The 54,175-nt window shown below is 67.4% G+C and carries 57 protein-coding genes and 1 tRNA gene (2 of these 58 cut by a window edge); 36 read left to right on the top strand and 22 right to left on the bottom strand.

Annotation, left to right across the window (positions count from 1 at the left end; all coding sequences use genetic code 11):
- The 3 genes from rpiA to BGO20_RS07585 form a co-directional block, all read left to right on the top strand.
- Window positions 1-658: the 3' portion of a ribose-5-phosphate isomerase RpiA gene (gene rpiA, locus BGO20_RS07595; RefSeq protein ID WP_291661205.1), read on the top strand. It extends 44 nt beyond the left edge of the window; the window shows 658 of its 702 coding nt (coding positions 45-702); the start codon falls outside the window, past its left edge; its stop codon occupies window positions 656-658.
- A 109-nt stretch (window positions 659-767) separates the two neighbouring features.
- Window positions 768-1,265 (top strand): DUF2059 domain-containing protein, encoded by a 498-nt coding sequence (locus BGO20_RS07590; protein WP_291661204.1) that lies wholly within the window; start codon window positions 768-770, stop codon window positions 1,263-1,265.
- A 204-nt stretch (window positions 1,266-1,469) separates the two neighbouring features.
- A complete protein-coding gene (locus BGO20_RS07585) occupies window positions 1,470-2,513 on the top strand; it encodes an SDR family oxidoreductase (RefSeq protein WP_291661202.1) in 1,044 nt (347 codons plus the stop codon).
- On the opposite strand, the gene BGO20_RS07580 is transcribed toward BGO20_RS07585, so the two are convergent.
- From BGO20_RS07580 to BGO20_RS07570, 3 genes are all read right to left on the bottom strand, one after another.
- A complete protein-coding gene (locus BGO20_RS07580; RefSeq protein ID WP_291661200.1) occupies window positions 2,494-3,993 on the bottom strand; it encodes a tripartite tricarboxylate transporter permease in 1,500 nt (499 codons plus the stop codon). The two genes, BGO20_RS07585 and BGO20_RS07580, sit on opposite strands and share 20 nt — an antisense overlap.
- A 13-nt stretch (window positions 3,994-4,006) precedes the next feature.
- Complete coding sequence (locus BGO20_RS07575) at window positions 4,007-4,486, bottom strand: tripartite tricarboxylate transporter TctB family protein (RefSeq protein ID WP_291661199.1); 480 nt, start codon at window positions 4,484-4,486, stop codon at window positions 4,007-4,009.
- 99 nt (window positions 4,487-4,585) lie between these two features.
- Window positions 4,586-5,551, bottom strand: coding sequence for a Bug family tripartite tricarboxylate transporter substrate binding protein (locus BGO20_RS07570; RefSeq protein ID WP_291661198.1), 966 nt, complete (start codon window positions 5,549-5,551; stop codon window positions 4,586-4,588).
- A gap of 223 nt (window positions 5,552-5,774) precedes the next feature.
- Here BGO20_RS07570 and BGO20_RS07565 point away from each other — a divergent pair, with 223 nt between their 5' ends.
- From BGO20_RS07565 to BGO20_RS07555, 3 genes are all read left to right on the top strand, one after another.
- Window positions 5,775-7,043 carry an O-antigen ligase family protein gene (locus BGO20_RS07565; RefSeq protein WP_291661196.1) on the top strand — a complete coding sequence of 423 codons (1,269 nt, stop codon included), beginning with the start codon at window positions 5,775-5,777 and terminating at the stop codon, window positions 7,041-7,043.
- Window positions 7,036-8,406 (top strand): glutathione-disulfide reductase, encoded by a 1,371-nt coding sequence (gene gor / locus BGO20_RS07560; RefSeq protein ID WP_291661194.1) that lies wholly within the window; start codon window positions 7,036-7,038, stop codon window positions 8,404-8,406. Before BGO20_RS07565 ends, gor begins: the two co-directional genes overlap by 8 nt.
- Before the next feature lie 233 nt (window positions 8,407-8,639).
- Entirely contained in the window at window positions 8,640-10,025 is a 1,386-nt protein-coding gene (locus BGO20_RS07555; protein WP_291661192.1) for a class II 3-deoxy-7-phosphoheptulonate synthase, read from the top strand.
- 77 nt (window positions 10,026-10,102) lie between these two features.
- Here the strand turns inward: BGO20_RS07555 and BGO20_RS07550 are convergent, their stop codons facing one another.
- Entirely contained in the window at window positions 10,103-10,975 is an 873-nt protein-coding gene (locus tag BGO20_RS07550) for an outer membrane protein (RefSeq protein ID WP_291661190.1), read from the bottom strand.
- A 148-nt stretch (window positions 10,976-11,123) separates the two neighbouring features.
- Here BGO20_RS07550 and gltX point away from each other — a divergent pair, with 148 nt between their 5' ends.
- Window positions 11,124-12,479 carry a glutamate--tRNA ligase gene (gene gltX, locus BGO20_RS07545; protein WP_291661189.1) on the top strand — a complete coding sequence of 452 codons (1,356 nt, stop codon included), beginning with the start codon at window positions 11,124-11,126 and terminating at the stop codon, window positions 12,477-12,479.
- A gap of 12 nt (window positions 12,480-12,491) precedes the next feature.
- Here gltX and BGO20_RS07540 read toward each other — a convergent pair whose 3' ends face one another.
- Window positions 12,492-13,820 (bottom strand): MFS transporter, encoded by a 1,329-nt coding sequence (locus tag BGO20_RS07540; protein WP_291661188.1) that lies wholly within the window; start codon window positions 13,818-13,820, stop codon window positions 12,492-12,494.
- Window positions 13,821-14,003: 183 nt separating this feature from the next.
- The gene (locus tag BGO20_RS07535; RefSeq protein ID WP_291661186.1) at window positions 14,004-15,167 is read right to left on the bottom strand and encodes a DUF2865 domain-containing protein; all 1,164 of its coding nucleotides are present in this window, start codon (window positions 15,165-15,167) and stop codon (window positions 14,004-14,006) included.
- A 325-nt stretch (window positions 15,168-15,492) separates the two neighbouring features.
- Between BGO20_RS07535 and BGO20_RS07530 the strand changes: the two genes are divergently transcribed.
- On the top strand, window positions 15,493-16,443 hold the full coding sequence (locus BGO20_RS07530; RefSeq protein ID WP_291661185.1) for a phosphoribosylaminoimidazolesuccinocarboxamide synthase: 951 nt from the start codon (window positions 15,493-15,495) through the stop codon (window positions 16,441-16,443).
- A gap of 88 nt (window positions 16,444-16,531) precedes the next feature.
- Here the strand turns inward: BGO20_RS07530 and BGO20_RS07525 are convergent, their stop codons facing one another.
- The gene (locus BGO20_RS07525; RefSeq protein WP_291661183.1) at window positions 16,532-17,029 is read right to left on the bottom strand and encodes a MarR family winged helix-turn-helix transcriptional regulator; all 498 of its coding nucleotides are present in this window, start codon (window positions 17,027-17,029) and stop codon (window positions 16,532-16,534) included.
- Between the two features lie 162 nt (window positions 17,030-17,191).
- Between BGO20_RS07525 and BGO20_RS07520 the strand changes: the two genes are divergently transcribed.
- On the top strand, window positions 17,192-18,130 hold the full coding sequence (locus BGO20_RS07520) for a CHAD domain-containing protein (RefSeq protein WP_362889244.1): 939 nt from the start codon (window positions 17,192-17,194) through the stop codon (window positions 18,128-18,130).
- Window positions 18,131-18,166: 36 nt separating this feature from the next.
- Here BGO20_RS07520 and BGO20_RS07515 read toward each other — a convergent pair whose 3' ends face one another.
- Window positions 18,167-19,252 (bottom strand): TRAP transporter substrate-binding protein, encoded by a 1,086-nt coding sequence (locus tag BGO20_RS07515; RefSeq protein WP_291661180.1) that lies wholly within the window; start codon window positions 19,250-19,252, stop codon window positions 18,167-18,169.
- A 120-nt stretch (window positions 19,253-19,372) separates the two neighbouring features.
- Between BGO20_RS07515 and BGO20_RS07510 the strand changes: the two genes are divergently transcribed.
- From BGO20_RS07510 to BGO20_RS07495, 4 genes are all read left to right on the top strand, one after another.
- Window positions 19,373-20,383, top strand: coding sequence for a fumarylacetoacetate hydrolase family protein (locus BGO20_RS07510; RefSeq protein WP_291661178.1), 1,011 nt, complete (start codon window positions 19,373-19,375; stop codon window positions 20,381-20,383).
- A complete protein-coding gene (locus BGO20_RS07505) occupies window positions 20,376-20,957 on the top strand; it encodes a DinB family protein (protein ID WP_291661177.1) in 582 nt (193 codons plus the stop codon). Before BGO20_RS07510 ends, BGO20_RS07505 begins: the two co-directional genes overlap by 8 nt.
- Window positions 20,958-21,044: 87 nt before the next feature.
- Entirely contained in the window at window positions 21,045-21,578 is a 534-nt protein-coding gene (locus BGO20_RS07500) for a hypothetical protein (RefSeq protein WP_291661176.1), read from the top strand.
- A 52-nt stretch (window positions 21,579-21,630) separates the two neighbouring features.
- Window positions 21,631-22,146, top strand: a complete 516-nt coding sequence (locus BGO20_RS07495; protein WP_465246007.1) for a CreA family protein — start codon at window positions 21,631-21,633, stop codon at window positions 22,144-22,146.
- A 9-nt stretch (window positions 22,147-22,155) separates the two neighbouring features.
- On the opposite strand, the gene BGO20_RS07490 is transcribed toward BGO20_RS07495, so the two are convergent.
- Window positions 22,156-22,485 (bottom strand): hypothetical protein, encoded by a 330-nt coding sequence (locus tag BGO20_RS07490; RefSeq protein WP_291661174.1) that lies wholly within the window; start codon window positions 22,483-22,485, stop codon window positions 22,156-22,158.
- 328 nt (window positions 22,486-22,813) lie between these two features.
- Here BGO20_RS07490 and cysS point away from each other — a divergent pair, with 328 nt between their 5' ends.
- Window positions 22,814-24,313 carry a cysteine--tRNA ligase gene (gene cysS / locus BGO20_RS07485; RefSeq protein ID WP_291661173.1) on the top strand — a complete coding sequence of 500 codons (1,500 nt, stop codon included), beginning with the start codon at window positions 22,814-22,816 and terminating at the stop codon, window positions 24,311-24,313.
- A gap of 103 nt (window positions 24,314-24,416) precedes the next feature.
- A complete protein-coding gene (gene cimA / locus BGO20_RS07480; protein ID WP_291661172.1) occupies window positions 24,417-26,015 on the top strand; it encodes a citramalate synthase in 1,599 nt (532 codons plus the stop codon).
- Between the two features lie 108 nt (window positions 26,016-26,123).
- Here the strand turns inward: cimA and BGO20_RS07475 are convergent, their stop codons facing one another.
- A complete protein-coding gene (locus BGO20_RS07475; RefSeq protein WP_291661170.1) occupies window positions 26,124-26,462 on the bottom strand; it encodes a hypothetical protein in 339 nt (112 codons plus the stop codon).
- A 191-nt stretch (window positions 26,463-26,653) separates the two neighbouring features.
- Here BGO20_RS07475 and BGO20_RS07470 point away from each other — a divergent pair, with 191 nt between their 5' ends.
- Window positions 26,654-28,567, top strand: a complete 1,914-nt coding sequence (locus BGO20_RS07470; protein WP_291661169.1) for an ABCB family ABC transporter ATP-binding protein/permease — start codon at window positions 26,654-26,656, stop codon at window positions 28,565-28,567.
- Window positions 28,568-28,695: 128 nt separating this feature from the next.
- Entirely contained in the window at window positions 28,696-29,190 is a 495-nt protein-coding gene (locus BGO20_RS07465) for a hypothetical protein (protein ID WP_291661168.1), read from the top strand.
- A gap of 18 nt (window positions 29,191-29,208) precedes the next feature.
- On the opposite strand, the gene BGO20_RS07460 is transcribed toward BGO20_RS07465, so the two are convergent.
- Complete coding sequence (locus BGO20_RS07460) at window positions 29,209-30,207, bottom strand: SDR family oxidoreductase (RefSeq protein WP_291661166.1); 999 nt, start codon at window positions 30,205-30,207, stop codon at window positions 29,209-29,211.
- Window positions 30,208-30,413: 206 nt separating this feature from the next.
- Here BGO20_RS07460 and BGO20_RS07455 point away from each other — a divergent pair, with 206 nt between their 5' ends.
- Both BGO20_RS07455 and BGO20_RS07450 read left to right on the top strand, forming a co-directional pair.
- The gene (locus BGO20_RS07455; RefSeq protein WP_291661165.1) at window positions 30,414-31,151 is read left to right on the top strand and encodes a phosphatidylserine decarboxylase; all 738 of its coding nucleotides are present in this window, start codon (window positions 30,414-30,416) and stop codon (window positions 31,149-31,151) included.
- A gap of 58 nt (window positions 31,152-31,209) precedes the next feature.
- A complete protein-coding gene (locus BGO20_RS07450; RefSeq protein ID WP_291661164.1) occupies window positions 31,210-32,037 on the top strand; it encodes a CDP-alcohol phosphatidyltransferase family protein in 828 nt (275 codons plus the stop codon).
- A 27-nt stretch (window positions 32,038-32,064) separates the two neighbouring features.
- Here the strand turns inward: BGO20_RS07450 and BGO20_RS07445 are convergent, their stop codons facing one another.
- Complete coding sequence (locus BGO20_RS07445; protein WP_291661162.1) at window positions 32,065-32,445, bottom strand: hypothetical protein; 381 nt, start codon at window positions 32,443-32,445, stop codon at window positions 32,065-32,067.
- A 287-nt stretch (window positions 32,446-32,732) separates the two neighbouring features.
- On the opposite strand from BGO20_RS07445, the gene BGO20_RS07440 reads away from it, so the two are divergent.
- The 3 genes from BGO20_RS07440 to yacG all read left to right on the top strand — a co-directional run bounded on the left by BGO20_RS07440 (window position 32,733) and on the right by yacG (window position 34,480).
- On the top strand, window positions 32,733-33,341 hold the full coding sequence (locus tag BGO20_RS07440) for a Maf-like protein (RefSeq protein ID WP_291661709.1): 609 nt from the start codon (window positions 32,733-32,735) through the stop codon (window positions 33,339-33,341).
- Window positions 33,342-33,462: 121 nt separating this feature from the next.
- Window positions 33,463-34,284 carry an SDR family NAD(P)-dependent oxidoreductase gene (locus BGO20_RS07435; protein ID WP_291661161.1) on the top strand — a complete coding sequence of 274 codons (822 nt, stop codon included), beginning with the start codon at window positions 33,463-33,465 and terminating at the stop codon, window positions 34,282-34,284.
- The gene (yacG, locus tag BGO20_RS07430) at window positions 34,277-34,480 is read left to right on the top strand and encodes a DNA gyrase inhibitor YacG (protein ID WP_291661159.1); all 204 of its coding nucleotides are present in this window, start codon (window positions 34,277-34,279) and stop codon (window positions 34,478-34,480) included. The genes BGO20_RS07435 and yacG overlap by 8 nt, the downstream gene beginning before the upstream one ends.
- Before the next feature lie 29 nt (window positions 34,481-34,509).
- Here the strand turns inward: yacG and BGO20_RS07425 are convergent, their stop codons facing one another.
- On the bottom strand, window positions 34,510-34,698 hold the full coding sequence (locus BGO20_RS07425; RefSeq protein WP_089176171.1) for a hypothetical protein: 189 nt from the start codon (window positions 34,696-34,698) through the stop codon (window positions 34,510-34,512).
- A gap of 214 nt (window positions 34,699-34,912) precedes the next feature.
- Here BGO20_RS07425 and BGO20_RS07420 point away from each other — a divergent pair, with 214 nt between their 5' ends.
- Window positions 34,913-35,179, top strand: a complete 267-nt coding sequence (locus tag BGO20_RS07420) for a hypothetical protein (RefSeq protein ID WP_291661157.1) — start codon at window positions 34,913-34,915, stop codon at window positions 35,177-35,179.
- 8 nt (window positions 35,180-35,187) lie between these two features.
- Window positions 35,188-35,475: a hypothetical protein gene (locus tag BGO20_RS07415; protein WP_291661156.1), complete on the top strand. Its 288-nt coding sequence runs from the start codon at window positions 35,188-35,190 to the stop codon at window positions 35,473-35,475.
- 32 nt (window positions 35,476-35,507) lie between these two features.
- Here the strand turns inward: BGO20_RS07415 and BGO20_RS07410 are convergent, their stop codons facing one another.
- The gene (locus BGO20_RS07410; protein WP_291661155.1) at window positions 35,508-36,176 is read right to left on the bottom strand and encodes a GntR family transcriptional regulator; all 669 of its coding nucleotides are present in this window, start codon (window positions 36,174-36,176) and stop codon (window positions 35,508-35,510) included.
- Between the two features lie 319 nt (window positions 36,177-36,495).
- On the opposite strand from BGO20_RS07410, the gene BGO20_RS07405 reads away from it, so the two are divergent.
- The 10 genes from BGO20_RS07405 (at window position 36,496) to BGO20_RS07360 (ending at window position 46,290) form a co-directional block, all read left to right on the top strand.
- Complete coding sequence (locus tag BGO20_RS07405) at window positions 36,496-38,028, top strand: ABC transporter substrate-binding protein (RefSeq protein ID WP_291661154.1); 1,533 nt, start codon at window positions 36,496-36,498, stop codon at window positions 38,026-38,028.
- Complete coding sequence (locus tag BGO20_RS07400; protein ID WP_291661153.1) at window positions 38,025-38,981, top strand: ABC transporter permease; 957 nt, start codon at window positions 38,025-38,027, stop codon at window positions 38,979-38,981. The genes BGO20_RS07405 and BGO20_RS07400 overlap by 4 nt, the downstream gene beginning before the upstream one ends.
- The gene (locus BGO20_RS07395; protein ID WP_291661151.1) at window positions 38,978-39,796 is read left to right on the top strand and encodes an ABC transporter permease; all 819 of its coding nucleotides are present in this window, start codon (window positions 38,978-38,980) and stop codon (window positions 39,794-39,796) included. The genes BGO20_RS07400 and BGO20_RS07395 overlap by 4 nt, the downstream gene beginning before the upstream one ends.
- A gap of 31 nt (window positions 39,797-39,827) precedes the next feature.
- A complete protein-coding gene (locus BGO20_RS07390; protein WP_291661149.1) occupies window positions 39,828-40,652 on the top strand; it encodes a creatininase family protein in 825 nt (274 codons plus the stop codon).
- A gap of 65 nt (window positions 40,653-40,717) precedes the next feature.
- Window positions 40,718-41,773, top strand: coding sequence for an extracellular solute-binding protein (locus BGO20_RS07385; RefSeq protein WP_291661147.1), 1,056 nt, complete (start codon window positions 40,718-40,720; stop codon window positions 41,771-41,773).
- An 8-nt stretch (window positions 41,774-41,781) separates the two neighbouring features.
- Complete coding sequence (locus BGO20_RS07380) at window positions 41,782-42,831, top strand: ABC transporter ATP-binding protein (protein WP_291661145.1); 1,050 nt, start codon at window positions 41,782-41,784, stop codon at window positions 42,829-42,831.
- Window positions 42,828-43,670: an ABC transporter permease gene (locus BGO20_RS07375; protein WP_291661143.1), complete on the top strand. Its 843-nt coding sequence runs from the start codon at window positions 42,828-42,830 to the stop codon at window positions 43,668-43,670. Before BGO20_RS07380 ends, BGO20_RS07375 begins: the two co-directional genes overlap by 4 nt.
- Window positions 43,667-44,455, top strand: a complete 789-nt coding sequence (locus tag BGO20_RS07370; protein WP_291661142.1) for an ABC transporter permease — start codon at window positions 43,667-43,669, stop codon at window positions 44,453-44,455. Before BGO20_RS07375 ends, BGO20_RS07370 begins: the two co-directional genes overlap by 4 nt.
- Before the next feature lie 111 nt (window positions 44,456-44,566).
- Window positions 44,567-45,244, top strand: a complete 678-nt coding sequence (locus BGO20_RS07365; protein ID WP_291661140.1) for an RraA family protein — start codon at window positions 44,567-44,569, stop codon at window positions 45,242-45,244.
- Window positions 45,245-45,324: 80 nt separating this feature from the next.
- Window positions 45,325-46,290 carry a 2-hydroxyacid dehydrogenase gene (locus BGO20_RS07360; RefSeq protein WP_291661139.1) on the top strand — a complete coding sequence of 322 codons (966 nt, stop codon included), beginning with the start codon at window positions 45,325-45,327 and terminating at the stop codon, window positions 46,288-46,290.
- 52 nt (window positions 46,291-46,342) lie between these two features.
- On the opposite strand, the gene BGO20_RS07355 is transcribed toward BGO20_RS07360, so the two are convergent.
- From BGO20_RS07355 to BGO20_RS07330, 6 genes are all read right to left on the bottom strand, one after another.
- On the bottom strand, window positions 46,343-47,539 hold the full coding sequence (locus BGO20_RS07355) for a CynX/NimT family MFS transporter (RefSeq protein ID WP_291661137.1): 1,197 nt from the start codon (window positions 47,537-47,539) through the stop codon (window positions 46,343-46,345).
- Window positions 47,536-48,213: a FadR/GntR family transcriptional regulator gene (locus BGO20_RS07350; protein WP_291661136.1), complete on the bottom strand. Its 678-nt coding sequence runs from the start codon at window positions 48,211-48,213 to the stop codon at window positions 47,536-47,538. The genes BGO20_RS07355 and BGO20_RS07350 overlap by 4 nt, the downstream gene beginning before the upstream one ends.
- Window positions 48,214-48,438: 225 nt before the next feature.
- Complete coding sequence (locus BGO20_RS07345) at window positions 48,439-49,560, bottom strand: acyltransferase family protein (protein ID WP_291661134.1); 1,122 nt, start codon at window positions 49,558-49,560, stop codon at window positions 48,439-48,441.
- Complete coding sequence (locus BGO20_RS07340) at window positions 49,557-50,747, bottom strand: O-antigen ligase family protein (protein ID WP_291661133.1); 1,191 nt, start codon at window positions 50,745-50,747, stop codon at window positions 49,557-49,559. The genes BGO20_RS07345 and BGO20_RS07340 overlap by 4 nt, the downstream gene beginning before the upstream one ends.
- A 798-nt stretch (window positions 50,748-51,545) precedes the next feature.
- A tRNA-Phe gene (locus tag BGO20_RS07335) sits at window positions 51,546-51,621 on the bottom strand.
- A gap of 85 nt (window positions 51,622-51,706) precedes the next feature.
- Complete coding sequence (locus BGO20_RS07330) at window positions 51,707-52,090, bottom strand: hypothetical protein (RefSeq protein WP_291661131.1); 384 nt, start codon at window positions 52,088-52,090, stop codon at window positions 51,707-51,709.
- A gap of 112 nt (window positions 52,091-52,202) precedes the next feature.
- Between BGO20_RS07330 and BGO20_RS07325 the strand changes: the two genes are divergently transcribed.
- Window positions 52,203-52,373: a hypothetical protein gene (locus tag BGO20_RS07325; protein ID WP_291661129.1), complete on the top strand. Its 171-nt coding sequence runs from the start codon at window positions 52,203-52,205 to the stop codon at window positions 52,371-52,373.
- 281 nt (window positions 52,374-52,654) lie between these two features.
- Complete coding sequence (gene selD / locus BGO20_RS07320; RefSeq protein ID WP_291661128.1) at window positions 52,655-53,731, top strand: selenide, water dikinase SelD; 1,077 nt, start codon at window positions 52,655-52,657, stop codon at window positions 53,729-53,731.
- Here the strand turns inward: selD and BGO20_RS07315 are convergent.
- Together BGO20_RS07315 and BGO20_RS07310 are read right to left on the bottom strand one after the other, a co-directional pair.
- Window positions 53,728-54,123 carry a hypothetical protein gene (locus BGO20_RS07315; RefSeq protein ID WP_291661126.1) on the bottom strand — a complete coding sequence of 132 codons (396 nt, stop codon included), beginning with the start codon at window positions 54,121-54,123 and terminating at the stop codon, window positions 53,728-53,730. The two genes, selD and BGO20_RS07315, sit on opposite strands and share 4 nt — an antisense overlap.
- Window positions 54,110-54,175 carry the final stretch of a hypothetical protein gene (locus BGO20_RS07310; RefSeq protein ID WP_291661125.1) on the bottom strand. It continues 402 nt past the right edge of the window, so only the last 66 of its 468 coding nucleotides appear in the window; the start codon falls outside the window, past its right edge; it ends in the stop codon at window positions 54,110-54,112. The genes BGO20_RS07315 and BGO20_RS07310 overlap by 14 nt, the downstream gene beginning before the upstream one ends.

Here is a 54,175-nt window from a genome sequence, read left to right as displayed (position 1 = left end):
CGAACTCGTCCGCCCCGGCATGCGGCTGGGGCTTGGAACCGGCTCGACCGCGAAGCATTTCGTCGATCTGCTCGGCAGGCGGGTCGCGGAGGGGCTGGACGTCCTCTGCGTCGCGACGTCCGAGGCGACGCAGGCCCAGGCCCTGTCCCTGAACATACCGATGTCGACCCTCGACGAGACGCCGGCGCTCGACCTGACGGTCGACGGTGCCGACGAGGTCGACCCTCAGCTCCGCCTGATCAAGGGCGGCGGCGCCGCGCTGCTGCGCGAGAAGATCGTGGCGGCGGCCTCCGCGCGCATGATCGTGATCGCCGATGACGGCAAGCTCGTACAGATGCTGGGCCGCTTCCCGCTGCCGATCGAAGTGGTGCCCTTCGGTCTGGAGGCGACGCGGCGCGCGGTTGCGGTCGCGATCGAGGCGTCGGGCGCCGCCGGCCGGTTGACGCTTCGCGCCGGGGCGGATGACGGCCCGCTCGTGACTGACGGCGGACATTTCATTCTCGACGCCCATCTCGGCGCCATAGAGCGGCCGGAATTGTTGGCTCAGGCTCTCAACGCTGTTCCGGGTGTAGTCGAGCACGGCCTGTTCATCGGCCTCGCCACCGGAGCGATCCTGGCCGGGGCGGATGGGCTCCGGCTGCTCGGTCGGGTCGAATGATTCCATTCGGGCGCGATCCACGCTAAGGAACGCGGCAATGGGCCCGCGGGGCCGGAGGCGTCGCCGGGCTTTCCGGATGCGGCGTTACAGATGAAGGGGTTTTGAATCGATGGTCCGCCATTCTCTCGCCAGCGCGCTTCTCGGCCTGGTGCTGGTCTGCGCCGCTCCTGTCTTCGCGCAGGCTCCGGTCCTGACTCCGAGCCATATCCAGGTGGCTCGCGAGGTCATGGACCTGACCGGCGTCACGCAGACCATCACCGGCATCTACAAGGAGTTCGAGGAGAACGCGCCGCAGCTGATCGCGACGCGGCCGGAACTGAAGAAGGATGTCGACGCCATCGTCGCCGAGCTGAAGCCGGAGGCCGACAAGCGGGCCGAGGAGATGGCGAAGCTCGTGGCTGAGGCCTTCGCCCGGAAGATGTCCGAGGCCGATCTGAAGGGCGTTGCGGATTTCTTCAAGTCGCCGCTCGGGCAGACCTATTCGAAGATGCGGGGCGAGGCCATGAACGACGTGCTGCCGGTGCTGCAGCCCTGGAGCGTTCAGACGAGCAACTACCTGTTCGACCGGCTCTCGCAGGAGATGCGCAAGCGCGGCCACACGCTCTGACGCGCTTGCGGGCGTCGCCGGTGCATGGATGCGCGTCGCTGCGTTGACGGTCTGTGCCGAAGCTGGCGCGTCCAGGCACGATGATCGACCTTGCGAACGGCCGGTGGCAACCCCACCGGCCGTTCGCGCGACGGAGGAGAGGCGGCCTCCGGTATTTTCGCAGCTCGGGTCCCCGGCGCTGCCGACGCGATGGAGACCCAGGTCATGGCCCGCGAAACCGTCCTCGTGACCGGGGGCTCCGGCTTCGTTGCCGGCCACTGCATCCTCGCGCTGCTCGAAGCGGGTCACGATGTCCGCACGACCTTGCGCTCGGCGGAGCGGGAGGGCGCTCTGCGGGCGTCCCTGGCGGGCGCCGGCGCCTCGCTCGACGGCCGTCTCGCGATCGCGATCGCCGACCTGGCAGCTGACGATGGCTGGGATGCCGCGGTGGCCGGCTGCACATATGTTCTGCACGTCGCTTCCCCGCTGCCGGCGGCAACGCCCCGCGACGAGGGCGAGCTGATCGGTCCGGCCCGTGACGGGAGCCTGCGCGTGCTCCGGGCCGCAAAGCGGGCCGGGGTTCGGCGGGTGGTCCTGACGTCGTCCTTCGCCGCGATCGGCTATGGCGGCTCTCCCGGCCGGCCCTATGACGAGCGCGACTGGACGGATCCGGTCGCATCGGGGCTGGCCGCCTATCCGCGATCGAAGACCTTGGCCGAGAAGGCGGCCTGGGACTTCATGGACGGAGAGGGGCAGGGCATGGAACTGGCCGTCGTCAATCCCGTCGGCATCTTCGGTCCGGTGCTCGGGGCCGATCTTTCGGCCTCGATCGTGCTGGTCAGGAGCATGCTGGAGGGCCGGTTGCGCGCCTTGCCGCAGCTCATGTTCGGCGTCGTCGATGTGCGCGACGTGGCCGATCTGCACCTGCGCGCGATGACCGATCCGGCCGCCGCGGGAGAGCGCTTCCTCGCCACGGCCGGCGACTTCCTCAGCATGCAGGCCATCGCGCGGGCTCTGAAGGACGGGCTCGGGGCACGGGCCGGGCGCGTCTCGACGCTGGTGCTGCCGAACTGGCTGGTACGGCTCGTCGCCCGCTTCAGCGCCACGGCGCGGCAGGCAGCCACGCCCGAACTCGGGCGCGAGAAGAACGCGACGAGCGCCAAGGCGCAGGCGATGCTCGGCTGGCAGCCGCGGCCGGCAGCCGAGGCGCTGGTCGCGACCGGAGAGAGCCTCTTCCGGCTCGGCCTCGTCAGTCCTCCGACGCCTTGAACCGGTTGAGACCCTTCATCACGAATGGCGCGACCAGTGCGAGGAAGGCGATGCCCAGCAGCGTCGCCGAGATCGGGTTCTGCAGCAGGATCATCGGGTCGCCGAGGCTGATCTGCAGGGCGCGCCTGAGCTGGGCCTCCGCCATCGGGCCGAGGATGAGCCCGACCACCATCGGTGCCACGGGATAGTCGTAGCGGCGCATCAGGTAGCCGATGAAGCCGAAGGCGAAGAGCATCGTCAGCTCGACCGGCGAGCCGTTGACGGCGAGCGTCCCCATCGTCGCGAAGACGAGGATGCCGGCATAGAGCCAGGGCTGCGGGATCGCCAGCAGCCGGACCCAAAGCCCGATCAGCGGCAGGTTGAGGATCACCAGCATGACGTTGGCGATGAACAGCGAGGCGATCAGGCCCCAGACCAGGTCGGGCTTCTCCGCGAAGAGCAGCGGGCCGGGATTGAGGCCATATTGCTGGAAGCCGGCGAGCATGATCGCCGCCGTCGCCGAGGTCGGCAGGCCGAGCGTCAGCAGCGGCACCAGCGTGCCGGCGGCCGAGGCGTTGTTGGCCGCCTCCGGCCCGGCGACGCCCTCGATTGCGCCCTTGCCGAACTCATCGGGATACTTGCAGAGCTTCTTTTCGGTCGAATAGCTCAGGAAGGTCGGCACCTCGGCGCCCCCGGCCGGCAGCGCGCCGATCGGGAAGCCGAAGGCGGTGCCGCGCAGCCACGGAGCCCAGGAGCGCTTCCAGTCCTCCTTGGTCATCCACAGCGAGCCCTTGATCGGGATGATCTCCTCCGGGTCGCGGAAGCGCTTGGAGGCAACGTAGAAGGCTTCGCCCACCGCGAAGAGGCCGACAGCGAGCGTCGTGACCTCGACGCCATTGAGCAATTCCGGCACGCCGAAGGTCAGGCGCGCCTGTCCGGTCAGCTTGTCGATGCCGATCAGCCCGAGCGCGATGCCGAGGAACAGGCTGGTGAGGCCGCGCAGCGGGGAGTCGCCAAAGGTCGCCGAGACGGTGACGAAGGCGACGATCATCAGGGCGAAATAGTCCCAGGGGCCGAACTTCACCGCGACCTCGACCAGCCAGGGAGCGAGGAAGGCGAGGCCGATCGTCGCGATCAGCCCGGCGACGAAGGAGCCGATGGCCGATGTCGCGAGCGCCGGGCCGCCGCGACCGGCCTTGGCCATCTTCGAGCCTTCGAGCGCGGTCGCGAGCGAGGCGCTTTCTCCGGGGGCGTTCAGCAGGATCGCGGTCGTCGAGCCGCCATACATGCCGCCGTAGTAGATGCCGGCGAACATGATGAGCGAGCCGCCGGGGTCGAGCTTGAAGGTGACCGGCAGCAGCAGCGCGACCGTCAGGGCCGGGCCGATGCCGGGCAGCACGCCCACGGCAGTGCCGAGGAAGACGCCGATCAGGCAGAACAGCAGCTTCGATGGCTCGAGGGCGACGGTGAAGCCATGGAGCAGGGAGAGCAGGGTATCCATCGTGCCGCTCTCCTCAGAGGAACAGGCGCTCGAGCGGTCCCGACGGCAGGATCAGCGTCAGGAGCTTGGCGAAGGTGAGATAGATTGCGAGGCCGAGCACGAAGCCGATCGCAAGGTCGACCGCGAGGGCTTGCCGGCCCATGCCGCGCGACGTGCAGGCGAAGAGCAGGGCGATGGCGATGACGAATCCGCCTCCGAGCCCGATGCAGCCGATCAGGCAGACGAGGCCGCCCGCGATCCAGAGCAGTGCCTGGCTGTCGGCGGCGTCGGGCTTGGGGAGCCCGCCGCGAAAGGCGGTGACGAAATGGGCGAGGCCGAGAACGACGAGCCCGCAAGCCACGACGTAGGGCATGGCGGTGGGGCCGATTCCATAGGTCGAGGTGATGGTCTGCTGCGAGGCGTCGTAGCCGACGAGGAAGGCGACGGCCAGCAACAGGACGCCGACGATCAGGGCCGGCTTGTCGGCGCCTTGCGCGCGAGTCTCGTTCGTCATGGCGGTTCCGGGCGGTAGGCGGCGCCGGAGCGACGCACGGGCGATAAAAAAGGGAGAGGCCGGGAGTCTCCGGCCTCTCCGATGGAACAGGCCGTGGCCCTACTTCACCAGGCCGACCTCGTGCATCACCTTGCCGACGCGCTCGATCTCGTTCTTCAGGAAGCTGTCGAACGCCGGGCCGGCCAGGAAGGCGTCGTCCCAGCCGCGCGCCTTCAGGATTTCCTGCCACTCCTTCGACTTCGCCATCTTCTCGACCGTGTCGGTCAGAGCCTTGGTCTGCTCGGCCGAGAGGCCGGGAGGGGCGACGACGGAGCGCCAGTTCAGGAGCTCGAGATCGATGCCCTGCTCCTTCAGAGTCGGCGCGTCCGGCGCATTCTCGAGCCGCTTCGGCGAGGAGACCGCGAGCACGCGCAGCTTGCCGGCCTTGATCTGGCCCTCGAACTCGCCATAGCCGGAAACGCCGGCCGTGACGCGTCCGCCGAGCATGGCCGCGAGCGCCTCGCCGCCACCCGAGAACGGGATGTAGTTGATCTTCTTGGCATCGGCGCCGACGGCCTGCGCGAACAGGGCGGCGAGGATGTGGTCGGTGCCGCCGGCGGAGCCGCCTGCCCAGGTCACCTTGGCGGGATCGGCCTTGAGCTTCTCGGCGAGATCCTTGGCGGTCTTCAGCGGCGACTCGGCCGGCACGACGATGACCTCGGCCTCGGCCGTCAGGCGCGCGATCGGAGTGATCTGGGTCAGGTTGACCGGCGACTTGTTGAGCAGGATCGCGCCGACCATCACGAAGCCGTTGACCATGAGCTGGTCGCCCTGGCCCTTAGCGCCGATGAGCTGGGAGAGGCCGATCGTGCCGCCCGCGCCGGTGACGTTGTTGACCTGCACGCTCTTGACGATGCCCGCGCCGGTAAGAGCCTGCTGCATGGAGCGGGCAGTGCCATCCCAGCCGCCGCCGGGAGCCGCGGGTGCCATGATCTTCAGTTCGTTGAGCTGGGCGAACGCGGCCGTCGAGAGCGCGGCAAGGGCCACCGCCGTGATCGCGCCGCGCTTCAGGATCGATGTCAGCATGGATTCCTCCGGTTACGGCGTTTGCCGTCGTTTCTTGGGGCAGCAGGGCTGTGACATCCTGCCGCGCCGGGCGTCAATTGCGCCCGATTGAATAATGTCCTGTCAATAATTTTCGGGGTCGGCGGCCCATTTCTGCAGGATCTACGCCTTTGTTCCTACGACTCTGCGATGGGCTCGCGACAACGTGCTGGCGAGGTTTCGCCTGATCACGTAAGCGCAGCGCATGAGTGAGACACCTCCCGCGCGTCGCCATCTATCTGCGCCGAAATCGGCGCTGCCCCGGCGCCTGGCCTCGACCGGCGCCACGCTGCTGGCGGTGATGCCGCTGGCGATGTGGCTTGCCAATCGCTCGGCTCCGCTGATGCTCGGTCTGGCGGTCGTCCCGTTCCTCGCCGCGGCCGTGGCAGCCGGGCGAGGACAGGACCTCGCAGCGTCGCTGCGCCGTCTGCTCGCGACGCCGCCCGCGCTGGCGCTCGCCGGCTTCCTCGCCTGGGCGCTCGTCACCATTCTCTGGAGCCATGAGCCGGCAGCGTCCCTGCGCGCCTGGGCCGAGCTCGTGCTGCCGGTCGCGTTCGCTCTCGCCATCGCGTGTTCCGGCCGGTTCAGGCCGCGGCCGGGCTGGCTGCGGACGCTCGCGCTCGCGCTCGTCCTCGCCTGTCTGCTGGCGATCGTCGAGCTGGCCTCCGGGCTGTCCCAGCGTGCGGCGCTTGGCGTCGGAAAGCTGATGGGCTTCGTCTTCAATCGTCCTGCGATCACCACGCTCGTGCTCGCGGTGCCCACGATCCATGGCCTCTGGAACCTGCCCGGTGCGCGGCGCGCCGACAGGGTTCTCGCCGTGCTCGTCGGGCTCGCCGTGGCTGCCCTGGCGCTCCGCTCCGAAAGCGCCTCCGCGCGGCTCGGCTTCGCCGTCTGTGCGATCTGCTGGCTGCTGTCGGCGCTTCGGCCGCGCCTGACGCTGGCGGCCATTGGCTGCGCCTTCGTCCTCACCATGGCGATGGCGCCGGTCCTCGGGGTCGCCGCACATAACTGGCTGCCTTCGATCATCCTGAACCGCTTCGCCGTGATGACCGGCCAGGCCCGGATCGACATCTGGCTCAGCTTCGGCGAGGTGGCGCGGGCGCGGCCGATCGCCGGGGCGGGCTTTGGCACCTCCGCGACGATGGAGCGGAATCCGGTGGCGGCCGAGGTGGCACCGGAACACCGGGCCTTGCTGGCAGTGGGGCACCCTCACGACATGCCGCTGCAGGCCTGGGCCGAGACCGGCGCCGTCGGGGCCGGGCTGCTTACGCTGGCGGGCCTGTTCCTGCTGCTGCGGCTGCGGCGGCTGACGCCGTCGGAGATGGCGCCGCGGCTGGCGCTGTTTGCGGCAGCCTTCGCGATTTCCGTTGTCGGGCACGGCGCCTGGCAGGGATGGTGGATTGCCGTTCTGGGTGCTGCGATCCTGTGGTTCGGCCCCGGCACGAGCCTGCGACAAGGAGAAGACAATGGCTGAATTCGACGTCGATCTCTTCGTCATCGGGGCCGGTTCCGGCGGTACTCGCGCGGCGCGCATCGCCGCAGGCCACGGCGCGCGGGTCATGATCGCCGAGGAAGATCGCATCGGCGGCACCTGCGTCATTCGCGGCTGCGTCCCGAAAAAGCTCTTCGTCTATGCCAGCCGCTTCGCCGACGATTTCGAGGATGCCGCCGGCTTCGGCTGGACACTGCCCGGCACGCCGTCCTTCGACTGGCCGACGCTGCGCGACGCGGTGGCGAACGAGGTCACCCGCCTCTCAGGCCTCTATCGCAAGGGTCTCGAAGGCGCGAAGGTCGAGATCCGCGAGGAGCGGGCGGTGATCGAGGGACCGCATGCGGTCCGTCTGCAGCGAAGCGGCGAGGTCGTCACCGCACGCCACATCCTGGTCGCGACCGGCGGCTGGCCTTCTTTCGATCCGCCGATCCCTGGCGGCGAGCTTGGCATTTCCTCGAATGAGGTCTTCCATCTGCCGACGCTGCCGAAGCGGCTGCTCGTCGTCGGCGGCGGCTATATCGCGCTGGAGTTCGCGAGCCTCTTCGCGCGGCTGGGCGTCGCCGTCACCGTCCTGCATCGCGGCGACAACATCCTGCGCGGATTCGACGAGGACATCCGCAACCGCCTGCGCGATGCGCTGAAGGAGGCCGGCATCGCCTTCCGTCTCGGCTGCACCATCGAGCGCATCGAGGAGTTGCCGGACGGTGCCCGCCGCGCGCATTGCGCGACGGGAGCGCCCATCGAGGCCGATGTCGTGCTGGTCGCGACGGGGCGGCGGCCGAATACCAGGGGGCTCGGGCTGGAGAAAGCCGGGGTCAGGCTCGGGGCGCTCGGCGAGATCGCGGTCGACGCCGCATCGGCCAGCAGCGTTGCCTCGATCCACGCAGTCGGCGACGTCACCAACCGGGTGAACCTCACGCCCGTCGCGATCCGCGAGGGGCACGCCTTCGCCGACTCCGTCTTCGGCGGCAAGACGTGGACGGTCGATCACGGCACCATCGCTTCGGCCGTCTTCACCACGCCGGAGGTCGGCACGGTCGGGCTGACCGAGGCCCAGGCCGTGGCCGCGGGGCATGAGCTGCGCGTCTTCGAGTCCGGCTTCCGTCCCATGAAGGCGACGATCTCGGGCAGGCACGAGCGCATCTACATGAAGCTCGTCATCGATGCGAAGACCGACAAGGTGCTGGGCGTCCATATCCTCGGCCACGATGCCGGCGAGATCGTCCAGGCGGCGGCGATCGCGGTCACGATGGGCGCGACCAAGGCGGATTTCGACCGCACCGTGGCGCTGCATCCGAGCGCGGCCGAGGAACTGGTGACGATGCGGACGCCGCGGGCAAGCTGAGACCAGTCGCCGGACGCAGCCCCACGTCGAGCTGCCGACACGGTGAATCCGGCTCTCAGCCCCGCCGGTCGAACGCGATGATGCGATCCGTGCAATCGCACCCTTGCGCCGGGCCGCCGGCGCGCCTCGTTGGCAGCGGTGGCCATCCCTGCCGTCAGGGTGTATAGCCGCCCCTTCGCGCGACCCAAGGTTAACGACGCGCGATCTTCGAGAGGTCAGGAGCACGTAGTCCCATGTCCGAGCGGTGGACGCCAGAGAGCTGGAGGGCCAGGCCCGCCCAGCAGATTCCGGATTATCCGGACCAGGCAGCCTTGAAGGCGGTCGAGCAGCAGCTCGCCGGCTTTCCGCCGCTCGTTTTTGCAGGGGAGGCGCGCAAGCTCAAACGGGCGTTGGGCAAGGTCGCGGCCGGCGAGGCCTTCCTCCTGCAGGGCGGTGATTGTGCGGAGAGCTTCGCGGAGCACTCCGCCGACAACATCCGGGATTTCTTCCGGCTGTTCCTGCAGATGGCGGTCGTGCTGACCTTCGCCGGCGGCTCGCCCGTCGTGAAGGTCGGGCGCATCGCCGGGCAGTTCGCCAAGCCGCGCTCGGCGCCGAACGAGAAGATCGGCGACGTCGAGCTGCCGAGCTACAAGGGCGACATCGTCAACGACATCGCCTTCACGGCCGAGGCCCGCGTACCCGATCCGCGCCGGCAGCTCGAGGCCTACAGACAGTCGGCCGCGACGCTGAACCTGCTGCGCGCCTTCGCCTCGGGCGGCTACGCCAACCTCGACAACGCGCATCGCTGGATGCTCGGCTTCGTCAAGGACAGCCCGCAGTCGCATCGCTATCAGGAGGTCACCGAGCGCATCACCGAGGCGCTGGAGTTCATGCGCGCCATCGGCATCGATCCGGAGACCCATCCGGAGATGCGCACGACCGATTTCTACACCAGCCACGAGGCGCTGTTGCTCGGCTATGAGCAGGCGATGACGCGCGTCGATTCCACCACCGGCGAGTGGTACGACACCTCCGGCCACATGGTCTGGATCGGCGACCGCACGCGCCAGCTCGATCATGCCCATGTCGAGTTCTTCCGCGGCATCAGGAACCCGATCGGCCTGAAATGCGGTCCCTCGACCACGGTCGACGGCCTGCTCAAGCTGATCGAGGTGCTCGATCCGCAGAACCAGGCAGGCCGGCTGACCCTGATCGCCCGCTTCGGCGCCGACAAGGTCTTCGACAACCTCCCGGCGCTGGTGCGCGCCACCAAGCGGGAAGGGCGCAACGTGGTCTGGTCCTGCGACCCGATGCACGGCAACACGGTCAAGGCCGCGAGCGGCTACAAGACCCGGCCGTTCGATCTGATCATGACCGAGGTGAAGAACTTCTTTGCCGTCCACCAGGCCGAAGGCACCCATGCCGGCGGCCTGCACCTCGAGATGACCGGCAAGAACGTCACCGAATGCACCGGCGGGGCGCGCGGCATGACCGACGCCGATCTCAACGACCGCTACCACACGGTCTGCGACCCCCGCCTCAACGCCGAGCAGGCGCTCGAGCTCGCCTTCCTCGTCGCCGAGCTGGTCAAGCGCGAGCGGGCCGGGCGGGTGCGCCCGCAGGTCGAGGCGGCCGAGTAGCCCGTGCTCTCGACGATCGAAACAGGAAAGGCCGGAGCTCGTGCTCCGGCCTTTTTCGTTGCGGCAGGTCTGTCTGGTCAGAACTTGACGGCGACCGCAGCACGCGCCGTGTTGACTGTGGTGGTCGTACCTTCGACATCCGCGAAGCGGATCAGCTGGTATTCGCCGCGCAGGAAGATGTTCTCGCCGAGCGCCCAATCCACGCCGCCGCCGACCGCCAAGCCGAAGCCGTAGACGTTCTTTTTGGTCGCGCCGACGGTGAGGGGATATCCGGCAGCGGTGCCCTGATAGACTGCGCCGGTCACGGGATTGGTCTGCGTCAGATAGTTGGTGGCCGTCACCGTCGAACTGGTGTTGAACCGGCCGACAGCGCCGCCGATCGTGGCGAAAGGCATGAAGTTGCCGAAAGCCCAGCCCATGCGCAGGCGAGCCGTACCATAATCGTTGAGCTTGGCGCTCTGGTTCGTCGTCAGGGAGAAGTCGTTGACCGTCCCGTCAGGCGTCACGACGCGGCGGGCGATATAGTCGTCGATCTGATAGGCGTGGCCCGATCGGGTATAATCTGCTTCCAGGCCCAGCACCGCGTCGCCAAACGCCCAATTGTAGCCGAGGAAGCCGAAGTAGGTGACGCCGCTGTCGCTCTTTTCGGGAAGGTTGTTGACCAGCGAACCCATGTTGACCTGCTGGCCGAGCGTGGTGTTTCGGAAGGCAAAATTCGCCAGGTCCTGCAGGCCGGTGCCGGGTTTGAACTTGGTGTCGGACGCTCCCGCGCCGCCACCGAAATAGAAGCCCGACCAATTGGTCGAGCCACCCAGCAATGCCGGCGCCGGCGGGGCGTCGTCGATCTGTGAGCCGCGCAGCACCGGATAATCGGCCGCGACGGCCGGCGAGCCGAGCATCGCCGCAACAACAGCGGCGCCGGCCACGCATGTCATGGAACGGATACGCATCCTGATCTCCCCGGCAGTATTCGGCTGGTCCCGTCTCGCCTGCCCGGGTCAATTCATGCCTTGGTAACCCTAATGCGCGGTTAACGATGGGGAATTTCGGTTACCGGCACGATTGTCGCCCGCCGGCAAACGCGCGATAAGCCGCGGCATGACATCGTCGACCTCGCATTCTCCGCTGGTGCGCTTCGCGCCGTCCCCCACCGGCTATCTGCATATCGGCAACGCTCGGCCGGCGCTGTTCAACTGGCTCTTTGCCCGGCGCCACCACGGCCGTTTCCTGCTGCGCTACGACGACACCGACATCGCGCGCTCGAAGGCGGAATACGCCGACGCCATCGCCGAGGATCTCGGCTGGCTCGGCATCCGGCCCGACGCGGTCATCCGGCAGTCCGAGCGGCTCGCGATCTACGACGCGGCTGCCGGCCGGCTGCGCGCCGCCGGCCGGCTCTATGCCTGCTACGAGACCCCCGACGAGCTCGACCGCCGTCGCAAGCGCCAGCTCGCGCGCGGCCTGCCTCCGATCTACGACCGAGCCGCGCTGAAGCTCACGGCGGAGCAGAAGGCTGCCTTCGCGGCCGAGGGCCGCAAGCCGCACTGGCGCTTCCTGCTCGAGGCGCGGGACGTCGCCTGGGACGATCTGGTGCGCGGCCCCTCCCATGTCGATTGCGCCTCGCTCTCCGATCCGGTGCTGGTCCGCGAGGACGGCAGCTATCTCTACACGCTGCCCTCGGTGGTCGACGACGTCGAGACCGGCGTGAGCCACGTCATCCGAGGCGAGGACCATGTCACCAACACCGCGGTCCAGGCACAGATATTCGAGGCGCTTGGTGCCGCCCTTCCGGTCTTCGGCCATCACAACCTGCTGACTACCGCGAGCGGAGAAGGGCTCTCGAAGCGCCTTGGGCATCTTTCGTTGCGCGGCCTGCGCGAATCCGGCGTCGAGCCTCTGGCCGTGGCGGCGCTGGCGGTGCTCGTCGGCACGTCCGATGCGGTGCGTCCGGTCGCGAGCCTCGACGAACTCGCGTCGCTCGTCGAGCTCGCGCACGTGTCGCGGGCGCCGGCGAAGTTCGACGAGCACGAGCTGGAGACGCTCAGCGCGCGAACCTTGCACCAGATGCCGTTCATGGCGGTCGCGGACCGGCTCGCGGCGGCCGGCATCGGCGGTGGCGAGGCCTTCTGGCTGGCCGTCCGCGGCAATCTCGGCAAATTCGAGGAGGCGAAGCTCTGGTGGAGGGTCGTCGAGGGGCCGGTCGTGCCCGTCATCACCGAGCCGGACTTCGCGGCGAAGGCGGCCGCAGCGCTGCCGCCGGAGCCTTACGACGCCGCGAGCTGGAAGAACTGGACGCAGGCCGTCTCCGCCGCCACCGGCGCCAGGGGCAAGGCGCTGTTCATGCCGCTGCGCCAAGCCCTGACCGGGCTCGACCACGGCCCGGAGCTGGCGGCGCTTTTGCCGCTGATCGGGCGGGAGAAGGCGCTGAAGCGGCTGGCCGGCGAAAGCGCCTGAGCCCTTCGCGCCTCACTCGTGCCGCTGCATCGCGGAGGCGTGCTTGGTGTCGCGCATCAGGGCATACACCAGGAACGAGATGAAGATCATACCGGCGAGGTAATAGAAGAACCACTGCTCGTGGCCCTGCTGCTTGAAGAACAGGGCGATCGCGGGCGCCGTGCCGCCGAAGATCGAGACCGTCACGGCATAGGGCACGGCTACGCCGGTCGCGCGGACGGCCGTCGGAAACAGCTCCGCCTTCACCACGGCATTGATCGAGGTGTAGCCCGCGGTGAAAATCCAGGCGCCGCAGATCAGCAGGAACGCCGTCCAGGCGGATTTGGTGCCGGCGAGCGTCGTCAGGATCGGCACGGTCAGCAGGGTGCCGGCTATGCCGAAGAACATCAGCACCGGCTTGCGGCCGATCCTGTCGGAGATCAGCCCGTAGACCGGCTGCAGGATCGAGGCGAAGATGAGCGAGCCGGCGATGACGTAGGTCGTCACGATATCGGAAAGGCCCACCGTCTGCTTGACGAAGGTCTGCATGTAGGTGGTGAAGGTGTAGAAGGCGGCGGTGCCGCCGGCCGTGAGGCCGACCACGATCGCGACCTCGCGCGGATATTTCATCAGGCCGCGCAGCGAGCTTTCTCGCGTCATGGTGCCCTTCGCGGCCTCGAACGCCTCAGTCTCCTGCATGTGCCGGCGCATGACCATGGCGGTGATGGCGAGTGCCGCGCCGATGACGAAGGGAATGCGCCAGCCCCAGGCCACGAGTTGCTCGTGCGTGAGGAAGACGTTCTGCAGCAGGAGCAGCACGAGGATGGCGGTGAGCTGCCCGCCGATCAGCGTCACATACTGGAAGCTCGAATAGAAGCCGCGATGCTCGGGATCGGCGATCTCGGTCAGATAGGTCGCGCTCGCTCCGTACTCGCCGCCGAGGCTCAGGCCCTCGATGATGCGCGCCAGCGCCAGCAGCGCGGGGGCGGCGAAGCCGATCGTCTCGTAGGTCGGGGTGAAGGCGATGATCAGCGAGCCGAAGCACATCATCAGCACCGACACCATCAGCGACAGGCGTCTGCCGTAGCGGTCCGCCAGATGGCCGAACAGCCAGCCCCCGACCGGGCGCACGATGAACCCGGCGGCGAACAGCGTGGCGGCGTTGAGCTGCTGCACGACGGGGTCGTGCGAGGGGAAGAAATGCGGCGCGAAATAGAGTGCGAAGGCCGTGTAGGCGTAGAAGTCGTACCATTCGACCAGATTGCCGACGGAGCCGATGAAGATCGCCTTGATCCGGCGCCTGGCGTCGGCGAGCTCGATGGGGTGCGGATGGTGCGGCTGCTGCGCGCTGACGTCCGACATGGCGGCCTCTGCATGGGACGGGGGAACGTCAGAGGCAAGCGCCGCGATGCGGGCAGGATGCGGTCTGGTCGCCTCCCGGCGGGGAAGAGACGCTTGTTATGCGATGCTCCCGGCCATGCGTCCAGAGAGGCGCCCGGCGCTCGCTGGCGGTAAGCCCCGTGCTCTGCGCATGGAACTTTTCGATCAGGGCCTGACCAGCTGCGGGCTGAGATTGGGCGCGAGGTTCGGCGCGACGATCCGCACGGCACGACGCTCGCCCGTGACGCTGCGCGATTCGCTCTTCAGCCCGTCGCCCTTGTCCAGAACCTTTTCTCCGACCGTATCCGGCCCGACGCCCGCCGATTCCGTCCCGGATGTCGGGGAGTTCTCGGAGGGCAGTGGCTTCTCGTCGGCCGCTTCGGCAGCCGGGGCCGGCGTGACGGCGGCTTCCGCCGCGGCGCCTCGGCGCTTCGGGTCCGGCTTCGGCCGCGAGAGCTCGGCCGCACGCTGCTCGGTGACGATGACGTCCCCCTTGCGCTTGTCGAGCAGATATTCGGCGTTCTTCAACGTCTGCGACCAGCTCTGGCCCTGGGCGCGGCAGGTGCAGGTCGAATCGACGCTGTGCTGGTACTTTCCCGCGTTCGGCAGCGACGAATAGGGCTGCCCGGTCGAGCGCGAGGCCGCGTTCTGGATGTCACCGCCGGCGCTCATGCCGAAGGCCGTGGTCTCGGCGTTCGGGCAGAGCGCCTGGCACATCTCGTCAGCGTTGCCGGTATTGTTGGCGAGCGGGAAGAAATAGCCGTCGCAACTGCGCACGCAGACGGTCTGCGGTCCGCCCAGACGCGGCTTTTCCGGCTCGATCACCGATTGCTCGGGGTCGAGCTCGGGCAGCGTCGAATCGACCCCGCCCAGCCCGGGATCGCGCCCGAAGATGGTGTCGAAGAAGCCGCGTTGGCGTGGCCCGCAATTGTTGCTGATCGCGGCTGCGAGCTGGGCACGCCGCTGCTCGAGGCCGCCGCCCTGGGCCTGCCGCTGCAGGGCGCCGTATTGGGCCTGGAGCTGGCCCAGCTGGGCGCGGATGCTGCCGCATTGCGGCGGTACCTGCTCGCCGAAGAAGAGGAAGCCGCCGCGTTCGCAGCCCATCGCGCGATACTGGCCGCTCAGCCTGGCGAGTTGCGCGCCGACGCGCTGGGCTGCCTGTGCGGCCCGCGCATCGCCACCGCTTCGTCCTTGCAGGCTCTGAAGCTCCGCCCGCCACGCCTCGCAGGATGCGGACTGGGCAGCGGCCGCTCCGCTCATGGCCGTCAGCGCCAGCAGAGCCACGCCGAAGCGTCTGGAAATTCGCAGCATCATCGCAAGTCGGGTCACGTCATCCACTTGTCGGAGCAGGCCATCCGGCCTTGAAACTCCCGCCAACAACACCCGCCAAACGCGACGGAACTATGGAACCCGCCCTCAGGCCCGACGCTGACTCGGCCAAGCCGGCACGGCCCGGCATGCCACATCCAGGCCTGCGCGACAATCCGCGCCGGCGCACGCCACGCCGCCGGTGGACAAGTTCCAATCTTGCGAACGACCGTCCTTTTCTTCGCGCGAGGCTGTGTCCACACCCCCCGAAAATGCTCTAGAAGCACCGCGACGATCCTGCGATTTTTACCCCGCCAGCTCCATCCGCCGCGAGGCCGCGCCGCCCATGTCCGCTTTCCTGCCGCTTCACGAAGCCGTCATCCCGGAATTGCCGAACTATTATCGCGGCAAGGTCCGGGAGAATTACGATCTGCCCGACGGCAGGCGCATCCTGATCTCGACGGACCGGCTTTCGGCCTTCGACCGCGCCATCGCCTCGATTCCCCTCAAGGGGCAGGTGTTGACCCAGACGGCGCGGTACTGGTTCGAGCGCACGGCCGACATCTGCCCGAACCACGTGCTCGAATACCCCGATCCCAACGTGGTCGTCGGCAAGCGCCTCGACATCCTGCCGGTCGAGATGGTCGTCCGCGGCTATCTCGCCGGCACGACCGGCACCTCGATCCTGACCCTCTACAAGCAGGGGCAGCGCGAGATGTACGGCATCCGCCTGCCGGACGGCCTGCGCGACAACCAGGAGCTGCCGCAGGCGATCATCACCCCGACCAGCAAGGCCTTCGACGGCGGCCATGACGAGCCGCTCTCGGCGGCGCAGATCGTCGGCGGCGGCCTGCTGACGCAGACGCAGTGGGACACGGTGTCGGCCCATGCGCTGGCACTCTTCGCCCGCGGGCAGAAGCTCGCCGGCGAACGCGGGCTCATCCTCGCCGATACGAAATACGAGTTTGGAACCGACGCTGAAGGCAACATCCTGCTGGCCGACGAGATTCACACTCCCGATTCGAGCCGCTACTGGTTCGCCGAAAGCTACGCCGAGCGGTTTGAGTCCGGCGGCAAGCCGGAATCCTTCGACAAGGATTTCGTGCGCAATTGGGTGGTCGCACGCTGCGATCCCTACAAGGAGGAGTTGCCGCCGATCCCGCAGGAGCTGATCGACCAGACATCGGCCGTCTACGTCCGTGCCTACGAGACGATCACGGGCGAGGCCTTCGCCTATCCGCCGGAGGGTGAGGACCCGCTGGAACGGATCCGGCGCAATCTGGCGAAGTATTTCTGAAAGCGCGGCGGGAGCGCATTTCGCCCCTTGATCCGATCTCGAGGGGCCAGGCGGCGAAGGATGCCGTTCGGAGATCTGGATCGGGCGCCTAGGACCCGTCCTCCTCGCGGTAGTTGCCCGCGAGCAGCCGGCCGCGCTCGGTCAGGGTCGAAAGCACGCGCTCGAACACCTTGATCTCGTCGGCTGCGATGCCCTCGATCCAGCGCGCCTCGAAGCCCAGCGCCAGCGGCACGATCTGGTCGTAGACCCGCTTGCCGGCAGGCGTCAGCGTCACGAAGGATTCGCGGCGGTCCTGCCGGTTCTCGGCGCGCGAGACCATGCCGCGCTTTTCGAGCTCCGTGACGGCGCGCGAGACCTTGGTCTTGTGCATCTGGGCAAGCTCGCCGATATCGCGCGAGGTCAGCTTCCCGAACTCGCCGAGCTGCGCGACCACGCGCCATTCCGGAATGCCGATGCCGAAATGCTCCGCATAGATTCGGCCGAGCGCCCGTCCGCCCAGCGTGCCCACTACATTGAGGCGGTAGGGCAGGAAGCGTTCCAGCCGGAGAAGCTGATCCTGCGGGGAGGGCGTCGGTTTCGCTGACATGGGCTGGGTCTGAGGGTTCCGGAAAGCCTGGCGGGCCGGCGCGGCTAGCATCCGCAGCCATGGATCGCAAGCATAGAGGGCGACTGCGGCATTGTCTTCCCGCTCGCCGCGCGTGCGACGGCACTGGTCGCGGAGCGGCCCCGGCCCTTCGGGCTACGCCGAATGCTCGCTGGAACTCCTCCTGCCCGAGCGGCTAAGCTCCGCCGACCAGATGTCGTGGAAGGCTCGATGGCAGGACGGCCGCAGGTTGAAGCGAGGGCGGCGCTGGCGCGACAGTGGTCGCGCCATTGGCTGCGCGCCTGCCGCGATATCCCGGAGCGCGCGCTCGGCGTGCTCGATCGGCCGGACGAGCCGGGGCGGCGGATCCACGATTTCCGCCGTCTGATGAAGGCCTGGCGCGCCCTGCTGAGGCTCGCCCCGGCGGCCTTGGCCGAGGAGGCGCGGGCCGTTCGGCGTGAGGCCGGCCGCCTGCGGCGTCGCTTCGGCGTGGCGCGCGATGCAGACGTCGTCGCCAGGATCCTGAGGAAGCTTTGCCCGGCCCGTGGCAAGCAGCCGCAGGGGCAGGATGCGGCCGGCGAGTTGTTGCGCGGCCAGCGCGATTCCGCGCGGCGGGCGCTGCGGCGGCTTTCGGAGCGAGTGGCAGGCTGGTCCTTGCCGGATCACGCCGACGACTTCCTGACGCCGGCCTTCAGGCGCAGTTATCGCAAGGCGCGGCGCCAGGCGGGCGGTGATCCCCGTCAGATGGATGTGGAGAGCCTGCACGGCTGGAGAACCCGGATCGTCGATCTGGGCTACCAGCTGAGCTTCCTTTCTCCGGCCGATCCCGGGCGCCTGACACGGCTGGCGCGGCGGGCGGAGCGTCTGCGGGGGCGTCTCGGTGAGGTGATCGACCTGAACCTGGTCAGTCGCCATCTCGCCGAACAGCCGCCGCGGGAATCCGGATCATGGCTGGAGCACGAGATCGAGCGCCGAACGGTCAGGCAGCGCCGCCGTGCCGCGAAGCTGGCCGCCCGGCTGTTTGCCCGGCGCCCCAGGCGCGTCGGCGCCGAGCTGCAGGAGGCGATCAGCCGCCGCCCGCCGCGTCGGATCAAGTTGACCTGACGTCGCCGCGGCGATCGGCGGGGAGGCGTGCCGCGCTCAGCGCGCCTTCAGACGGTTCATAAACGAGTCATACGAAAGCTCTGCAACCTGCCACCAGAGCAGGTTCTCACCGCGGAACGCGACCATCGATTCGTAACCCTTCTTGAAGTCGGGGCTCTTCGCGCTGGTCTCCGCATAGTACTCGTCGGCGGCCTTCAGCGCCGCCTCCATCACCGGCAGCGGGAAGGCGCGCAGCTGGGCGCCTTGTGCGACGAGGCGGCGCAGGCCGCCCGGATTCACGAAGTCGTACTTCGCGAGCATCCAGTTGTTCGCCGCCTCGCAGGCGTGCTGGACGATCGCCTGATAATGCTTCGGCAGCTTGGCCCAGGCTTCCTTGCCGATGATGAGGTGCAGCATGGCGCCGCCCTCCCAGAAGCCGGGGTAGTAGTAATACTTCGCGACGCGGATGAAGCCGAGCTTCTCGTCGTCATAGGGGCCCACGAATTCGGCCGCGTCGATCGAGCCGCGCTCGAGCGCCGGGTAGACATCGCCCGGCGCGATCTGCGTCGGCACCACGCCGAGCTTGGCCAGCACCGAGCCGCCCATCCCGCCGATGCGGAACTTCAGCCCCTTGAGGTCATCGACGCTCTTGAGTTCGTTGCGGAAGAAGCCGCCCATCTGGCAGCCGGAATTGCCGCAGGGAATCGAATAGGCGTTGAAGCGGTCCAGCACGCCGTTCACGATCTGCTCGCCGCCGCCGAAATACCACCAGCTATGCTGCTGGCGCGCGTTGAGGCCGAAGGGGATGCCGGTGCCAAGGCCCAGCGTCGGGTCCTTGCCGATGTAGAAATAGGTCGGCGAGTGCGCGCATTCGACCGTGCCGGAGGAGACCGCATCGAGCGCCTGCAGGCCGGGAACGATCTCGCCCGGCGCGAAGACCTGGATCTCGAACTTCCCGTCCGTGGCGTCGGAGACATATTTCGAGAACTGCTGCGCCGTGCCGAAGATGGTGTCGAGCGACTTCGGGAAGCTCGACGTCAGCCGCCATTTCACCTCGGGTTGCGACTGCGCGACCGCGGGCGCCGCGACGGCGGTCGCGGCTGCGGCGAGAGCCCCCGTTTTCAAAAACGAGCGACGTTCCATATGGTCTCCTCCCAAGGCCTGTTCAGAGCAGGTGCCGAGCGGATTGCGATGCAACGCGGTCGGTCCGGCTCAAAAGCTTGTTGCGTCCTTATTGGCGCGTCCGGGAAGGAATGAAAAGGGATGAAGCTCGCCTCTCTCTCGCATGGCCGCGATGGCCGCCTGGTCGTGGTTTCCAGGGATCTGACGCGCGCGACCGACGCCTTCCCGGTCGTCGCCACGCTTCAGGCGGCGCTCGACGACTGGGAGCGGTTCGCACCGCGCCTCGCCGACCTCGCTGAAGGGCTGGAGCACGGCTCGGTGCCGTCCTTCCGCTTCCACGAGCATGACTGCGCTTCGCCGTTGCCCCGCGCGTTGCAGTGGCTGGATGGTTCCGCCTATGTGAACCACGTCGAGCTCGCCCGGAGGGCGCGCGGCGCGACAACGCCGGAAAACTTCTGGACCGATCCGCTGATGTACCAGGGCGGCAGCGACGCCCTGCTTGCGCCGCGCGGGCCGATCCATGCCCGCAGCGAGGAGGACGGCATCGATTTCGAAGGCGAGGTCGCGGTCGTGACGGGCGACGTGCCGATGGGCGCGAGCCGCGATCAGGGTCTAGCCGCTATCCGTCTCGTCATGCTCGCAAATGACGTGAGCTTGCGGAATCGAATTCCGAGCGAACTGGCAAAAGGCTTTGGATTCGTTCAATCAAAGCCGTCTTCGGCCTTCTCGCCGGTCGCCGTTACGCCCGATGAGCTGGGTTCCGCCTGGCGCGATGGCAGGCTGCATCATCCGCTCCTGGCTCAGCTCAACGGCGCGCCCTTCGGCCGGCCCGAGGCCGGCGCCGACATGACCTTCGACTTCGGCACGCTGATCGCCCATGCCGCGGCGACGCGCAGGCTCTCGGCCGGCACGATCATCGGCTCCGGCACCGTCTCGAATCGCGATGCTGATGGCGGCCCCGGCAAGCCGGTCGCCGAAGGCGGGCTGGGCTATGTCTGCATCGCCGAGCAGCGCATGGTCGAGACGCTGCGCCACGGCGAGCCGAAGACGCCCTTCCTGCGTTTCGGCGACACGGTGCGCATCGAGATGAAGGATGCGGCCGGGCATTCGATCTTCGGTGCCATCGAGCAGGAGGTGCTGCCGCATGGCTGACGCGGGCTACGGCCGACGCGGGGCGTTGGCCGCCCACTTCCGCAAGATGGCCCACAACAACGCCTGGGCGAACTGGCGGCTGCTCAGCGCCTGCGCCCAGTTGAGCGACGCCGATTTCAAGGCGGAGCGGACCAGCTTCTTCCCCTCCCTGCACGGGACGCTGAATCACAATCTGATGGTCGATCTGTACTACATCGACGCGCTCGAACGGGGCGGCCTCGGCCGGCAGGTCTTCGCGCGCTTCCAGCCTCTGGACATCGCACAGCTTCTGCCGGCCCAGGCGGCGACGGACCGGCGCCTGATTGGCTTCTGCGATGGAGCAACCGATGATCTGCTGGCGACCACGGTGACGACCGACCGCGGCGAGAGCGGCCGGATCGAGGAGCGCGTCGACGACATGCTGGCGCATCTTTTCCAGCACCAGATCCATCACCGGGGCCAGGCCCATGCCATGCTCGCCGGCACATCCATCGCGCCGCCGCAGCTCGACGAATATTTCCTGCTGCACGATTCGCAGCAGACCCGCGTCGAGCTGCGCCGTCTCGACCTCGCCCCGCCTGAAGACCTGCTCTGATCGCCGCCGGCGGCGTCCTGCTTGGCGGCGGCGGGGTCGCCGGATAACCTGCGCCCCAAGAACCGCCTGCCGCGAGAGCCGAGAACCATGATCGACCCCGTGCCGCTCTATTCGACGAGCATCCCGCTCGCCTTCTTCATCTGGGGCCCGGTCTTCGTCGTGGTACTCTACTGGCTCGTCGGCTTCTGGTCGAACCGGCAGGGCGTGCCGCGCATGCTGGAAAGCGATTGGGACGGCTATTCGGTCGCGGATGTCGAAAAGCTGTTCGGACTTTACGGCGAGGCCACGCGGGCGCGCTACCGCAACCGGGTGCTCCCGGCCGACGTCGCCTGTGCCTTCGCCTATGCCATCGTCGGCGCCATGCTGGTCGCCGGGCTGGCGATGCGCGGCCAGCCCTGGTGGGTCGCGGCGCTCTGCGGCGGGGGCTGGCTGGTCGGCGGGCTCTGCGACGTGGCGGAGAACCTCGCGGTCGCCCGCCTGCTCGACCGCTATCCCCGCGTCGAGGCCGGCGATGTCGCGTTCGCGAGCGGCATGACGCGGCTGAAGCTGGTCTTCTTCGCGCTCGGCGTGGTCGGCGCGCTCGCCGCCGCCTATCTCGTTTTCAAGCCCCTGGCGGCCTAGGTCCGGCGTGCCCATATCCGCTCGGCATCGTCGCCAGGGAGTTGACCAAGCCATGCGCCGTTCCATCGTTCTCTCGGCCTTCGCCGCCATGGTGTTCGGCCTGGCGTCGGCCGCGCCCGCGATGGCGCAGGAGGACCTGATCTTCAAGAAGTCGACCGTCTGGAAGGCGCTGACGCCGGACGACAAGCTCGCCGTCTACGGTGTCGACGACCCGCTGGTCGAGGGGGTCGCCTGCCACTACACGGTGCCTGAAAAGGGCGGCGTGAAGGGTATGTTCGGCGTGGCCGAGGAGGTCTCGGAGGTTTCGCTGGCGTGCCGCCAGATCGGGCCGATCAGGTTCAAGGACAAGGCTGAGCAGGGCGACGTCGTCTTTCGCGAGCGACGCTCGCTGATCTGGAAGAAGATGCAGATCGTGCGCGGCTGCGACGCCAAGCGCAACGTGCTGGTCTATCTCGTCTATTCGGACAAGCTGATCGATGGCTCGCCGCAGAATTCGACCTCGACCGTGCCGATCATGCCCTGGGGCAGCGCTGGCGAGGCTCCCAAATGCAGCGACTGGATCAGGTAGGCGAGGGGATCAGCCGCCACAGGTGATGCTGAGCGGCTGCTCGGCGGGTGCGGTCGCGCTCGGCTTGGTCACGGTGCCGGTGAAATCCGCGCGGTCGGCCGTGCCGAAGGCGACGGCCTTGCCGAAGCCCTGCGATTCGCACCAGGCATTGGCGACGATCTTGCCGCACTCCGCCTTGGTCGAGATGCAGTCGGCGATGCCGTAGCCGTCGCTGGCGGGGATCAGGAAGGTCCGTTCCTCATTGGGAGCGGCGGCGGGGCGGCTCATCGGCATGATCGAGAGCGAGATGCCGGCGACGGCGATCCCGAGCAGTCCGGCAAAAGCCACGGCGCGGCGCATGGGGCGAGATTCCTGAGGGCGTCGGGCGAGGAACCCGAGAATCGGGAGCATGGTTCCCGCCGGTTAAATTTGGATGAAGCCGCGCAATGCCGGGGCAATGCTGCGATGCAACATCGAGGCGCCCCCTTGACGGAAAGCCCGCGGGAAGGCAATCAGTTTTGTCATGACGCGAGCCGCCATCAACAGCCGGATTTGCATTATTTGCCGCTAGCCTTCGCTGGCCGGCTGCTCACGTCCTCGTCCTGAAAAACGAACCGACAAAAGCGCCCCGGCCAGCGGCCAGGCCGTTTTTCGCCGTTTGCCGTTTCGTTGCAGGACTTTTGCCCCGATGTCGCCGACCCTGAGGCTCTACAACACGCTGACGCGGACGAAGCAGGACTTCGCGCCGATCGATGCGTCGAATGTCCGGATGTATGTCTGCGGCCCGACGGTCTACGACTACGCCCATATCGGCAACGCCCGCCCGGTCATCGTCTTCGACGTGCTCTACCGGCTGCTGCGGCACATCTATGGGGCGGAGCACGTCACCTATGCCCGCAACCTCACCGACGTCGACGACAAGATCAACGCCCGCGCGGCGCGCGACTATCCCGGCCTGCCGCTGAACGAGGCGATCGCGAAGGTCACGCAGACCACGACGGCGCAGTTCCATCGCGACATCGACGCGCTCGGCACTTTGCGGCCCACCACCGAGCCGCGGGCCACCGAGCATATCGAGGAGATGAAGGCGATCATCGAGCGCCTGATCGCACGCGGCGTCGCCTATGTCGCCGAGGAGCATGTCCTCTTCCATGTTCCGGCCGTCGCCCATCTCGTCAAGGCGCCGAAATACGGCACGCTCGCGCGCCGCTCGCTCGACGAGATGCTGGCCGGCGCCCGCGTCGATGTCGCGCCCTATAAGCGGGACGCGATGGATTTCGTGCTGTGGAAGCCGAGCCGCGATGGCATCGACCCCGGCTGGCCGTCGCCGGCTGGCATCGCCACGCCCGGCCGCCCCGGCTGGCATATCGAATGCTCGGCCATGTCGATGGCCAAGCTGCTGACCCCCTTCGGCGGCGGGCTCGCCTGCGACGACCCGATGAGGAACGTCTTCGACATCCATGGCGGCGGCATCGATCTCGTCTTCCCGCACCATGAGAACGAGATCGCCCAGTCCTGCTGCGCCTTCGGCGCGGCGGAAGGGCAGCCGCTCATGGCCAATATCTGGATGCATAACGGCTTCCTGCAGGTCGAAGGCGAGAAGATGTCGAAGAGCCTCGGCAACTTCGTCACCATCAATGAGCTGCTGGAGACGGATGTGTTCGGCGGCCGCAAATGGCGTGGCGATGTTCTACGCTTTGCAATGCTGAGGACCCACTACCGCCAGCCAATCGACTGGACGGAACGCAGCCTGTTGGAAGCAGAGCGGACGCTAAACAGCTGGGGGCGGGTGTGGGTGCCGGATCAGATGGCCGCTATCGTCATTGATGAGGTCGAAGCTGCACTCTGCGATGATCTTAACACGGCGGCGGCAATCGCTGCTTTGCACAAGGTCTACAATGAAGCCGAACGCGGTGACGCTGCTGCTGGTAGGCGGTTGACGAAAACTCTGATGGCATTGGGTTTTGGCGACCTTTTCCGGGGAAGTGCAGGCAGTTTTGGCCTCACGGATGCGGAGAAGGCCGATATCGAGCGCCTCATCGCCGCCCGTCTCGATGCCCGCCGCGCGAAGAACTTCGCCGAATCCGATCGCATCCGCGACGAGCTCGCCGCCATGGGCATCGCCCTCAAGGACGGCAAGGACCCCGCCACCGGCGAACCGACGACCACCTGGGAGGTGAAGCGATGAGCCCGAAGATCCGCCCCGCCGGCTCGCTCTCCCTCGCCATCAAGCTCGTCATGCTGGCGATGGTCATGCCCCGCGTCGTCCGCTTCAAACTGAGGCGCGAGCGATGAGAACCGCCCGCATCCATCTCTTCGACACCACGCTGCGCGACGGCGCGCAGACGACGGGTGTCGATTTCTCGCTCGACGACAAACGCGCGGTCGCGGCACTGCTGGACCGTCTCGGCGTCGATTATGTCGAAGGTGGCTATCCCGGCGCCAACCCGCTCGACACCGCCTTCTTCGCGGAGAAGCCGACCCGGCAGGCGAAGTTCGCCGCCTTCGGCATGACCAAGCGGGCAGGGCGCTCGGCCGCGAACGATCCAGGCATCGCCGCGCTGCTGGAGGCGAAGGCCGACGCCATCGTCTTCGTCGCCAAGAGCTGGGATTACCACGTCCATGTGGCACTCGAGATTTCGCTGGAGGACAACCTCGCCGGCATCCGCGAGAGCGTCGAGGCGGCGAAGGCGGCCGGGCGCGAGGTGATGCTCGATTGCGAGCATTTCTTCGATGGCTACAAGGCCAATCCCGATTATGCGCTCGCCTGCGCCCGCACGGCCTATGAGGCCGGCGCCCGCTGGGTGGTGCTCTGCGACACCAATGGCGGCACGCTGCCGGACGAGGTCGGCGCAATCGTGCGCGAGGTCGCCAAGGTCGTGCCCGGCGACAATCTCGGCATCCACGCCCATGACGATTGTGGTTGTGCCGTCGCCAATTCGCTGGCGGCGGTCGAGGCCGGCGCGCGGCAGATCCAGGGCACGCTCAACGGCCTCGGCGAGCGCTGCGGCAACGCCAATCTCGTGACGCTGATCGGCGCGCTCAAGCTCAAGGAGCGCTATCGCGACCGCTTCGAACTCGGCGTCAGCGAGGACCAGCTCGGTGAGCTGACCCATGTCTCGCGCGCGCTGGACGAGATGCTGAACCGCGCTCCGAACCGGCATGCGCCCTTCGTCGGCGCCTCTGCCTTCGCCACCAAGGCCGGCATCCACGCCTCGGCCGTGCTGAAGGACCCGCGCACCTACGAGCATGTCATGCCCGAGGCGACCGGCAACACCCGCAAGGTGCTGATCTCCGATCAGGGCGGCAAGTCGAACCTCGTCGCCGAGCTCGAGCGCATCGGCGTAACGCTCGGCCGCGACGACCCGCGCCTCAACCGCGTGCTGCAGGAGGTCAAGGACAAGGAGGCGCAGGGCTATGCCTTCGAGGGCGCCGATGCCTCGTTCTTCCTGCTGGTGAAGCGCATCCTCGGCGAAGTCCCGGATTATTTCACGGTCGAGCGTTTCGCCGTGAATGTCGAGCGTCGCTACAATGCGTTGGGCGAGCTCGTCACCTTCTCCGAGGCGATCGTGAAGGTGAAGGTCGGCGAGGAGGTACTGATCTCCGCCGCCGAAGGCGAATCCGGGCCGGTTCACGCGCTCGACATCGCCTTGCGCAAGGACCTCGGTCGCTATCAGTCGCTGATCGAGGGGTTGCGCCTCGTCGACTACAAGGTTCGCATCTTCCAAGGCGGTTCGGATGCCGTCACCCGCGTCCTGATAGATTCGCGCGACGAGCGCGGCGAAAGCTGGACCACGGTCGGAGTCAGCGCCAACATCATTGACGCCTCCTTCCAGGCGATGGTGGATTCCATCACCTACAAGCTGGTGAAGGCCGGCGCGACGGCCTGAGGCCCGGCGCCGTCCTGCCCATTCGCGTGGTCCCCGATGTCATGCGGCGTCCGGGGTGCGGATGCTCGCCCCAGCGGCGAGCCTGACGAGGCCGCGTCCGATCCGCCGTCACTCCGTCAGGCGGATGACGCGGTCCTTGCAAAGATCCATGTCGGCATCGCTTGTGGCGTCGTCGTCGAAGGCCGCCTGGACGGTGTAGCTGCAGCCCTGCGGCTTGTTGAGCTTGAGCACGACGCTCTTGCCGGGCGCGAGTGGCTTCGCCAGCTTGGCGACGAGCCGTGGCTGATCCCCCGCTGTCATGATCGCGAACTGGCTCAACGGCACGGTACGCTGGTTGGAGATGGTGATCTGCGGATGCGGCCGGGCCGCCTGCGCCGCGGCCGGCAGGGCAAGGCCGAGAGTGGCGCCGATGCCGAGGCCCAACGCCGCGAGTGTGCGGAATGCCATGGTCGTGTCTCCCCGTTTGCGAGCGTCGAGCGCTCCCGGGCAATGAGGCGCGCCGGTTTCGACCGGAGCAAGGCGGCTTTTGGACGAAGCCGGGCGAGTGGCTCCAGGCGCAGGGCATATCTCGCAAGAAGCTGCATGCACCGGCGTGGATTTGCGCCTATATGGACCGCACAAACTGGAATCGCTCGAAAATGACCCTGCCCGCCGCGCCCTCGCAGGCGCCGAGCCTGCCTCGTTCCGTCGGCCTCAAGCCGAATTCAGGCTTCATCGCGACCTTCCGCGCGCTCTGGCCCTATCTCTGGCCGGCGGAAAGGGCGGACCTGAAAGGCCGCGTCGTTGGCGCCTTTGCGCTGATGCTGGCCGGTCGCCTGGTGCTGATGGGCGTGCCCTTTACCTTCAAATGGATCACCGACGCGCTGGCGGGGGCGCATTCCAGCGTCGAGAACTGGCTGCCCTGGCTCGTCGGCGCGCCGCTGGCGCTGACGCTGCTCTACGGCCTGGCGCGGGTCGGTTCCTCGGCCTTCGTCCAGATGCGCGACGCCATTTTCGCGCCGGTCTTCATGCATGCGGTCCGCACGCTGGCGCTGCAGACCTTCGGCCATCTCCATTATCTGTCCCTGCGCTTCCACCTCGAGCGCAAGACCGGCGGGCTCACGCGGGTTCTGGAGCGCGGCCGCAACGGTATCGAGGAGATGGTGCGCCTCGGGCTCAACCAGCTGGTGCCGGTCATCATCGAGGTCGCGCTGATCATTGCCGTGCTGCTCGGCCTGTTCGACTGGCGCTACGTCGTGGTGCTGGTGGCGATGGTGGTGATCTACATGACCTACACCATCAAGGCGACGGAGTGGCGCATCGCCATCCGTTCGGCGATGAACGAGTCAGACACCGACGCCAACTCCAAGGCGATCGACTCGCTGCTGAACTACGAGACGGTGAAGTATTTCGGGGCGGAAGCGCGCGAGACCGCGCGCTACGATACCGCGATGGCGCTCTACGAGCGGAACTCGATCAAATCCTACACCTCGCTCGCCTGGCTTAATTTCGGTCAGGCTGCGATCTTCGCCGTCGGGTTGACGCTCTCGATGCTGATGGCGGTCCGCGGCTTCCAGGCCGGGACCAACACGGTCGGTGATCTCATCCTGATCAACTCCATGCTGATCCAGCTCTATCTGCCGCTGAATTTCATGGGGACCGTCTATCGCGAGATCAAGCAGGCGACGCTGGACATCGCCCAGATGTTCTCGCTGATCGGCCGCGACCCCGAGATCCAGGACAAGCCCGGCGCCGAGCCGCTGCGGGTTCCCGCCGGCCGCGTCGTCTTCGAGGACGTGCATTTCGCCTATGTGCCGGAGCGGCCGATCCTGCGCGGCGTCTCCTTCGCGGTCGAGCCGGGACGGACCGTCGCCATCGTCGGCCCGTCCGGCGCCGGCAAGTCCACGATCTCGCGGCTGCTGTTCCGCTTCTACGAACCGCAGAAGGGCCGCATCCTGATCGACGGGCAGCCGATCGCCGACATCCAGCAGGTCTCGCTGCGGGCTGCCATCGGCATGGTCCCGCAGGACACAGTGCTGTTCAACGACACCATCGAGTACAACATCCGCTACGGCCGGCCGGAGGCGACCATGGAAGAGGTCGAGGAGGCCGCGCGCCTTGCCCAGATCGACCGCTTCATCCGCACCTTGCCGGAAGGCTATGCTACCTCGGTCGGCGAGCGCGGCCTCAAGCTTTCGGGGGGCGAGAAGCAGCGTGTCGCCATCGCCCGCACCATCCTGAAGGGGCCGCCGATCCTGGTGCTCGACGAAGCGACCTCGGCCCTCGATTCCTTCACCGAGAAGGAGATCCAGGATGCGCTCGACCGCGTCAGCGAGGGGCGCACCACCCTGGTCATCGCGCACCGGCTCTCGACCGTCGTCAACGCCGACGAGATCATCGTGCTCGACAAGGGCGTCATCGTCGAGCGCGGACATCATCGCGACCTGCTGGCTGCCGACGGCGTCTACGCCGCGATGTGGAACCGTCAGCGCGAGGTCGACGAGGCGAAGGCCACCCTGCAGCGTGCGACGGAAGCCGAAGGCGAGAGCGTGCGGGTCAAGCTGGCGACCTGACGGCACCGCTTTGCTGTCGCCGACGCTCCGTTCGTTGGCCGAACGAGGTCTGCGGATACTGGCGCGCCGCGCCCGTATCCGTCATGCTCTTGTCGGCGGTGGACCGCCGAGCGGCGAGGGGGGCTGCCATGTTCGATCCTACGACTTTGGTTGGTTTTCATACCTGGCTCAGCCTCGTCGCCATCGTCGCCGGGTTCCCGGTGACGGCCGGCCTGCTCAAGGGCCACACCAGGCCTGGCTGGACCGGCATATTTCTCTCGACCGCCTTCGCGACCAGCGCAACCGGCTATGCCTTGCCGGCGCCGGGCCTGCTGCCCTCCCATATCGTCGGTGCGATTTCACTGGCGCTGATCGTCGCCGCGGGTTTCGCGCTCTATGCGAAGATGCTGGAAGGGCCCTGGCGCCGCATCTATGCGATCGCCGCCGTGCTGGCCTTCTATCTGCTTCTCTTCGTGCTGGTGGCGCAGCTCTTCCTCAAGGTTCCCGCTCTCCACGCATTGGCACCAACCGGTTCGGAGCCGCCTTTCGCCATCGCGCAGGGCATCCTGCTCGTCGTCTTCGCCTGGCTGACCTGGCGGGCCGCGCGGCGGTTCACACAGGTCTGGCATCCGGTGGTAGAGTGAACGCCGGATACGCGCCCTTCACCCGCCGTTATAGCCGCCGATGATCGGCAGGATTTCGCCGGTGATGTAGCTGGAGCATTGCGCCGAGGCGAGGAAGACATAGGCCGGGGCGATCTCCTCCGGCTGTGCCGGACGCTTCATCGGCGTTCCCTCGCCGAAATGCGCGACATCCTCGGCGGTCTTGTCGGAAGGGTTGAGTGGCGTCCACACGGGCCCCGGCGCGACGGCGTTGACGCGAATGCCGCGCCCCACGAGCTGCCCGGCCAGCGACCGGGTGAAGGCGTGGATTCCGCCCTTCGTCGTCGAATAGTCGAGCAGGTCCTTGTTGCCCAGCAGGCCGGTGACAGAGCCGGTGTTCACGATCGCGGCGCCTGTCGGCAGATGCGGCACGGCGGCCTTGGCCATATGGAAGTAACCGTAGAGATTGGTCTTCAGCGTCGTGTCGAAATGCTCTTCCGTGAGGTCGTCGAAATCGGCGGCATGCACCTGGAAGGCGGCATTGTTGACGAGGATGTCGAGCTTTCCGAAATGCTCGATCACCTCCGCGACGGCCTTGCGGCAGAATGCGGCGTCGCGCACGTCGCCGGCGATTGCAAGGGCCTTGCGGCCCTCCGCCTCGATCGCCTGGACGGTGGTTCGGGCATCGCCGGCCTCGTCGAGATGCAGGATCGCGACATCGGCGCCTTCGCGGGCGAACAGCACAGCGACCGCACGCCCGATGCCGGAGTCGCCGCCCGTCACGATGGCCACCTTGCCGTCGAGCTTGCCCGATCCCTTGTAGAACGGGGCATCGTACATCGGAGCCGGTTCGAGGCTGGCTTCGGAACCCGGCTTCGGCTGATGCTGCTGCTTGAAGGGAGGCGCCGGATAAAGCCGTGCCCCCGCTTGCATCGCGCCGGTCTTGGCCTTCGGGCCCCGGTCGGCGCGGGCAACCTGCCGTTGGATCTCGCGTTGCTGCTCGCTTGCGGCCTTTGCCGCCGCTGATGTCGAGGGTGTCCGTGCCGCGGCCTTCGCCATTGCGACCTCCTGCCTGAATGGATCGTTCGGCAGTGAACCGGTGCGAGCGCGCAGGGTTCCGAGATCGCCGGATGGGGCGCATTTCAGAACACTCGGCGAGCGGCGGCGGATCGCCGCCACCCTCCGCTCTTCCCCTTGCGCCTCGAACCTCCTAAATCAGCGCTGCGCCAGCGGTCGTTCCCGACTCTGCGGCAACCCATTCCAGCGTGCCTCCGGGGCCGCGCAGAACAGCGGAACATCCTATGTCCCTCGTCGATTCCGTCCGCAAGGTGATCGTGCCCATCCACAAGGAGGGCTATGTCTTCATCGCGATCGGGCTGGTGGCGACCATCATCCTGGCCAATCTCTGGTCGCCCTTCGGCTGGATCGGCGCGATCATCACGGTCTGGATCTGCTATTTCTTCCGTGATCCCGTGCGCATCACGCCGCAGCGGGAAGGGCTGGTCATCTCTCCGGCCGACGGTCGCGTCAGCCAGATCGCCGCGGCGCTGCCGCCGCCGGAGCTCGACCTGCCGGCCGAGCCGATGACCCGCGTCTCGATCTTCATGAACGTCTTCGACTGCCATGTGAATCGCAGCCCGGTGCCCGGCCGCATCCTGAAGATGGCCTACACGCCTGGCCTCTTCCTCAACGCCGAGCTCGACAAGGCCAGCGACGACAACGAGCGCAACGCGCTCGCGATCGAGACGCCGGCCGGCCCCATCGGCGTCGTCCAGATCGCCGGATTGATCGCGCGGCGCATCGTTCCTTTCGTCAAGGAGGGCGACACGCTCGGCACGGGCGAACGCTTCGGCCTGATCCGCTTCGGTTCGCGCGTCGATGTCTATCTCCCGGCCCATGTCGTGCCGCTGGTCGGCGAGGGGCAGACCGCGATCGCGGGCGAGACCGTGCTGGCCGATCTCTCGGCCAACGAACCCGTCCTGCGCAGCTATCGCGGAATCTGAGCGGGACGGCGGGTCCGCCCGCTGGCGTCGCGCCGCGAAACCGCGTATTTCCGCTCGCATGAGCGACCTCTTTCCTCCTTTCGAACCGGAGCGCGTCGAACCCAAGCGCGCCCGTTTCAAGTCGATCCCGTTCCGGCTGATCGCGCCCAATCTCGTTACGCTGCTGGCGCTCTGCCTCGGCCTGACGGCGATGCGTCTCGTGGTCGAGGGCAAGCTCGAGACCGCCACGATCTGCATCCTGATCGCGGCGGCGCTCGATGGCGTGGACGGCCGTCTCGCGCGCATGCTCAAGGGCACGTCGCGCTTCGGCGCCGAGCTTGATTCGCTTTCGGATTTCGTGAATTTCGGCGTCGCCACCGGCTATGTGCTGTGGATTTTCGTCCTGCACGACCTGAAGTCCTTCGGCTGGATCATCGTGCTGACGCTGGCCTGCGCCATGGCGCTCAGGCTCGCGCGCTTCAACGTCATGATCGACGATCCGGACCGGCCCGACTGGCAGAAGAACTTCTTCGTCGGCATGCCGGCACCGGCCGGCGCCATCACCGCGATGCTGCCGCTCTATCTCCACGCGATCGGCTTGCCGGTGCAGGAGTACGGTGCCCCCTTCGTCGGCCTCTACATCCTGTTCATCGCCTTCCTGACGATCTCGCGCATCCCGTGCTATGCCGGCAAGACGCTGGGCGCGCGCATTCCCCGCGACATGGTGCTGCCGATCTTCGTGGCCGTGGTGGTGATTGCCGGTCTGCTCTTCGCCTACACCTTCGAGATGCTGACGCTGGTGGTCGTCGCCTATCTCGCGTTGATCCCGCTCAGCGTCGCCCGCTATCGCAAGCTGGAGCGCGAGCACGCTGCGCTGTCGCCGGAGGTGCCGGAAAGCGCGGCGTGAAAAGCCCGCGCCGCGACAGCGAACCGGTCAGCGCCGCCGGCTGCTGAGCCGGGCCGCATTGGCGCGCGTGCGGCGGGCGAAGGGCTCGAGCGTGCTGTTCGCGACCTTGGCCGCGGCTTCCGTCAGGTCGAGCTGTGCCAGCGGGTTGAGCGCCAGGCCCCACCAGAACGCCGTGGTCGCGTAGGTCGCCGCGACGCTGCTTTCGACGACGGCCGAAACCTTCTCGACGACCGCCTTCGTCGCCTCGCGCTGGCCCGAGTAATCGCCCAGCGCGCCCTTCAGCAGCAGCGGCATGCGCATCGCGATGGTCAGCCCGGCATCCGCTTGCATAGCCAGCACCCGCGTCGCGAGCGACTGCGCTTCCGCTCCCGTCGCGACGGGGCGCGATGATTTGCGCGATCTCGGCATGGGGCGAACTCCGCGGAATCGAACGGCGACGGCGTGACGTCGAAAAAGGGCGCGGAGTGTGGCGCGGCCGGCAGAGCTTGGCAATCTCTGGTATACCAGTTCTCCAGCCTGTCTTTTGTGCAGGCTCTTCGGCAGCCGGACGGGCCAGGGCATTCGTGCGGCGGCTTGCGGATTTATCCCTCCGCCGAAATGCTCTAAAGCCTGAGACCCGCCATTCCCCAAGCCAGCACCTCGCCGAGCCGCCCTTGAGTCTGTTTTCGTCTCCCAAGCCATCCGGCTGGCGTCCGATGCTGGTCCTCGCCTCCGCCTCTCCGCGCCGCCTCGCATTGCTCGAGCAGGCAGGGCTCAAGCCTGACGCGCTCATGCCCGCCGATCTCGATGAGACGCCGCGCAAGGCCGAGCGTCCGCGCGATCTCGCCCGCCGCCTTGCCCGCGAGAAAGCGGAAGCGGCCCGTCAAGGCGCTAAGGCCCGCTCCGACCTCGAAGGCTGCTATATCGTCGCGGCTGACACCGTCGTCGCCGTCGGCCGCCGGATCCTCCCCAAGGCGGAGATCGTCGACGAGGCCGCGGCCTGCCTGCGCCTGCTTTCCGGCCGTGCCCACCGCGTTTACACCGGCGTGGCTCTGGTCACGCCCTCGGGCGCGATCCGGGATCGGATCGTCGAGACGCGGCTGCGCTTCAAGCGTCTCTCGACCGAGGACATCGAGCACTACCTCGCCTCCGGCGAATGGCGCGGCAAGGCCGGCGGCTATGCGATCCAGGGCATCGCCGGCTCCTTCGTGATCAAGCTCGTCGGCTCCTATACCGGCGTGGTCGGCCTCCCGCTTTACGAGACGGTGAACCTCTTGGGCGGCGAAGGCTTCCCGGTCCGCTTCGGCTGGATGAACGCCGCCTGATCCGCGCCGACGCGGGGTTGCCTCCGCGCGCCAATGCCCCGATCCTCCGCGCGGCGTGCCGGCTACGGCGCGCATGGCGATGCATCGGCCGTTCCGGACCGGTGCCCGTGGGAGGGCGGGAATGACAGGGCGCTTGAGAGGCAAGGTCGCGATCGTGGCCGGGGCCGGGTCGATCGGACCAGGCTGGGGCAACGGCAAGGCGACGGCGGCACTATTCGCGCGCGAGGGCGCCAGGGTCGTTTGCGCCGACATCAACCGCAACGCAGCGGAGGAGACCGCCTCCATCATCCAGAACGAAGGCGGCCAGGCCTTCGCCGTCGAGGCCGATGTCACCAAGGCGGATCAGGTCGCCGATCTCGTCGCCCGCGCGCTCGGCCGCTACGGCCGGATCGACATTCTCGACAACAATGTCGGCATTGCCGAGGTCGGCAGCGTTGTCGACCTGCCGGAGGAAACCTGGGAAAGGGTCTTCAGGGTCAATCTCACCGGCGCCTTCCTGGCGATGAAGCATGTCATTCCGGTGATGCAGCGCCAGTTCGACGAGACGGGGGAGGGTGGTTCGATCGTCAACATCTCCTCCATCGCCTCGATCCGCCACACCGGGGTGCCCTATGCGAGCTATTCGGCGACCAAGGCGGGGCTGAACCATCTGACCCGCACGACCGCGGCCCAGTTCGCCCCGCAGAAGATCCGTGTAAATGCCGTCCTGCCGGGGCTGATGAAGACCCCGATGGTCGAGCATTCGGCCGGCTTGGCGAGGGCCTATGGCGGCGGCGACGTCGAGGCGATGTGGGCGGCCCGCGCTGCGCAGGTGCCGATGGGGCATATGGGCGAGGCCTGGGACGTGGCGAACGCGGCGCTCTTCCTCGCCAGCGACGAGGCGCGCTATGTCACCGGCATCGAACTGGTTGTCGACGGAGGCATCACGCTGAAATATGGCTGAAAGCAAGAACAACCCGTCGGCCGCCCGGCCGTGCCCGATCTGCGGCAAGCCGGCGGCCGAGCGTTACCGCCCCTTCTGCTCGCCGCGTTGCGCCGATATCGATCTCGGCCGCTGGCTGAAGGGTGGCTACGTGATTCCGGGCGAGCCGCTCGAAGAGGCGGAGGACGCTCCCCGCTCGCGCGACAAGGAGCATTGAGGGGCCTGCGTCCGGCAGGGCGCGACGCCTTAGCCAAGCGCTTCCCGCTGCTTCAGCAGCTCGTTCAGAAGATCCTGCTGCTCGGCGATGCGGTTGGCGATGGTTTCCTCCACCGCCGCGCCTGCCGCCCCCGTGGCCTGTTCGGTGAGCTCGGCGATGTTGCGCCGGGCGATGGCGATCCGGGCGTCCAGATCCTGCAGCGTCGCGTTCTCGGGCATGGCGGCCTCCGCTTGTCGCCCGCAAACACCGCGTTCCGGGCTGTCACATGATGAAGCGCCGCAGGAGCCGGCGCCCGGTCATTTCACCGATCCTGCATTCTTCCGCGGCTTTCCCGCTCCCGTCCAGCACGAAGCGCTCGCCGCCGTCCGGTTCGGCGCCTTCGGGCAAGGCAAGGGGGTGCCAACAACGCCCGCGATGCGCTAGTTTGGTGGCATGGAAGAGTTTCCCGGGATCATCCGCTCGCCCCTGTCGCAGAGCATTACCCATGACGGCATCACCGTGCGGGTCGAGATCTATCGGCTCGATGGGACCGAAGGCTGGACGCTCGAGCTCATCGACGAGGAAGGCGGCTCGACGGTCTGGCAGGAGAGCTTCGCCACGGACGCCGAGGCCTTCGCCGAGTTCATGGACGGCGTGCGCCAGCTCGGCCTCGCCGAGTTGATCGACCCCGACGACGACGACATCGCCACGGTGCATTGAGGCCCGGCGTGCCGCGCTATTCGGACGAGCTCGACGCCGTCGCTGGCTATGAGCAGGCCTTGCGGCTGCGAATCGCGGAACGCCTTGCCCTGGAAAACGGCCATCCGGCCGGCGCCGGCCTGTCCGCCGGGCAGATCGCCGAAGCCGACGCCGCCATCGCGGCCTGGCAGGACACGGGCGAGGAGGAGCACGACCTGAACGCCTTCAGGAGAATCGGGCCCCTGCAGGAGTTGCTGGCGGAGCATCGCGCGGTCCTGGACCGGATCGACGACATGCGCGACCGCCGGCTGTCCTAGGCGCGCAGGCAGCGAGCCTGCCGAAACGCCGCTCAGTCCGGCAGGCGCGAAATGACGCCGACGATCGGGCGCAGGTGCTGCTCCAGAATGGCGAGTGCCTTTTCCTCGTCCCATTCGGCCAACGCCGCGATCAGGGCGTGATGCTCCTTGCTGATCCGCGCGATTCGCGTCGGGTCGGTGTGGATCGCCGTCATCGCGACGCGCTGCTGGCGTGCGCCGAGCGATTGGTAGAGCTCGGACAGCACCACGTTGCCGACGGCAGCGACCATGACGAAATGGAACTGGCGGTTCAGCTCGACTCTATTGAAATAGTCGTCCTGCGGCAGCTGCTCGAGCGCTTCGAGAACCGTCTGCATTGCTGCCGGAACCGGAATCTCGTCGCGGCAGATGCGGCTGATCGCATGTCCTTCGATCATCCTCCGGGCTTCGTAGAGATCGAGCAGTTCCTTGGCGTTGACCTGCCTGACGAGGGCGCCGCGGCGCGGCAGGAGGTCGATGAAGCGTTCCGCCTCGAGGCGGTGGAAGGCCTCGCGAACCGGGGTCCGCGAAACGCCCAATGCCGAGGAAATCTCTTCCTCCTCGATGAAGGAGCCTCCGGGGAAGCGCCCGCGCAGAATCTGCTCGCGCACATAGAGATAGACCCGCTCGCGGGTCGGCTTGTTGCGCGCGGCAGCGATTTCGTCCCGTTCGACAATCGTCATCGACGACGCCCCTTATCTGTTTCGCAGGGCAGGTCGATAGTAGACAGCAAAAAATCCGCCACGTATACATGGTGCATCAAGAGTGAGGCTCGCCCGCGACCGATCGCCGAAGCCTCGCCGGGGAACAGCATGACCGCGCCGCTTCGATCGATGTCGCAGAGCCGGAGACACCTCCGGATCGCCAGGGCCATTCGCTGCCGCGGATGCGCTGGCACGAGGTTTGCCCGGACCAGCCTGACCCCGCCGCTCCCGCCGATCTCGGGAAACGACCTGGGATAGCCGGGCACGCGACCGAGCCAAAGCAACAGAGGATCAGCCGATGACCGTTTCTCGCCGTTCGCTCCTTGGTGCAGGCCTCGCAGCTCCGCTCCTCGCTTCTCCCTTCCTGATCCGTCCCGCCCGCGCGCAGCGGTCCGCCGGCATTATCCGCTATGGGCTCTCGGCCTTTCCGCCCAACCTGCAGCCCTGGGTCTCCACCGGCGCGTCCGCCGGCACGGTGAAGATGCTGATCCACCGCAGCCTCGTCGCCTACGATCCCAAGGGTGAGCTGCGCGGGGAGCTGGCCGAATCCTGGTCGCGGGATGCCGAGGGCGCCTGGGTCTTCAAGCTGCGGAAAGGCTGCGTCTTCCACAATGGCGACCCCGTCACCGCCGATGACGTGAAGTGGTCGATCGAGCAGATCGCGGGCGAGAAGTCGACCGCCTACATGCGCGCGCAGTTCCAGCTCATCGAGCGGGTCGAACTACCCGATCCGCAGACGGTCCGCCTCGTCACCAAGGCGCCGCAGGCGACGCTGCCGAACTGGTTCGCCAACTACAACACCTTCGTCATCTCGCGGAAGTCGAGCCCGACCGAACCGATCGGGGCCGGGCCGTTCCGGCTCGTCGGGCAGGAGCGCGGGACTTCGCTCGAGCTGGCCGCCTTCGACAAGTTCTACAAGCCCGGCATCCCGAAGGTGAAGGGCATCAAATTCGTCGTCTATGCCGACGAGAATCTGCGCAATGCCGCCCTGATGTCCGGCGACGTCGACATGATCGAATACGTCCCCTGGCAGTCGATGGCCGCCGTCGAGGCCGATCCGCGCTTGCGGCTCGATGCGCAAATGGGGCCTTTCATGGACGTGCTGTTCAACGGCACGAAGCCGCCCTTCAACGATGCACGGGTGCGCCGCGCCGTCGCTCATGCGGTCAAGAGGGAGGATATCGTCAAGGTCGCCTTCTTCGGCCGGGGCAAGCCGCTGGAAGGCGTGCCGATCGTCGAGGGCACGCCCTGGTACGACAAGGACCTGGCGCATGGCTGGAACTACGATCCGGCCAAGGCCAAGGCGCTGCTGGCGGAAGCCGGCTTCGCCAATGGTTTCCAGACCACGCTGCTGGCCACCGCCCAGTTCGGTATGCACAAGGATACCGCCGAGATCGTCCAGCAATACCTCGCGGCGATCGGTATTCAGGCGGAGCTCCAGCTTCCCGACTGGTCGACCCGGGTCAGCCGCGGCACACGGGGACAGTACGACATGGCGATCCACGGCGTGGCCGCGGACAACAATGATCCCGACGGGCTGACGGTGGTCCTCGATACCACCCTGTCGCCGTCGCACGGTCGCTCCTTCAAGGTCGAGGCGCCGCGCACCGTCGCGGCGCTCGCCGCAGGGCGGGCGGAGTTCGACCAGGCGAAGCGGGTCGCGATCTACAAGGATATGCAGCGCGCTGCGCTGGAGGAGGTGCCGCTGGTCGGCCTTGCCTGGCGCGAGCAGGGCTATGGCATGGACAGGAGCGTCAAGGGCTTCACGAACCTGCCCGGCGCCCTCTCCACCTCCTCCGGCAACCAGCTCGAGGAGACGTATTTCGGATGAGTGCGGGTTGGCTCGGCCGGCGGCTGCTTCTGACCCTGGCGATGGCCTGGGTCGTCGCGACGATCGTGTTCCTGGCGCTGCACATGGTGCCGGGCGATCCGGCGGAACTGCTGCTGTCGACGGCCGGCACGGTTCCCGATCCGGCCTCTGTTGCTGAGCTGCGCGAGAGGCTCGGGCTCGACCAGCCGCTACTGGCCCAATACGGCCATTTCCTCGCGGGGCTGGCGCGGGGTGACCTCGGCAGCTCTCTGGTCGATGACTATCCGGTCGCCAAGGAGATCGCGCTGCGCCTGCCGCGGACCCTCGAATTGATCCTCGCGGGGACGTTGATCGCGGTCGTGGTCGGCGTGCCCGCCGGCGTCTATGCCGCGGTCCATCGCGGCGGCGCCTTCGACCGGGTCGCCTCCTGGATCACGGCGCTCCTGCTCGCCGTGCCGGTCTTCGTGGTCGGGACGCTGCTGGTGCTGCTGCTGGCGCAGACGCTGCGCCTGATGCCGGCCGGCGGCTATGTCCCCTTCGCGCAGAACCCGGGGCAACACCTCAAGCTCCTCGCCCTGCCGGCCGTCGCCATCGCCAAGGGGCTGGCGGCCGTGATGTTCCGCATGACCCGGGCCGCGACCCTCGACGCGCTGGCGCACGACTATGTCCGCACGGCCCGCGCCAAGGGCCTGTCGTCGCGGCGGACGCTCGTCGTGCATGTGCTCCGAAACGCCCTGAATCCGGTGGTCACCCTGCTCGGGCTGCAGATGGGCACGCTGCTCGGCGGCACCGTGCTCGTCGAATACGTCTTCAACTGGCCGGGCCTGTCGACGCCGCTGTTGCGCGCCGTCGAGGGACGCGACTACCCGATGGTCGTCGGCATCATCCTGACGATCTCGGTGCTGTTCCTGCTGATCAACCTCTGTGTCGAATTGCTGCATGCGGCGATCGATCCGCGGGTCCAGCACGCATGAGGCGGCAGGGTCTGCACAAGCTCGTGCTGCCGGGCGCCGGCGTCGCGCTGATCGTCCTTGTCGCGCTTGCCGCGCCGCTGCTGCCGTTGCCGGACCCGGTTCGCCAGGACGTGGCGCACCGCCTTGCCGGGCCGATGGCGGGCTCCTGGCTCGGGCGCGACGAGTTCGGCCGCGACGTGCTGTCCAGGCTGGTCTGGGGCGCGCGCACGAGCCTGTCCGTCGCCTTCGTCTCGGCGCTGTTCGCCGGCCTCGTCGGCATCACCCTCGGGCTGATCGGCGGCTGGGCGCGCAGCTGGGGGGCGTTCCTCACCGTGCGCAGCGTCGAGATCATCATGTGCTTTCCGCCCGTGCTGCTGGCGCTGCTGGTCGTGACGCTGCTCGGGCCCGGCGCTGCGACGCTGATCCTCGTCCTGTCGGTGCTCTACCTGCCGGGCTTCGCCCGGGTGACCTATGCCGAGGTGCTCGCGGTCAAGGGGCGCGACTATGTCGAGGCGACGCGCGCGCTCGGCGCCACGCAGTCGCATCTGCTCTTCCGCACCGTGCTGCCCAATATCGCTGGCCCGCTGCTCGTCCAGTTCTCGCTCGCCGTCGCAGCCGCGGTCGTGATCGAGAGCGGGCTGTCCTTCCTCGGCCTCGGCGTCGTGCCGCCCGCCCCCTCCTGGGGGCTGATGATCCGCGGCGCCCGCTCGACCATGGAACAGGCGCCGCTCCTTCTGCTCTGGCCCTGCGCCGTTCTCACCCTCACCATCCTCGCCATGAACCTGCTCTGCGACGCGCTTCGGGACGTTCTCGACCCGCGCACCGCCGAACGGTGACGCTACCGGACTCGCTCGAAAGGAAACGACCATGGCCGCCAAGACCGAACCCCTCGTCCATATGGGCACGATGACCGGCGGGGAGGCGCGCGAACTGCTCGAGACCAACCCGGTGATCCTGCTGCCGATGGGCAGTCACGAGGACCAGGGCCCGCATGCGCCGATGGGCGACTACCTGCTCGCCGAGAAGATCGCCGAGCTTGCCGCGATCCGCGCCAGCAAGGCCGGGGTTCGCACACTGGTCGCGCCGGTTCTCCCCTTTGGCGGCGCCGACTGGTTCGGGCCGATGGTCGGCGGCATCGCCATCTCGCAGGCGACGCTGACCCAGGTCATCGCCGAGATGGTCGAATCGCTGCATCGCAACGGGCTGACGCGGCTCATCGTCATCAATGGCCATGGCGGCAATGTCGGCCCCATCGCCGAGGTCGCGCGCGATCTCTATCTGCGCGAGAGCATGGTGCTGCCGAGCCTCTATCTCTGGCGCATCGCCTACGGGCTCCTGCCGGGCATCGTCGGGGCGGAAACCTCGGCCAAGGTATCCGGCCACGGCGCCGATCCCCTGACCAGCCTCGGTCTGCACCTCTTCCCCGAGCTGATGCGGACAGACCTCGTGCCGGCCGGCAAGCCGCTGAAGCGCGATCCGCTGCTCGACCTGCCCTTCACCGGGCTCGGCACGGCGAGCTTCGAGGGCGCCGAGGTCGGGATGCCCAACGAATATGACGAGGTCTATCATCAGGGCGTCGGCAAGGGCGACCCGAAGCTGTGCTCGCCCGAGACCGGGGCCAAGCTGGCGGAGAAGCTGAGCGACATCGTCTCCCGCTTCGTCGCCCATTTCGCCGCCAAGGTCCCGGCCTGAGCCGGGACGTTCTCACCGTCCCGAACCCGCGCCGCGCGAGCGGCACCACAGCAGGAGGTCGTCCGATGCTCACCCGCCGTCTCGTCATCCAGTCAGGCCTGGCCACGATCGCGGCGCCCGCCGTCCTGCGGGCGCAGACCCTCTCGGGCACGGTCACGTTGATGACCTATACCGGCATCTTCCAGGACAACTACACCAAGGCGGTGGTCGAGCCGTTCCAGCAGGCTCATCCGGGCGTGAAGGTGAACTTCGTCTCGGCCGGCACCTCGGCACAGATGGTCGGCGCCGTGCGGGCGCAGAAGGCCGATCCGCAGACCGACGTGGTGATCATGGACGTAACCACCTCCAGCATCGGCAACGCGGAAGGGCTGTTCGAAAAGCTGACCCCGGCCGAGTTTCCGGTGCTGGGCGAGTTGCTGCCGGAGGCACGCGCCGCCGGCGGCGAGTTCGGCCCGGCCGTCACCTTCGATCACCTCGTGATCGTGCAGGACGCTGCCCTGAAGCCCCAGCTCGCCAAGCTCGCCGATCTCTGGCGGCCGGACCTCAAGGGGCATATCGCGCTGTCCGCGCCGCCGAACATCCAGGGCCTGGCCCTGACCGCCATGACCGAGAAGATGGAAGGCGGCGACTATCGCAAGTCGATCGACGCGGCGATCAAGAAGCTCAAGGAGTTGGCGCCGGGCGTCACCACCTTCGAGCCCAACCCCGATGGCTATTCCCTGATCCTCAACGGCGTCGCCAAGGTGGCGACCGGCTGGAATGCCCGCGCCCAGCTCTATTCCGACCAGACGGGGGGCAAGATCAATGCGCTGCTTCCGCCGGAAGGCTCGGTCTTCCAGGTCAACACGATCAACCTGACCGCCGGCTCGAAGAACCGCGCCGCCGCCGCGGCCTTCATCGCGCATGCACTGTCGCAGGGCGCGCAGAAGGCCTTCACGGAGCGGATGTTCTATGCGCCGACCAACGGCAAGGCCGAGATCGATCCCAAGGCGCTGGCGCGCACGGCCGCTTCGCCCGACAACCGGGCCCGGATGATCGGCGTCGACTGGACGGAAATCCTGAAGCTGCGCGACCAGTGGAACAACCGCTGGCGGCGCGAGGTCATCGCGGCGGCACGCTGAGCGGCGCGATGAGCTATCTCGAGCTGGCCGGGCTGCAGAAGCGATACGGCAACGCCGTTGCGGTCGATGACGTGTCGCTCTCGGTGGAGCAGGGCGAATCGGTTGCGCTGCTCGGCCCCTCCGGCTGCGGCAAGACGACGACCCTGCGCATGCTCGCCGGGCTCGTTGCGCCGGATCGCGGCGCGATCTCGCTCGATGGCGGCGACATCACCCGCCTGCCGCCGCATCGGCGCAATATGGGCTACGTCTTCCAGTCCTACGCGCTGTTTCCTCACCTTACCGTCGCGCGGAACATTGCCTTCGGTCTGGAGGAACGCGGCGTGCCGCGTCAGGAGATCGCGCGGCGGGTCGACGAGGCGCTCGCTCTGGTGAGGCTGGCGGGATTGGGGCAGCGGCGTCCGAAGGAACTCTCCGGCGGCCAGCAGCAGCGCGTCGCGCTCGCGCGGGCGCTGGTGATCCGGCCCTCGGTGCTTCTGCTCGACGAATCCCTCTCCAATCTCGACGCCAAGCTTCGCGACGCGATGCGCCACGAGATCCGCTCGATCCAGCGTTCGCTCGGCATCACCACGCTCTTCGTCACCCATGATCAGGTCGAGGCCCTGACGATGTGCGATCGCATCGCGGTGATGCATCGCGGTCGCATCGCCCAGATCGGCAATGCCGAGGATATCTACGACCGGCCGGCGACTCGCTTCGTCGCGGAATTCGTCGGACGGGCGAATGTGCTGCCGATCCAGCGCGACGCGCATGGCAGGACCAGCGTCTGGGGGCAGCCGCTGCCCCTCGAGGCACCGGAGGATGGCGATCTCTTCGTCCGGCCGCAGCGCATGCGGATCGCGCCGGTCTCCGAGCCGGCAGGGGAAAGTGCGGCGCGCCTGACCGGGCGCGTGCTGCGCAGCGTCTTCGTCGGGGATCATGTCGAGGTGCTGGTCGAAGGCGGAGGTGGTCAGCTCACCGTCGAAACGCCCTCCGGCACCGCGATCCCGATGGAAGGTGCCGAGGTGGCGGTCGTCTGGCCGCGTGCCGAGAGCCGCGTCTTCGCGCGCGAGGCACCATGACCGCTTCGCGCCGCCTGTCGTTGCTGCTCGTTCCGGCAGCGCTGTTCCTGCTGGCGATCTATGTCTGGCCCTCGCTTGGCCTGTTCCGCAATGCCTTCAACGAGGTCGGCCCGACGGGTGCGATGATTCCGGCCTGGTCACTGCAGACCTGGCGAGCAACCCTGCACGACTCGTTCACGATCGAGCTCACGCTCAACTCACTCTGGCTCTCGACGGTCGCGACGCTGATCGCGCTCTGCCTGGCCTATCCGGTCTCGCTCTTCCTGTTCCGCACCGAATCGCGCTTTCGCGGCCTGCTCGCGGTCGTGGCGATCCTGCCGATGCTGGTGTCAGGCGTAGTGCGCGTCTTCGGGTGGCTAGCGATCCTCGGCGATCGCGGGCTGGTCAACACCACGCTGCAGGCGCTCGGCCTGATCTCGGCCCCGTTGAAGCTCGTCTTCAACTGGACGGGCGTCACCATCGGCCTGGCCGAGAGCATCATGCCCTATATGATCCTGGCGCTGCTCGCCGGCTTCGGCCGCCTCGACCGTACGCTGGAGGAGGCGGCGCGCTCGCTCGGCGCCTCGCCGTTCCGCACCTTCTGGCGCGTCACCCTGCCGCTCAGCCTGCCGGCGATCGCGCTCGCGGCGGGGCTCGGCTTCGTGCTCTCGATGTCGGCCTATATCACGCCGAAGCTGCTCGGCGGCGGGCGCGTCTTCGTGCTGGCGACCGAGATCTTCGAACAGGCGACGACAAACACCAACTGGCCGGTCGCCTCGGTGCTGGCGATCTATACGCTCCTGCTGCTGCTCGTCCTGCTGGCGGCCTCCAACCTGGTGGCGCGGAGGCTGCAGCGATGACGGGTGCGGGGCGCATGCTCTCCGGTTTCGCGGCGCTGGTCTATGTATTGATCCTGGCGCCGATCGTCGTCGTGGTGATGCTGGCCTTCTCGGCCGACAACTTCATCCTGTTTCCGCCCTCCGGCTATTCGCTTCGCTGGTTTCGCCAGCTAGCCGGCAACGGCCCGCTGCTCGCGGCGCTCTGGCTCAGCGTGCAGATCGCGGCGGTGGTGACGCTGTGTTCGCTGGCGATCGGCGTGCCGGCGGCGCTGGCGCTGGCGAAGGGGCGATTTCGTGGGAAGGGCGCCCTGACCAGCTTCTTCCTGGCGCCGCTGCTTCTGCCCACCCTGATCACCGGCCTGGCGCTGCTGCTGTTCTTCTCGCCGCTGAAGCTGGCGGCGACGCTGCCCGGCCTTGTGCTGGGCCATATGACGGTGACCGTGCCTTTCGTCATCCGGATGATGACGACGGCGCTCGCCAACCTGCCTGATGATATCGAGGCGGCGGCGGCGACGCTCGGCGCGCCGCCCTGGCGCGTTGTCAGGCGGGTAACGCTGCCCCTGGCGACGCCGGGTCTGATCGCCTGCGCCTGCCTCTCGTTCCTGCTCTCCTTCGACGAGACCGTGATCTCGCTGTTCATCGCCGGTCCGCGCGCATCCACCCTGCCGGTCGAGATGGTGCGCTATGTCGAGGGCCGCACCGATCCTCTCGTCGCGGCGCTGTCGGTCGTCCTGATCGTTGCGACTCTCGCTGTCGTCCTCGTGGTCGAGCGCCTCGTCGGCGTCGCCCGCGCCGTCGGGCGATAGATCATGCCGCTCCTCTTCCAGTCGCGAACATCCTCCGTTCCTTCGCGGCAATGCAATTCCGGACGCAGGACCGTTCCGGACTTTCGCTGAAATCGCTCCAGGAGAAGACCCATGCCCGATTACCGCATCGAAGCCATGCCCGAGCAGCTGCCGGCGGCGCTGGTCGAGAAGCTGCAGAAGGTCGAGACCGCGACGATCGGCCATTCCCAGCACTGGGGCTTCATGGATCGCGGCATCCAGCCGTTGCTGCGCGGCAAGCGCATCGCCGCCGCAGCGGTGACGCTGGCTATCCCCGGCCAGGATTCCACGCTGCTGCATCATGCGCTCGGCCTGCTGCGTCCGGGCGACATCCTTGTCGTCGACCGGCTGGGCGACGACAAGCATGCCTGCTGGGGCGGCGGCGTCACCGTCGCGGCGAAGGCGGCCGGCGCGGTCGGCGGCATCGTCGACGGTCCCTGCACCGATCTTGCCGAGATCGAGGATTCCGACTTCCCGATGTGGTGCCGCGGCATGTCGCCGATCACCACGCGGCTCTACAATCTCGGCGGCACGCTCAACCTTCCGATCTCCTGCGGCAACGTGCCGGTCAAGGCCGGCGACGTCATCCTTGCCGACGAATCCGGCGTGCTGGTGCTGCCGCGCGCCGAGGCCGAGGCGATCGCCGATGCCGCCATCGCCCGGCAGGAGCGTGGCGAGAAGACGCAAGCCCGCGTCAAGGCCGGCGAAAAGCTCGGCGACATCTCCGGCGCGACCAAAATGGTCCTCGACGCCTTGGCGCAGCAGGGCTGACCTGCCGGCGCGAGGGCGCCGATGCCCTCGCGCCAACGCCTGCTTCCTGATCCGACCCGAGCTTTCGACTGGACCAACCCATGCCTGAGACCATCGTCCTCCTCGACATGACGACGCCTGAGCGCGCCGACCGTCTGCGCGCCCTGCTGCCGCCCGGCTTCGTCCTGACCCATGGGACGGCGCGCGGCGACGACCACATGAAGCAGATCATCGCCGAGGCCGATTATGCGATCTCGGGGCAGGTGGGCGTTTCCGCCGAGGTGCTGCGCGCCGCAAAGAAGCTGAAACTGCTCCACAAATGGGGTGTCGGCTACGACAACATCGATGTTGCCGCCGCGAAGGAGCTCGGCATCAAGGTCGCGCGGACGACAGGCTCCAATGCCTTGCCGGTCGCGGAATTCGCGCTTGGGTTGATGCTGTCGTCGCTGCGCTTCATCGCCTATGGGCATGAGGAATTGAGGCAGGGCCGCTGGGCGACGGGCAAGCTGCCCGGCGATACCTACATGCTCTCGGGCAAGACGGTCGGCATCGTCGGTTTCGGCGCCATCGGCCAGAATGTCGCGAAGCTGCTCAAGGGTTTCGGCTGCCGCATCCTCTACAGCAAGCGCAACCCGCTTCCGCAGGCAGAGGAGGAGACTCTCGGCGTCCGTCACGCGTCGATGGCGCAGATCCTGGCCGAGGCGGATGTGGTCTCGCTGCATTGCCCGCTGACGCCGGAGACCACCAACCTGATCGACGCCGCCGCCCTAAGGGCGATGAAGAAGACGGCGGTCCTGATCAACGTTGCCCGCGGCGGCGTCGTCAATGAGGCCGATCTGGTCGAGGCGCTGAAGGCGCACGAGATCGCCGGAGCGGCCATGGACGTCTATTCGGTCGAGCCCCTTCCGCCGGAGAGCCCGTTGCTGACGCTCGACAATATCGTGGTCACGCCGCATCTCGCCGCCATGGCGGCCGACAACTTCGCGCCGACCGTCACACGCATGTTCGCCAACATTCAGCACGTGTCGCGCGGCGAGCCGGTGCCGGAGCGCGATCGCGTGGTTTGACCGATCGACCGCTGTCGCCCGCGCGACGGGTGTGGGCTTTCGAGCGTCGGCGCTAGACGTGGAGCGCGCGCCCTGCGAACCAGCCGTTGACCGCCGCTCCCGCGCCCAGAAGCACGAAGAGAACCGCGCTCCACGCGAAGCCGCCGGTCCAGCCATGGATCAGGCCGACAAGCAGCGGGCCGGCGGCGGCGAGCAGGTAGCCGACGCATTGCGCCATGCCCGACAGTTGCGCGGCGACATGCGAATCGCGGGCGCGCAGCACGATCACCGTCAGAGCGACCGCGATCAGCCCGCCTTGCCCGACGCCCTGCAGAGCCGCCCAGAACCAGACCGACCACAGCGGCGCGAACAGCAGGCCGAGCAGCGCCACGACCGCGAGCACGCTCAAGCCGACATTGATCGCACGCTGGTCCCGGCCGCGAACCGCGAGATGAGGGGCGAGGAGACAGGCACCCGCCTGCATCATCACCGACATCGAGACGACGGCGCCCGCAGTGACGCCGTCGAGCCCGCGCTCGCGCAGGATCGGCACCAGCCAGCCGAAGACGCAATAGGCCAGCGCCGATTGCAGCCCCATGAACAGGGTGATGTGCCAGGCAAGCCGGCTCCGCCACAGGCTTTGGACTGGGGGGCGTAGCTGCCCGGCCTGAGAGCCACGCGAGAGGATCTGCGGCAGCCAGAGCAGTCCCGCCAGCAGGGCGGGAAGTGCCCAGATCGCGAGCGCCCCGCCGAGCGAAAGGCCCAGCGAGTGCTTGAGCGGCAGCGTCAGGCCGGCCGCGCCGGCTGCACCCGCGCAGAGCGCCATCGTGTACCACCCGGTCATCAGCGCTGGCCGGTCGGGAAAGTCGCGTTTCACGAGCCCGGGCAGGAGCACGTTCCCGACGGCGATGCAGGCACCGGCAACTGCAGTCCCCAGCAAGAGAAGCGGAATCGACGGCAGCCCGCGCAGGGCCGTGCCGCAGGCGAGCAGCAGCACGGCGCCGAGCAGCGTTCGCTCGGTGCCGATCCATCGCGACAGGCGCGGGGCCAATGGCGAGAAAAGTCCGAGGCAGATGACGGGAAGCGTGGTCAGGATGCTGGCGCCCAGCCCCGAGAGGCCGAGCGTCTCCCGGATCTCGGGGAGCAGGGTCGAAGCGCTGGAGAAGACCGGGCGCAGGTTGAAGGCGACCAGCACCAGGCTGGTGCCGAGGATAAGCCGCGATGCAGGGGCGCTGCGCGCCTCCGCGCCCGCGTTGGCCAGGTGACTCATGACGTCAGAGCCTTGTCGAGTGCCGCGAGAACGGGCGCCATGAAGCACCGCACTGCCGCATCGGCCCTGTCCGAGACTCCGGATTCGATCGCGTCGATGATGGCGCTGTGGGCCGCCATGTCCGGCTCCGGAAGATCGTCGTCCAGTGTCGCTGCGATCGTCTGGGCGATCAGTTCGGAAGAGAATTCGTAGAGGCCGATCAGGACATGGTTGCGCGACGTCTCGATCACCGCCCGGTGGAAGGCGAAGTCGCGCGCCACGAACGCCGCCTTGTCGCCGCCGCCGTGATCTCCACGTTCCGCAAGAAGCCGTCGGAGGCGGTCTATATCGGCCGGGCTGCAGCGCAACGCCGCCAGCCGCGCTGCCTCGACATCGAGCGCCAGCCGCGCCTCGAACTGTTCGCGCAGCCCCGCCCGCCTTGCCGTCGCAAGGGGGAGAGCCGTGCCGCTCGTGGAGCGCAGATAGGTGCCCGAGCCCTGGCGCGTCTCCAGAATGCCCTGCGAGACGAGCACGCGCACCGCCTCGCGCACGGTTCCCCGACTAACGGAAAGGGCTGCCGAGAGCGCGGCTTCGTTCGGCAGCTTTTCGCCTACGGTCCATCGCCGCGCGAGAATCTCGCCACGAATGGCTTCGGCCGCCGTGTCGGCCAGGCTGGATCTGCTCAAGGTTCGCACAATATCACCAAGTCATCCGATGACTTGGTGATATTGTGCGGCGACGCCCGAGTCAAAGGCTTTGCTCGTTCGGCCCGGCACGGCGACGTCTGGCCGGCACCGCCCGGCCGCAGAATTGGGGACAGGCCGGTGCGACCGCGCAGCTGCGCAGGCGGTTGGCTCTGTGAAAACGCTCGCGGGCGGCTCGGCGGCCGGCTGATACCACTGTTCCGCGGCGGGCCGGGGTCAGGTCGCGGTGGTGCCGGGCATCGGGCCGGGTGCCGGTCTTGGCGCCGCCGAAAACCGGAACCAGGTGCTCATCGGCTGCTCGACCAGGCGATAGAGCAGCACCGAGGACAGCGCCGCCACCGCAAAGGCGACGAGCACGTAGATCTCCAGCGGCAGGCTTGCCCCGGCGAAGCGAATCCAGATGTCGCGGAGCGGCCGCAGCGCGAAGGGATGAAACAGATAGAGACTGTAGGAAGCATTGCCGAGCGCGACCAGGGGCCAGGCATGACGAGGAACGTCGCCCCGATTGAGCGCGGCGCCCGCGACGATTACCGTCGCCGGAATGCCCAGCCGCAGGAACTGCGGCAGCCAGGCCGGATCATCGATGCCGGGCAGTCTCAGCATCGCGACGAGGCCCAGCGCCACGCATGCGGCGGCGACCGCCGGCGGGAGCCTGATGCCGTGCCGATAGGCCAGCGCCAGCAGGCATCCGAACAGGAACTCGATGATGATCGGCTGAGTCCAGAACGCGACCTGGACCTGGTTGGTCGGGCAGGCCATGCCGATCAGCGCCAGCCCGAGCAGCGTGACCGCGAGGGCCGCCATGCCGCGTCTCAGGGGCAGAAACATCGCTCCGGCGAAGAGCAGATAAAAGAACATCTCGAAATTGAGCGTCCAGCCCAGCGCCATCACCGGACGGATCTCGCTCCCGCCCCGCAGGCTCGGGATGAAGAGATAGGAGGCGAGGATGTGCTGCCAGTCGCCGATCGGGACATTGAGAAGCTGAGGGACGAACAGCGAGCCGATGAGAAGCAGGCTGGTCAGAAGCCAGTAGAGCGGCACGATCCGCGCGATGCGTCGGCCCAGGAATATGCGCCAGGCGCCCGGCCGTCCGAACAGCTCGGCCGAGGTGTGAACCATGATGAAGCCGGAAATGACGAAAAAGATGTCGACGCCGCTGCCCCAGTACAGGAACGACGGATCGATCGCCGGAACCCCGACCCGCGCGGCGATCGCCTCCGCCTCATGCGCGGCGTGGCCGAAGACGACGAGCAGGGCCGCGATCGCGCGCAGGGCCTGGATTCCCTGCAGCTGCGCCGGTCCCCGCGGCCGGCTTGTGCGGGCGGTGCCAGCGGTCACGAGGCGGCATCCGGTTCATCGGAGGCACGTCCCAGCGCGACCAGCCCCCAGACCAGGCCGAGCATCAGATAGAAATGCCGCCAATGGTCGCTGTCGATCTGGAAACCCTGCAAAATCGTCACGAACAGGACCGACCAGATCGCGATGGCATGCAGCTGTGTGGGGCCTCGCCAGAACACCAGCCGCCAGCCGACATAGCAGGTCGCGGCCGTCAGCCCGAGCCAGGAGAGGCCGCCGAGCCAGCCATAGGAAGCGAAGCTGTTGATATAAACGTTGTGCGGGTCGGTCTGATTGAAGAGCCAGCGAAATCGCAGCGGCCCGAAACCGTTCGGCGCATCCAGGAGCATCGGAATTGCGCGCAGCTGGTTGCCGAAACGGCCCGTGACGCCTTCGTCGTAATCCTGGTCGAGGCTGGCCCGGACCTCGAAGACGCTGCGGATGTCCTCGAAGGAGAGCGCGACCAGCAGGGCGACCACCATCACGGCCAATGCGATCAGGGCCATCGTGGCGATACGAAGCCGGCTTCTCGCGTCGGGAGCTGCCAGGAAGGTCAGCGCGATCATGATCATCGCCGATGCGACAAGCACGCCCCAGGCGCCGCGCGAAAAGGTCAGGAACAGGCCGGCCAGCGGCACGCTGATCAAAGCCAGCCCGCGCAGGAAGCCGGTCTGCCCGGTCAGCATCCGTTGCAGGCCGTAGACCACGGGCAGGACCAGAAAGGATCCGAGCACGTTGGGGTCCTTGAACGTGCCCGAGGCGCGGCCGTAGAGCGTGAAGGTGGCGCCGAGATTGGCGATATCGAAATAGCCGAGGATGGCTGCAAACCCCGCGCACCAGGCTGCGAACAGATAGCCGCGTCTCAGCGTCTCCAGTCGGCCAACGGCATCCTGCGAGATGATTCCCGCGACGAAGATCGCCGTGATCATCAGGTAGACCGAAACGGCCATGAAGCGGACCGCGTCGCCATCGTCCATCCACGGGATCAGCGACACGATGCCGCCGAGATTGAAGGCCAGCAGCAGGAGTGCGAGCGGCAGCAGCTTCTGGGAGAAGCGGATGCCGGTCAGCGCGAAGACGAAGAGCGTGATCAGAAAGATGAGTTCGTAGGGCGAAGGCTCGATCAGCACGAAGCCGCTGGATGCGCCGAGCAGCCAAAGGGTTGCACGCTTGATTCCGGCATAGGACACCGCCAGCCTTCGCCGCGGCATCATCTGCAGAGGTTCGGAAGCCGCGGGGTTCAACGCTGGATCTCGCGGGCCGGATGTCGCCGAGATGCGCCCGATTGCCCGGTCGGCGGCCGGCAGTACGCGGAGCGTATCAAGGTGGCAATCCACCGTGCTGGGCCTGTCGGCATGGCTTTTCCTTGGTCACCGACAAGGTGGCCCTGCATGTCCTTCAAGCGGAATTTAGATCATGCGGATGTTAAGGATTTGACAATCGAATCGTTCGGCAAATATTCTTGGTCATCATAGATAAATACGGATTCCAAGCGATTAAAGGGAATCAGGTCGAGAGTATTATCTTTTGTGACTAAATAGTATCTGATATTAATTAAGATCTGATACCAGAAAATATTCTGGTATTTAATTTTGAATGCTGTCTGGATGTGATGTCCAGCTTTTGCTGCTCGGTTCGCCTTTGGGGGTGGGGTGTTGGGGCTGGGTCGAACCCATATCCCCCGTCGGCCGGAGATCCGCTGCCTGTCCGGCCAGCGACCAAACACGATCATACCCATCTGCGGCCGGGAGAGCCCGAAGCAGGCGGCGCTCTGTACGAAAAGGCCCGCCGCAAGAAGCTTGCGCTGGCCGGCATGTGGTACGCGATCTGGGTGACCTCGACGCGACCGAAGGTCTCGACATCGGGGCGGTCGGGGGCGCCCCACGAGAACGAGGCCTGAACCGATGTTTCCCACGTTTCCGGGCCGGTTGTGCCCGGTGGGACGATCGCGCGAGAAAGATAAGTCTTTCGATGCTTGGGAAAACGAATGGTGCCCAGGGGCGGAATCGAACCACCGACACTGCGATTTTCAGTCGCATGCTCTACCAACTGAGCTACCTGGGCGCCCCGGGGCGCGGTGCGCCGTCCGTGTTGGTGGGGGCGATATAGAGGCTGTCGCCGAGCCTGTCCAGTCACTTCAGCCGGCTTTCTACAGCTCGCTGCCGATCGGTCCGGCAGGCTCCGCCTGCGTCGACAGGGGCGAGGCTCCGGCCGCGCGGGAGCCGCCCGCTTCTGTCCGGCCGATCACGTCGCTCAGCCGGTCGATTCTTGCCAGGACGCCCCGGCGGGCCGCTTCCGATTCCGCCACCCTTGCCTGGCTGTAGAGCAGGCGGGCGAAGGTGCCTACGCTCGCGGCGATCTGGAACAGGGCGTCGTCCAGCTCAGGCGAGGGTGGCAGAGCGAGGCCGAAATTCGTCAGATGGATCTCGGCGCTTTCCTGAAGCGCCTTCGCGTTCAGGACACCCGCTTTCAGAATGTCATTCCGTAGCGTTTCGAGGTCGTCCGAAAGCAATTTGTCGAGAAACGCAGCCATATATCTCTCCGAAAAGAGTCGCTGTCGCCGTTATGAGTGAGAGTAATACCGTGAGAATGCGCGCGCAGCGTAAATCGAGGCGATTGGTTACCGCTATCTCTACGGCACCCGGATGCGCATCCCATCGGAAGGCGAGCTGCAGTCGTCGCTGTCTCACCCGCGCTGCCAGGACGATCACGAGCGGCAAGGCCATGACGGCATTGCCTCCGGCGCCAGCCCGGTCGCCAGGACGCAGCAGGCGGTGAACCTGAGGATGAGCAGCCTCTTCATCGGCCCGCGCTGACTGTCGATCGCCGCTTGCGCCAGGACTGCCGGCGATGCGGCTCCTCATTGCTAAGGTAGCCGACTGCCGGATTGACCTTGTGATCCCGACGGGAAAGGATGCTGTGTGCCTGTTCATGATGCTCCCGGGTTCCGGGGCACTTCCGGATCGGTCCTGACTCTGCGGCGCGGCCCCGCTGCGCGCGTTCGAGCCTGTTCCGGGCTGCGTCATGCGGAAGGCCCGGCGCTCCAGCGCCGCCTGCCGGACGCGCTTGTCGCAAAGGCACTTTTGGGAGATCGACGATGAGCGAAACGATCGAGCGCGAGCTTGAGACGCCTCTGCACGCACCCCGCCTGACGAGTCTCGCGCATGGCGGGGGCTGCGGCTGCAAGCTCGCCCCGTCGGTGCTGCAGCAATTGCTGGCGGACCAGCCGGCGGCGGGGCCGTACAGGCAACTGCTCGTTGGTACCGAGACGGGGGACGATGCCGCGGTCTGGCAGATCGACGACGAGACCTGCGTCGTGGCGACCACGGATTTCTTCATGCCGATGGTCGATGATCCGCGTGATTTCGGCCGCATCGCCGCGACCAACGCGATCTCCGACGTCTACGCCATGGGCGGCAGGCCGATCATGGCGCTCGCCATCCTCGGCATGCCGCTCGACAAGCTGCCCGTCGAGACGGCCCGCGAAATCCTCAGGGGCGGTGCCTCGATCTGTGCCGAGGCCGGCATCCCGGTCGCCGGCGGCCACTCCATCGACGCGCCCGAGCCGATCTACGGGCTGGCCGTCATCGGTCTGCTGAATCCGCAGAACCTGCGGCGCAACAGCGGGGCGAGGCCGGGGGATGCGCTGATCCTGACCAAGGCGCTCGGCGTCGGCATCTATTCCGCGGCCTTCAAGAAAGGCGATCTCTCGCCGCAGGCCTATGACGAGATGCTCGCCTCGGTGACGCTGCTCAACCGCATCGGCGCCGAGCTGGCGCGCGACTCCGCTGTTCATGCCGTGACCGACGTCACCGGCTTCGGCATCCTCGGCCATGGCCTGGAGATGGCGCGCGGCTCGGGCGCGACCGTGAGGCTGCGCCTTGCCGATCTGCCTTTCCTGTCGCAGGCGGAGCGGCTCGCCGGGGCGGGCCGGGTCACCGGCGCCTCGCATCGCAACTGGGCGAGCTATGGCGAGGGGGTCGTCCTGCCGGCCGGATTGCCGGATTGGCGCCGCCATCTGCTGACCGACCCGCAAACCTCGGGCGGCTTGCTGGTGTCCTGCAAGGCGGATCGCGCCGCGGAACTGCTGGCGCAGATCGGAGCGGCCGGCTATCCGGCCGCCCGGATCATCGGCTCGGTCGAGGCGGGGCCGGGTCGGGTCGTGGTGAGCTAGTCGGCCTCCTCGACCTTCAGATTTCGGCCCCAGACGTCGAAAAAGGCGCCTTCGTTCAGCACGAGCCGGCTCTGGTGAAGCGCTCCTTCGAGCTCGCGCAGCCGGGCGCGGGCGACGTCGTCCGGCACGAGCCCGCCGTCGTCGCCGCGCGTCGGAAAGAAGGCGGCGCCGTCCCAGTTGACGCCAGCGCCTCGCAGCATCAGCACGATGTCGCCCCAGTCGAGCTCGTCGCCGACGACATGGACGAAGCTCGATCGCAGCGGTTCGATCCTTGGCTGCGCGATCTTCACCAGCACGATCAGCGCCGTGAACGGCCCCTTGCGAAAGAGCTGGCCGAGCCAGCGGTCGAAATCGGTGCCGAGCCCGCGCTCCTTGCCTCTAGAAGTCGACACGCGGCGTCTCGGGGATGTAGCGCTCGAACAGCGCATAGAAATCGCTGCCGGT

Origin of the sequence: Allobosea sp. 67-29 (assembly GCF_001898115.1) — a bacterium.
Taxonomy (GTDB): domain Bacteria; phylum Pseudomonadota; class Alphaproteobacteria; order Rhizobiales; family Beijerinckiaceae; genus Allobosea.
The sequence above is the reverse complement of the archived record's forward strand: the minus strand, read 5'-3'. Positions and strand labels throughout refer to the sequence as shown.

Coding starts and splice junctions, on each gene's coding strand:
- BGO20_RS07590 (WP_291661204.1), top strand. CDS start 768: ATGGTCCGCCATTCTCTCGCCAGCGCGCTTCTCGGCCTGGTGCTGGTC.
- BGO20_RS07585 (WP_291661202.1), top strand. CDS start 1,470: ATGGCCCGCGAAACCGTCCTCGTGACCGGGGGCTCCGGCTTCGTTGCC.
- BGO20_RS07580 (WP_291661200.1), bottom strand. CDS start 3,993: ATGGATACCCTGCTCTCCCTGCTCCATGGCTTCACCGTCGCCCTCGAG.
- BGO20_RS07575 (WP_291661199.1), bottom strand. CDS start 4,486: ATGACGAACGAGACTCGCGCGCAAGGCGCCGACAAGCCGGCCCTGATC.
- BGO20_RS07570 (WP_291661198.1), bottom strand. CDS start 5,551: ATGCTGACATCGATCCTGAAGCGCGGCGCGATCACGGCGGTGGCCCTT.
- BGO20_RS07565 (WP_291661196.1), top strand. CDS start 5,775: ATGAGTGAGACACCTCCCGCGCGTCGCCATCTATCTGCGCCGAAATCG.
- gor (WP_291661194.1), top strand. CDS start 7,036: ATGGCTGAATTCGACGTCGATCTCTTCGTCATCGGGGCCGGTTCCGGC.
- BGO20_RS07555 (WP_291661192.1), top strand. CDS start 8,640: ATGTCCGAGCGGTGGACGCCAGAGAGCTGGAGGGCCAGGCCCGCCCAG.
- BGO20_RS07550 (WP_291661190.1), bottom strand. CDS start 10,975: ATGCGTATCCGTTCCATGACATGCGTGGCCGGCGCCGCTGTTGTTGCG.
- gltX (WP_291661189.1), top strand. CDS start 11,124: ATGACATCGTCGACCTCGCATTCTCCGCTGGTGCGCTTCGCGCCGTCC.
- BGO20_RS07540 (WP_291661188.1), bottom strand. CDS start 13,820: ATGTCGGACGTCAGCGCGCAGCAGCCGCACCATCCGCACCCCATCGAG.
- BGO20_RS07530 (WP_291661185.1), top strand. CDS start 15,493: ATGTCCGCTTTCCTGCCGCTTCACGAAGCCGTCATCCCGGAATTGCCG.
- BGO20_RS07525 (WP_291661183.1), bottom strand. CDS start 17,029: ATGTCAGCGAAACCGACGCCCTCCCCGCAGGATCAGCTTCTCCGGCTG.
- BGO20_RS07520 (WP_362889244.1), top strand. CDS start 17,192: ATGCTCGCTGGAACTCCTCCTGCCCGAGCGGCTAAGCTCCGCCGACCA.
- BGO20_RS07515 (WP_291661180.1), bottom strand. CDS start 19,252: ATGGAACGTCGCTCGTTTTTGAAAACGGGGGCTCTCGCCGCAGCCGCG.
- BGO20_RS07510 (WP_291661178.1), top strand. CDS start 19,373: ATGAAGCTCGCCTCTCTCTCGCATGGCCGCGATGGCCGCCTGGTCGTG.
- BGO20_RS07505 (WP_291661177.1), top strand. CDS start 20,376: ATGGCTGACGCGGGCTACGGCCGACGCGGGGCGTTGGCCGCCCACTTC.
- BGO20_RS07500 (WP_291661176.1), top strand. CDS start 21,045: ATGATCGACCCCGTGCCGCTCTATTCGACGAGCATCCCGCTCGCCTTC.
- BGO20_RS07495 (WP_465246007.1), top strand. CDS start 21,631: ATGCGCCGTTCCATCGTTCTCTCGGCCTTCGCCGCCATGGTGTTCGGC.
- BGO20_RS07490 (WP_291661174.1), bottom strand. CDS start 22,485: ATGCGCCGCGCCGTGGCTTTTGCCGGACTGCTCGGGATCGCCGTCGCC.
- cysS (WP_291661173.1), top strand. CDS start 22,814: ATGTCGCCGACCCTGAGGCTCTACAACACGCTGACGCGGACGAAGCAG.
- cimA (WP_291661172.1), top strand. CDS start 24,417: ATGAGAACCGCCCGCATCCATCTCTTCGACACCACGCTGCGCGACGGC.
- BGO20_RS07475 (WP_291661170.1), bottom strand. CDS start 26,462: ATGGCATTCCGCACACTCGCGGCGTTGGGCCTCGGCATCGGCGCCACT.
- BGO20_RS07470 (WP_291661169.1), top strand. CDS start 26,654: ATGACCCTGCCCGCCGCGCCCTCGCAGGCGCCGAGCCTGCCTCGTTCC.
- BGO20_RS07465 (WP_291661168.1), top strand. CDS start 28,696: ATGTTCGATCCTACGACTTTGGTTGGTTTTCATACCTGGCTCAGCCTC.
- BGO20_RS07460 (WP_291661166.1), bottom strand. CDS start 30,207: ATGGCGAAGGCCGCGGCACGGACACCCTCGACATCAGCGGCGGCAAAG.
- BGO20_RS07450 (WP_291661164.1), top strand. CDS start 31,210: ATGAGCGACCTCTTTCCTCCTTTCGAACCGGAGCGCGTCGAACCCAAG.
- BGO20_RS07445 (WP_291661162.1), bottom strand. CDS start 32,445: ATGCCGAGATCGCGCAAATCATCGCGCCCCGTCGCGACGGGAGCGGAA.
- BGO20_RS07440 (WP_291661709.1), top strand. CDS start 32,733: ATGCTGGTCCTCGCCTCCGCCTCTCCGCGCCGCCTCGCATTGCTCGAG.
- BGO20_RS07435 (WP_291661161.1), top strand. CDS start 33,463: ATGACAGGGCGCTTGAGAGGCAAGGTCGCGATCGTGGCCGGGGCCGGG.
- yacG (WP_291661159.1), top strand. CDS start 34,277: ATGGCTGAAAGCAAGAACAACCCGTCGGCCGCCCGGCCGTGCCCGATC.
- BGO20_RS07425 (WP_089176171.1), bottom strand. CDS start 34,698: ATGCCCGAGAACGCGACGCTGCAGGATCTGGACGCCCGGATCGCCATC.
- BGO20_RS07420 (WP_291661157.1), top strand. CDS start 34,913: ATGGAAGAGTTTCCCGGGATCATCCGCTCGCCCCTGTCGCAGAGCATT.
- BGO20_RS07410 (WP_291661155.1), bottom strand. CDS start 36,176: ATGACGATTGTCGAACGGGACGAAATCGCTGCCGCGCGCAACAAGCCG.
- BGO20_RS07405 (WP_291661154.1), top strand. CDS start 36,496: ATGACCGTTTCTCGCCGTTCGCTCCTTGGTGCAGGCCTCGCAGCTCCG.
- BGO20_RS07400 (WP_291661153.1), top strand. CDS start 38,025: ATGAGTGCGGGTTGGCTCGGCCGGCGGCTGCTTCTGACCCTGGCGATG.
- BGO20_RS07395 (WP_291661151.1), top strand. CDS start 38,978: ATGAGGCGGCAGGGTCTGCACAAGCTCGTGCTGCCGGGCGCCGGCGTC.
- BGO20_RS07390 (WP_291661149.1), top strand. CDS start 39,828: ATGGCCGCCAAGACCGAACCCCTCGTCCATATGGGCACGATGACCGGC.
- BGO20_RS07385 (WP_291661147.1), top strand. CDS start 40,718: ATGCTCACCCGCCGTCTCGTCATCCAGTCAGGCCTGGCCACGATCGCG.
- BGO20_RS07380 (WP_291661145.1), top strand. CDS start 41,782: ATGAGCTATCTCGAGCTGGCCGGGCTGCAGAAGCGATACGGCAACGCC.
- BGO20_RS07375 (WP_291661143.1), top strand. CDS start 42,828: ATGACCGCTTCGCGCCGCCTGTCGTTGCTGCTCGTTCCGGCAGCGCTG.
- BGO20_RS07370 (WP_291661142.1), top strand. CDS start 43,667: ATGACGGGTGCGGGGCGCATGCTCTCCGGTTTCGCGGCGCTGGTCTAT.
- BGO20_RS07365 (WP_291661140.1), top strand. CDS start 44,567: ATGCCCGATTACCGCATCGAAGCCATGCCCGAGCAGCTGCCGGCGGCG.
- BGO20_RS07360 (WP_291661139.1), top strand. CDS start 45,325: ATGCCTGAGACCATCGTCCTCCTCGACATGACGACGCCTGAGCGCGCC.
- BGO20_RS07355 (WP_291661137.1), bottom strand. CDS start 47,539: ATGAGTCACCTGGCCAACGCGGGCGCGGAGGCGCGCAGCGCCCCTGCA.
- BGO20_RS07330 (WP_291661131.1), bottom strand. CDS start 52,090: ATGGCTGCGTTTCTCGACAAATTGCTTTCGGACGACCTCGAAACGCTA.
- BGO20_RS07325 (WP_291661129.1), top strand. CDS start 52,203: ATGCGCATCCCATCGGAAGGCGAGCTGCAGTCGTCGCTGTCTCACCCG.
- selD (WP_291661128.1), top strand. CDS start 52,655: ATGAGCGAAACGATCGAGCGCGAGCTTGAGACGCCTCTGCACGCACCC.